This is a genomic window from Mycobacterium spongiae (assembly GCF_018278905.1).
GTDB classification, from domain to species: Bacteria; Actinomycetota; Actinomycetes; order Mycobacteriales; family Mycobacteriaceae; genus Mycobacterium; species Mycobacterium spongiae.
In genome coordinates, this window is record NZ_CP046600.1 from 3,861,375 (window position 1) to 3,919,045 (window position 57,671).

A 57,671-nucleotide genomic window follows, 5' to 3' on the forward strand; every position below is an offset into this window, starting at 1 on the left:
CGCATCGCCTAGCCAGAATCCGTAAGACTTGGCGACCTCATTGGCGATATCGGAGAACGTCGCGGTGCCCTTATCGGCGGCCACCACCAGGTAGGAGTCTTGGCCGTCGCGGCGCAACACCCCGGGCGGTGGGCTGACCTTCCCCGTGGCGTGGTCGACGTTGTCTGTGACGTCGAGCAATCCCGAAATGAAAAGCTGGTAGCAGGCAACGCCTTCGGCGCGGGCGGCGTCGCGGTCCGCGGCGGGTTCGCCGGTGGGCAGCGGTGGCCGCTTGACGACGAATCCACCCTTCGCCCCGACCGGCACAATAACGGCGTTCTTCACCGCTTGCGCCTTGACCAAACCGAGGATCTCGGTCCGGAAGTCGTCGCGGCGGTCCGACCAGCGCAAGCCGCCCCGCGCAACCGGGCCGAACCGCAGGTGCACGCCTTCGACGCGGGGCGAATACACGAAGATTTCGAACTTGGGGCGCGGCAGCGGAAGCTCGTCGATCAGTTGGGCATTGAGCTTGAGCGCGAGTACGTCCTTGCTGCGGGCCGAGCCTGCGCGTGTCACAAAGTAATTCGTGCGTAGCGTGGCCTGAACCAACGACGCAAAGGCCCGCAGCATGCGGTCGGTGTCCAGGCTCACCAACGCGTCAATGTCCGCTGCGACCGCGGCGGCAGCCGCTTGGGCATCGCGACCGCTGGGCGATTTCGACGGTGCCGGATCGAAGAGGGCTTCGAACAGTGCGACCAGCGACCGGACAGTCGTGGGGTGCTCGTTCAGCACCGATTCGATATAGGACTGACTGTACGGAAAGCCCGCCTGCCGCAGATATTTCGCGTAGGCGCGCAGCAGCGCAACCTGCTGCCAGGTCAGCCTTGCCCGCATCACCAACTCGTTGAACCGGTCGACCTCCACCCGACCCTGCCAGATCGCGGTCACCGCGTCGGCGAACCGCTCTGCGGTCGCGTCTCGCTCGGGACCGGGCGGGGCGAGGGGGATGGTGGGGTGGGGCGAGATCCTGAACTGATAGATCCATACCGGCAGCCCATCGGGCCGGTTGACCTTGAACGGCCGCTCCTCGAGCACCACGACACCCATGCTCTGCAGCATCGGAAGCAGCTGGCTCAATGAGGCCGAACGCCCACCCAGATACCAGGTCAGCTTGGCTTCTCGGCCCTCGTCGCGCTCAGACAAGACCAATTTCACCGAATCATCAGTCAGCTCTTCGATAGTGGCGATGTCGGCTATGGCATCGGTCGGCTCGACCGTCTGCTTGTAGGCCTCGGAGAATGCCGCAGCGTAGTGTTCGGCGTCGGCGTGCCCGACCGAACCGGCGGCCGCGGCGGCGATCAACCTGTCGGCCCAGGTTCGCGCGGCTTCGCTCAACAATCCCTGGATCCGCAACCGGTTCGGCTCGGAGACATCCACCGAGCCCCGGGGCCCGCCGTCGGGCAACCGGACCATGAAATGCATTAGTGCCCAAGGCGATTCGCTGACACGAGCGGTAAACTCCAGGCGCGTCCCGCCGAACTCACGGACCAGGATGTCTTCGATCTGCAAGCGCACCGGCGTCGTGTAGCGATCGCGAGGGACATACACCAGGCACGAGACGAAGTACTGCAACCGGTCGGCCCGCAGGAACAACAACGCGTGCCGTTGTGATGCAAGCTCCACTACGGCCTTGGCCATCGCGAGCAGCCGTTCCGCGCTCAGCGCGAACAACTCCGGACGCGGAACCGTCTGCAGTACGTCGAGTAGCAGCTGGCCCGGATGGTTGGGATCGCTCTCAGCCATCGCGAGGGCCTCCCGGACCCGGCACGAGATGGTCGGGATTTCCAGCACATCGGCGTTCATGGCCGAGACGGTGAAGAGCCCGACGAAGCGGTGCTCGACAATGCCGCCACCCACGTTTTCGCGGACTGCGATGGCATACGGGTAGGCGCCGTAACGCAGGTAGCTGCCGACCCGTGCTTGGGCTAGGACCAGCAGTTTGTCATCGTCAGTCAGGCGGGGGCGCGAACCCGTGCGACCCCGCAATACGCCCACGCCGCTCGACCCCTCGCCGTAGACCAGTCCATCGTCCACCCGGCAGCGTTGGTAACCCAGCAGCAAGAAGTTCCCGTCGCCCAGCCAGCGCAGTAGCTTCCCGACGTCCTCGCGGTCCGGAGCGGAGAATCTGCCCTCGGAATTGGCTTCGACCTCGTCGGCCAGTTCACCCAGGATGGTGATCAATGCCGCGGCGTCGGTGGCGACCCGCTGAACGTCGGTGAGGACCCTGGGCAGCAATCGCTCGACTTCGGCGAGAGCCTTGCTGTCGACGGGCGAGGAAAGCTGAACGTGTATCCACGCCTCCCCCACGTACGGCGACGTGCCTTGCGCCTTCGGTTCGATTCGCAGCAACTCGCCCCTTGGTCCGCGATGAACCTCGAACACCGGGTTCATGATGGCCGCGTAGGCGACTCCCAGCCGATGGAGTAGCACGGTGACGGAATCCATCAGCATGCTGCCTTGTTCCGTGACGACCTGGAGCGCGGGCCCGAAACCTGCCGGGTCGTCCGGCGGGTAGACGGCGACACAGCTTTCACCGCCGGCTCGATGCTGGCCAAGCCGATAGTGCGCGCCCAGCATCTCCGGGGTCACCAGGGAGGCTGGCATCCGACTGCCCCCGTGGGTTATCGCGGCTTCGACGGCATCGTCGCGCGGGCCTCGATAGCTTTGTAGGTAGGCCTTCGATATCCAGTCGGGGATATCGAGAGTCCGGGTGAATGTGGTCCACCCTCCGGCATCCTGCTTGGCCCCGGAATCGGTCGTCATACCGATTGCTCCCAACTCGCGACGGATACCACTAGCCTCAATTGCCACACTCCTCCGCGGCCATTGCGGCCACATCGTCGCGGAGCGTTGGCAAAGCTGACATTAGTCCCGTGTGAGCTTGCGATGGGTCACGCGGTGCGGTCGGGCGGCTTCCGCACCGAGCCGTTCGACTTTGTTCTCCTCGTAGGCACCGAAGTTGCCTTCGAACCAGAACCACTTGGCCTCGTTGTCGTCATCACCTTCCCACGCCAGGATGTGCGTGCACGTGCGGTCGAGAAACCAGCGATCGTGAGAAATCACTACGGCACAACCGGGGAAATTCACCAACGCGTTCTCCAGCGAGCTCAGGGTCTCGACGTCCAAGTCGTTGGTCGGTTCATCCAGCAGGATCAGGTTGCCGCCCTGTTTGAGCGTCAGAGCGAGGTTCAGCCGGTTGCGCTCGCCACCGGATAGCACGCCGGCCGGCTTCTGCTGGTCGGGCCCCTTGAAACCGAACGCCGACACGTAGGCTCGCGACGGCACTTCAGTCTGCCCGACCTCGATGTAGTCCAAACCGTCGGAGACGACCTCCCACACAGTCTTCTTGGGGTCGATACCGGCGCGGGCCTGGTCCACGTAGCTGAGTTTCACGGTCTCGCCGACCTTGACCGTGCCGCTGTCGGGCTGCTCGAGCCCCACGATGGTCTTGAACAAGGTTGTCTTGCCCACCCCGTTGGGACCGATGACACCGACGATGCCGTTTCGGGGCAAGGTGAAAGACAGGTCCTTAATCAGCGCCCGTCCGTCGAAACCCTTGTCCAGGTGATCGACCTCGACGACCAGGTTGCCCAGTCGGGGGCCGACCGGGATCTGAATCTCCTCGAAATCGAGTTTGCGAGTCTTCTCGGCCTCGGCCGCCATCTCTTCGTAGCGCTGCAGGCGGGCCTTGCCCTTGGCCTGGCGCGCCTTGGCCCCGGACCGGACCCACGCAAGTTCCTCGGTCAGCCGCTTCTGCAGCTTGGCGTCTTTGCGGCCCTGCACCGCCAATCGTTCGGCCTTCTTCTCGAGATAGGTGGAGTAGTTGCCCTCGTACGGATAGGCACGCCCGCGATCCAGCTCCAGAATCCATTCGGCGACGTTGTCCAGGAAGTAGCGGTCGTGGGTGACGGCCAAGATCGCCCCGGCGTAGCTGGCAAGGTGTTGTTCGAGCCACTGCACGCTCTCGGCGTCCAGGTGGTTCGTCGGCTCGTCGAGCAGCAAGAGGTCTGGCTTCGACAGCAACAGCGCGCACAGCGCTACGCGGCGCCGCTCGCCACCGGACAGATTCGTCACCGGCTCGTCGGGCGGGGGGCAGCGCAGCGCATCCATGGCCTGCTCCAGCTGCGAGTCGAGGTCCCATGCGTCGGCGTGGTCCAGTTCCTCTTGCAGCCGGCCCATCTCTTCCATCAACTCGTCGGAATAGTCAGTGGCCATCAACTCGGCGACCTCGTTGAATCGGTCGAGTTTGATCTTGATATCGCCCATGCCCGCTTCGACGTTGCCGCGGACGGTCTTGTCCTCGTTCAGCGGCGGCTCCTGTTGCAGGATGCCGACGCTGGCGCCGGTGGCGAGGAAGGCGTCGCCGTTATTCGGTTTGTCCAGACCGGCCATGATCCGCAAGACGCTCGACTTGCCAGCCCCGTTGGGGCCGACGACGCCGATCTTGGCACCCGGGAAGAAGCTCAACGTGACATCGTCGAGGATCACCTTGTCGCCGTGCGCCTTGCGGACCTTCTTCATCGTGTAGATGAACTCAGCCATCGCGCGGTTTAGCCTTTCTGATCTTCCGGAAATATCCCGCGGACCATCCTAGGCATCACCGAGTGGCACCCGGCCGGCCCCTGCGCCGAACCCTAGGCCGGCACGGCCAGCGCGGCTTGGCTAGCACTGCTAGCGCCGTCAGCCACCTCCGAGACCGAGTCGATGACCGCGGCGGAGTCGTCGCCGCCCACCGCGATCTCGGTTGCGGTGGTGGCCGGACCCTCCGACGCGCTCGGACCTGTGTAGGCGGGCTTCTCGATGCGCACGATCACGCGCGACAAATCCGGGCCAACCGACGTCGCGCGCATCTCCAACGACGTGCGACGTACACCCTCCCGGTCCTCATACTCGCTGGTGTAGACATGGCCGACCACGATCACCGGGGCGCCCTTGCCCAACGCGGCACCCACCCCGGTAACCAACCGTCCCCAACAATTGACGCTGACAAACAGCGATTGGCCGTGCTCCCAACCGCCGTCACCGGTGCGCTTCCGCGAATTGCTGGCCACCCGGAACTTCACGACCTCATGATCACCGACCTTGCGACGTTGCAAATCATTGACGATGTGACCGACCACGGTCAGTGGCGTTTCGAACATGTGCTCATCCTTTCGTTGGCTGCCTTTGGTTGGCTGCCTTTGGTTGGCTGCGGCAGTCGCCGTAGCAAGTGCCATTCACCCCAGCAGCACTGACACGTGACCGGACTAGCCGTCGCCGCACCGCGACCCTGTGAGCGATGCCGCAACTGTGGATGAGTTGGTGCGTCCAAGAAAAACCACCATCACCCATGTATTCGCCAAGCGGATGTATTCGCCAAACGGCTGTATTCGCCAAACGGATGTATTCGCCAAACGGCCCTCCGCAGCGCGGCGACGGCGATACCATCCGGTGGTCGCGGTCTTACCGCCGCGACAATATTCGGGCTGGAATCGCCAGGATCTGGCGCCATCGAAGGGGCGAGAAGATGAAGATAGGGAACCCGAGAACGCTCATTGCGTGGCTGCTCGGCGCTGTGGTGGTGGGGTTCTACGTGCTTCTGGCGACAGGCTGCGCGGCCCAAATGCCAATGGCTCCGCAACCGGAAATGCAGGGTTGGGGACAGCTAGCTCCTGTGCCCGCGTCGGATACTGCCGTCGTGGCGCCGATGCACATCCCCAGCTAGCCAAAACTGGCAGCCCACTCGCTCGGTACTTGGGCGAGAGTTCGTTCGCGCCGGCAACCACAACGTCGTTCGTGCGGCCGGGAAAGACCAACTTCATCGAGTATTTGCCCAACCGCCTAACGCGGCAGAGGTGACGGCGATAGCATCCGGTGACCGCGGTTTGCGACCGCGGCGCTAATCGGGCAATAACTACGGCGCCGTCGAAGGGGCGAGAAGATGAAGGTTAGGAACCCACGAACGCTCATTGCGTGGCTACTCGGGGCGGTGGTGACCGGGTTGTACGTCATTCTGGCGACGAGCTGCTCGTCGCAAATGCCCGCCGCTCCGAATCCGCAGATCGGATGCTCCGGCCAACTCGGTCCGGTGCCGGCGCCCGACACTGCGGTCGTCGCGCCGTCGCACTTCGCCATCTAGGCCGTCTAGCCCGTCCAGCCGATTTCACCGGGCGACTCGTTCAGGTACCCGTTCGAGCGTGTCCTCGGGGCAGTAGGTGAACTATGGAAGACATCTTCCTCATGTTGCTGGCGGGGGTGTTGGTGCTGATGGGGATCGAATTCCTCAGCTACCGCTTAGACAAGAACCCCTCCCGGCAGCGAGTTGGCGTGTCAGCTCGTGACACCGCCACAAGTTTGTCGGTCTACGCCCTCGCCCGGATCACCCGCCCGCTCGCACAGTTCACCGGAGTCCCGCTCGTCGTGCTCGCGGCCGCGCTGACACCGCTGGCGCTGCCGGCGTCACAGTGGTGGGTTTGGGTGGCCGCCCTAGTGCTGACCGACCTGGCCTATTACGCCAAACACCGTATGGCACACCGTATTCGGTTTTTTTGGGCGGCGCATAGCGTGCACCACTCCAGCCAGCACTTCAACCTGTCGACAGGGTTGCGGACACCGTGGCTGGTCCCGGGTTGGTTTTTCCTGTCGTCGATTGTGTATGTGCCACTGGCGCTCGTCGGCTTCCCCGTGTGGATGATCTTCGGGTGCCACGGCATCGTGATCTTCTACCAGTTCCCGATCCACACCGAACGGATCGACCGACTGCCGAGGCCGATCGAGTACCTGTTCAATACGCCCTCGCACCATCGGGTGCATCACGGCGCCAACAACCCGTATCTCAACAAGAACTACGGGGGGATCCTCATTGTGTGGGACCGGCTTTTCGGTAGCTTCACCGAGGAAGGTGGACCCGTGCGCTTCGGTCTGAGAAAGAACATCGCCACCCACAATCCGATCAAGGTCAACTTCGGAGAGTTCGTAGCGATGCTTGGCGACGTTCGGCGCTCACGCACGTGGCGAGGCCGCGTCGGCTCCCTGCTGGGTCCTCCTGAATGGACCGACGCGAACGCCGAACAGTCCCCGACACGCGACGACTCGCGGCTCGTCGAAGCCGGAAGCTAGCCTCGCTGGCCATTCGCGCCCGTGTGAAGGCGTCCTCGCTACTGCCCGTAGCTGTCGGCTCAGTCTTCCGGGCGCCCTTGGCGTGCTTTGAATTCTCTGGCGACGAACTGGTTGCGTGCGACCTGCTCGACAGAGTCGAAATCACGGAGGATGTTGCGCAGTTCCCGCCGGAAAGCGATCCGGCGTTCGGCAAGGTCGGGTGCCGGCGCTATCAGATCCTGATCGACAACGACCTGGCGCGCGGTGGCGAATAGCAGCGTCGAGACGGGTTCGCTGCTGCGCACCCGTGACTGTGCCACGTACTGACGGCCGACCCCAAGCGCCAAGTCAGTCAGCTCTTTCTGACCGATGTCCGCGGGAGCATCGCGCAACACGTCCGCCACAATCTCATAGGCTTCGAAGAACACCCGTAACATCGCATCCGACATCAGCGGCCGCTTCGCGTACAGCATCGCGTCGAGGTCGCGGCCCCCCGCGGCGAGATTTGCTTCCCAATCCTCGTACCACGCCATCTCTGCGGCGATGTTGGCGCGAAACGCGGCCGAATCGGCGAAATAGAAGTCGAACTTCAGCAAATCGCGCAACCGCATCGCCTGCGCCCAGAAGGTCGCTACCCGGTCGCCTTGACTGTTGCGGGCATGCGCCAGCGCGAGCTCGACGATCGACGTCTCCAGAAAGGCATGAATCACCGAGTTTCGGTAGAAAGCCGCAGCGTGTTCGTCGTCTTCGGCGATGTACCACACGGGCTCGCGGCCGCTGTCCACCCTAGTCACGGGGTGCCCGTTGGACAACGCATCCACGGCGGCGCGCACACCCTCACGCGAGCGAAGCCGCAATGCACTCGTCGACATTGGTGTTTGTTTGCGTTCGAGATAATCCAGCGAATCCTGCAATGTGTGGTGCAGCTGATCGAGCGTCAACGCAGTACCGCGGGCGGTGAGCAGCAACGCCGACACCAACCCTGTCGCGGTCACTGGCGTCGACTGCAAAATCCGCCAAGCAACCTCGAACGACATCTTCTGCAACGCAAGTCGTTTCGCGGCTGGATCCTGGGCCAGTGGACCATGCGGTGCGCCAAGGTACTGCCGCATGGAGACTGCTTCGGGGAACCGGACATAGATCTTGCCGTAGTTGCGTTCACCCTGCGCTTTGATGAAGTTGTAGAGCCAGCTGAAACCCTCGGGAGTCTTTTCGGCGCCGCGCGCATAGGCAGCGTATTCGGCGATCTCGTGTAGTTGGTCGAAGCAGATCGACACCCCTTGCAGCAGGATGTCATCGCTGCGGCCATCAAGGTACGCGTCCGCTACGTAGCTCATCAGACCGAGCTTGGGCGGCAACATCTTTCCCGTACGCGACCGAGTGCCTTCGATGGACCAACTCAGGTTGAACCGTTTCTCGACGACATAGCCCACATACTCCCTGAGCACATATTTGTACAGCGGGTTGTCGCCGATATTGCGCCGGATGAATATCATCCCCGAACGTCGCATCAGGGGACCCATCACACCGAATGACAGGTTGATGCCACCGAACATGTGCACCGGCGGGAGCCGGTTGTCTTGCATGGCCACCGGCACGACCGCGCCATCGATATAGGACCGGTGGGAGAACAACAAGACCGCCGGATGCGCTTCCAGCGCAGTACGCATGGCGGCAACCTGATACTCGTCGTAATCGAACTCGGGATCGAATCCGCGACTGATCAACCTGCCAAGGACAGAAATCAGGTCTACCGAGACCTGGCTCCAACCCGTCGCGAGCTCGTCGAGCATCTCCCCCGCTTCTTCGACGGTTGCGCCGGGAATCTCTTTCAGGCCGGCGCGAAACCGCGCCGAGGCCAACATCTCTGGTTTCACCAAACGCGGCGACTTGTATTGCGGCCCAAGGATCCGATATTCCGCGCGCGCCAACGCCAAGATCGCACGACGGCTCACGAACTGGGCGAAATCGCGGGTGTCCTCGCCGACAGTGTTGTCGCGCCACTGTTGTCGCAGTTCGGACACCTTCGCCGACTCGCCGGCCAGCACCCGGGCGCGGTGCGGTTCGGTGCGCAGGATGCGCCGCTGCTGACGTTGGCTGGGCTGATAGGGATCCCGTCCCGGCAGCAGCGCGGCAACCTTGCCTGCCCTGCTGCGCTCGGCCGGGGGGAACCAGAACACCCGCACGGGCACGATCGAACGATCCTCCCGAGATGCAGCCTCGGATTCGGGACCGGACTCAAGCCGCTCGACAAGCGCCGTGAGCGCTGCCGGCGGAGCATTCCGCGGCGGCAGCTTCAATACGTCGAGGCTCGCCCCCGGATTGCGAGCACGTTGCTCGCCTAGCCAATCCATGACCAGCTGCATTTCGACCGGTGATTCCATCGACGCGAGCACCAACGTGTCTTCGGCGGTGAGGACTGCGCTGGTATCGGCGACCGGTTTGGTCACGGCCGTCCTCTGTGCCCAGCGCTCGACGAATCGGTGGCGTCACTCTGGCCGCGATCGCCCTGCGCCTGACCATCTTTGGTAACGATCGTCGATTCGTCGGGTTTCGCCTTGGCCGGCGTATTCGGCGAGGGCTTGGCAGCGGGCTTGGTCTCTCGTTTCGGCGTGGCTTTGGCCGAGGCCACCTTCGTGGCCTTCTTGACGACCTTCTTCCCCGCCGGGCTGGCGGTCTTCTTTGCGGCCGGGCTCGCCGCCTTTTTCGTGGCGCCTTGTGCGGCGGCCTTTGTCGGAGCGGCCTTTTTCGTGGCGGACTTTGTCGGAGCGGCCTTTTTCGTGGCCGACTTTGTCGTGGCGGACTTAGTCGCAGCGCCTTGTGCGGGCGCCTTCCGTGCCGTTGTCTTCTTCGCGGTGGTCGTGGCGGTCTGAGCCCTGGCTTTTGACGCAGCTTTCTTCGGGGCGTTCACATCGACCTTGGGCAACGTGTCGATCGGCCAGTCATGCAGGGTGTCGAGGTAGAGCTGGCGCACTTTGGCGATGCGATCGGGCAGCGTGTCCAGGGTCCAGCTATCGACGGGAATCGGCGGAAAGACTGCGATGTCGACGGTGCCCGGATTGATTGTGGTCGAGTTTCGCGACGCGACGATCTCCGCGTTGCGGATCACGATGGGAACGATCGGGATCTTCGCCGCCATGGCGATCCGGAATGGCCCCTTCTTGAACGGCCCAACCTCGGTGGTGTCCAGCCGGGTGCCTTCGGGAGCGATCACAATAGACAACCCATTGCGTGCCCGCTCCTCGACGGTGTGCAGCGTCTCCACCGCGGCCGCCGGGTCATCGCGGTCAATGAAAACGCCATCTAGTAGCTTGCCCAGCGTGCCCATGATTGGGTCGTTTTCCAATTCCTTCTTGCCCACGCCAACCCAGTTGTCACGCACCAGCGCACCGGCAATGACCGGGTCAACCTGGTTTCGATGGTTGAAGAGGAAGACGGCGGGGCGCTGGGCTGTCAGGTTCTCCTTGCCGATCACATTGAGGTGCACTCCGGCGGTCGCCAGCAACAACTGAGAAAAGTTTGAGGTGAAGAAATTGACGCCGCGGCGCCGGCTGCGGGTCAGTACGCCAAGCCCCACCGCACCGGCCGCGACGGGAACCATCGAACTGAACCCGGCAAGGGTCCGCAACTGGCGCCGAAGGCCAACGCCGCCACGGCTGCTGAACTTCAGAATCGGCCAACCCCGACGCTTGGCGACTGCGGCCATCTTCCCTTCGGGATTGGTAGGCCTGGGATTGCCGACCAAATACATCAGTGCGACGTCCTCGTCACCGTCGGCATAGAAATAGCTGTCTTTGAGGTCGATGTCGTGATCGGCCGCGAACCGCTGCACCGCGCTGGCTTTGCCCGGCCCCCACAAGATGGGCTTTAGTACGCCGCCGGTGAGCAACCCGTCTTCGTTCGTCTCGAACGTATTGGTGAGCGTGTTGGTGATCCCCAGAAAACGTGCCACCGGATTGACTTGGATGGTCAGCGCCGACGAACTGAGCACCACGGTGTGGCCGCGCGCCGCGTGCGCTCGCACCAGCTCGCGCATTTCCGGATAGATCCGGGACTCGATTCGTTGCGCGAACAGCCGCTCGCCGACCTCCTCCAGGTCATCGATCAATCGCCCGGCAAGCGCCGATGCGGCCTTGCCGATCAGGTCTTCAAACTCGATGCGCCCCAGCGTGTGATTCAGACCGGCCTGCACCATGCCGAGCAGTTCGCCTACGCCCATGTCACGGCGCCGCAGCCGCTCCTGGGTGAGGATGACGGCAGTGAAGCCCGCGACCAGCGTCCCGTCGAGGTCGAAAAACGCACCGACCTTGGGCCCGGCCGGACTTGCCATGATCTCGGCCACCGAGCCGGGCAGCCGCAAGTCCCGCGCCGCTTTGTCCGTCTGCTCTTCGGAGCCGCTCATGAGCCTGAACCCGATCGCGAGACCGAACCAGCGGGAGCTGCAAACGAAGCCGGTACTGCGCGCGGTGCCGGATCACCCGCTAGCGCCAGGATCTCGTCGAAACCTTCTAGCAGGCACTGCGCGAACAGTTCGTCGTTTCGCACCGAAGCCCGGTCATAGCGCACGGTGATCGTGCACCACCCCCCTCTGGAGATCAGCACCACCATCATCGCCACCCCCGGCAGGGGACCAATGCCGTACTGTCGCAGAATTTTTGCGCCCGCAATGTAGGTGTCTCCCGGGTAGACCGGCACATTGCTGGCCTGCACGTCAGAGCCGATCACCGAACCGCTGATCCCCTCGAGCACCGCCGTCGGCAAGACACTGAGCACCGGCGCCATGGACCCGATGATGTTCATCGCCGGCTCGTCGCGGCGCTGCGTCATTTGCGCCCGGATCTTTTTCATCCGGGCGATCGGATGGACGGTGCCTATCGGCGCCGCCAGGTTGACCCCGGTGAAACGGTTGCCGCCGGCCGCATCGGCTTCGGCTCGCAGATTCACCGGCACTGCCATGGGCAACGTACTAATTGGCACCCCAAGCGCTTCGTGATAGCGGCGCAGTGCGCCGCACAGGCCGGCCAGATAGGCATCGTTGATCGACCCGCCACCTGCCTTTGCGGCCGTGTGCAGCTCGGAGAGCCGAAGATCGATCGCCTCGGTACGGGTGGTCAGGCTGCGCCGGCGCAGCAGCGGCGACGGCTCCGCGGCTCGGTTGAGCACTCGCATGCCCGATAGGGCGTAGCCGGCGATTCCCGACACGGTGGACATCGGTTCGAGAACTGCCCGCCCGGCCGCTGACACCACCCCGGAAAGCGCCCCCAGAACACCCTCGACCACCGCTACAGGCAGATGGTTGATGCCCTCCCGCATCAGGTCGTTAGGGGTCAAGTCCTCCGGAATCGGTTGCGGGGGCGTCGGCCTGGCCGGGGGATCGCGCTCGAGGTCATAGATCTCGGCGAACATCTCGACCCCGCCAACACCGTCAGTGACCGCATGGCTGATGTGGAGCAGTGTCGCAGCCTTGCCGCCGGCCAAACCCTCGATCAAGGTGGCCGTCCACAGTGGCCGCGAAATGTCCAACGGCGACTGCAGGATCACCTCGGCGAGGTCGATGACGTCGCGCAGCGTGCCGGGCGCGGACACGCGCACCCGACGCACGTGGAAGTCCAGATTGAAGTCTGGATCGACCACCCAGCGCGGCGCCGCCGTCGGCAGGGTCGGCACCACAACCTTCTGCCGGAGCCGCAACACCCGTCGGGAGGCGTTTTCGAATCGGGTTCGAAATCTATCCCAGTCTGGCGTGCTGTCGAGCAGCTCCAGCGCCATGATTCCCGAGCGCGTCCGTGGATTCGCCTCTCCCCGATGCATCAAATAATCGACCGGCCCGAGTTCATCGGACAACGCGACGGCCTCGCCAGCCTCAGCCATGCTCATGACCTAGCGCGGTAGCTCGACATGCCAATGTCGTCACCGATCAAACCTCCTGAGTCAGATCGCCAACCCACGTGCAATCACAACGCTAGTCCGGTTGCCGCGGCGGTGAAAGTAACGATCGCCGCGGCACCCGTCACGCAACAACGAATCCCGAAACTTCGTGCTGGACCGAAACCTTGGAGTATCGGCGCACTGACGCCCGGCCTGGTTCAGCTGGCCGACGATGCGGATAGGGCCAGCGAGCCCATGCGCGAGCCAGCACGCCTCCCGTAAACGACACCCAGGAAGTCCGACACCGCACGGGCAGCCACGCGCGATCGCTGCGTCGGGGCGAGGTCAAAAGCATGGTGCGCATTGGCGAGCTCGGCATGCGACACCGTCGAGGCCCCCGCCGCACGTAGCGCAGCGCAAAACGTTCGCGCTTGCGTGCTCGGCGCCATCGGATCCCGGTCGCCGTGCAACACAAAAAACGGCGGCGCGTCGCGGTGGACGTGCGAGATCGGCGACGCCAACCGGAACGGCTCGGGGTCGTCGGCGTAGCGGGCTTTCATCACAAAGTGCTCCAGGAACGGCAGCACCATTTCGTGCATGTTGTCGACATTGGTGAAGTCGTACAAGCCGTAGTACGGCGCCACGGCCTGAACCGTCGTGTCAGTCTCTTCGAACCCGGGCTGAAACTGGGGGTCATTGGGTGTAAGCGCGGCCAGCGAAGCCAGGTGAGCGCCTGCTGACCCACCGGTCATCGCGATGAAGTCGGGGTCGCCACCATAGTCGGCGATGTTCTCGCGGACCCACGCGATCGCCCTCTTCACATCGATGACGTGCGCCGGAAATGTGGAGCGTGGACTCTTGCTGTAATTGATCGAGACGCAGATCCAGCCCAGTTCGACCATCTGACTCATCAGCGTGTAGGCCTGCGGCCGTTTGCCGTTGATAGCCCAGGCCCCGCCCGGGACCTGGAGCAGCACCGGGGCGCGACGGCCGGGTGCCAGATCGGGCCGCCGCCATACGTCGAGCAGGTTCTCACGACCGCCGGGGCCGTACGGGATGTCAGAGTTCTGCGCGGCGTAGCGACGGTGCGGCCCGGGCATCGGCAACAATCCGCCGCGGCGGGCCTCCTCGGACTCTTCGCAGGTCGGATGGCATACCAGGTCGCGGAAGTCCGCACCGAAGGTGTCCTCCAGCGCGGAGTTGAGGACCTGATCGGCCCGTTGCGCCGCCCACGCGGCGGCAACCTTGCCGATCGGCGACGGAGACACTCGGGACAACGCGTGCCCGGTAAGCACATGCGGCGGAAACTCGCTGGACAACCAGCCGGCAACCCATCCCAGGGCGAACGGCGAACCCCGTAGAAGCAGCGCACCCGCTCGGTAGGTGTCGACGGCGTCAGCAGCGAGCTGCGTTCCCTGCCGCCACGCCTCGGCACCCGCCTGCGAGCATCTAGAAGCCAGACTCGCCAAGCACATACAAAGCCCACCCCTCAACGTCGGGGACACGCGTCGTTGCGGTTAACGATCGATTACCGACCGGTGTTGTACGTGTGTCGCGGCTCACACCATAACCGATCGAAGGCCCAATGGAACACTTTTCGCCCGCGTTGTGTCAGGCGAGACCGGTTGATCCACACCCTTAGATAGACTGACCTGCGCATTGCCTCCGTAGCTCAGGTGGATAGAGCAAGGGCCTTCTAATCCCTAGGTCGCACGTTCGAGTCGTGCCGGGGGCACAACCACTCGACCCCCGGGCGAGCAAGTTGTTAGCTGTGCTTACTGTGTTGCGGCCTTGACCTGCACATATACACTGGTCGAGCTCCATCAAGGACTTGCCAGGTAACGAGGGTGCGCGGAGGTTCGCAATGTCGGTTGTCAGCGTTGCGCCGGAGATGATGACGACGGCGGCGTCAGATTTGGTACGTATCGGCTCATCGGTCAATACGGCCAACGCGACAGCGCGGGCGTCGACGACGCAACTGTTGGCCGCCGCTGAGGATGAGGTGTCGGCGGCGATCGCGGCGTTTTGGGGCGAACATGGGCGGGCTTATCAGGCGATCAGCACGCAGGCCGCGACGTTTCACCAGCAGTTCGTGCAAGCCCTCAACGCTGGGGCGCGCAGTTATGCGGCCGCCGAGGCGGCCAACGCCTCGCCGTTGCAGACCCTCGAGCAGCACGTCCTGGGCGTGATCAATGCGCCCACCAACGCGTTGTTGGGGCGCCCGCTGATCGGCAACGGCACCGACGGCGCCCCGGGGACCGGCCAACCCGGAGGCCCGGGCGGGATCTTGTGGGGCAACGGTGGCAATGGCGGTTCCGGGGCGGCCGGACAAACCGGCGGTGCCGGCGGGCCGGCGGGATTGTTCGGCAATGGCGGAACTGGTGGGGCCGGCGGAACTGGCGTCACCGGCACGACCGGCGTCGCCGGTCAGATCGGCGGTCCCGGCGGCATTGGTGCGGCCGGCGGGGTCGGTGGTCGCGGCGGGCTGTTGTTCGGCGCAGGAGGGACCGGCGGCGTCGGCGGGATCGGGGGCATCGGTGGGGTCGGCGGCCCGTCCGACGGCGGAAGCGTGGCAGGTGTCGGCGGTAGAGGCGGCACCGGCGGCCTCGGCGGCGCTGGCGGCGCGGCCGGGTTGTTTGGGAGCGCCGGTCACGCGGGCGTCAACGGAACCAACGGCGGCAACGGCATTCCCGGCGGCCCGGGTTTTTTCCCCATCGAGTTCACCAACAACACCGGCTTCGGCAACGACGACGTCTACGTGACCGCACTCGGCCAGACGACACCTGGCCAGTGGTCGTGGATCGACCAGACCGGCACGGCCCACCCGATCGACCACGCCGCCGCGAACGCCCCTGGCCACCTCACGAAGAACGGGATCAATTACGCCAACATGTCGTTCACCCTCGACCAGACGGGTGGCGACTTCTGGATGCCGCCCGAATTCCAGGGGGGCCGGATATTTCTGTCGATGGAGGAGCCGCTCTACATCGCCATAAGCCCCGACAATTCGGGTTGGGCAGGTCTCGACCCGGCCAACTCTGCCGATCCGAACTACGCCACGGTCTACGACTGGTACGAGATGACCTTCAAGTATGGCGAAATCCCCTTCGGCGGCAATACGACTCAGGTGGATCAGTTCGGCTTCCCGTTCACCTTCACGCTGGAGCAGGATTCCACTGGCTTCGCGGACACCCGCGGCCTGACGCTGTTGCGGGATGACGTGTTCCAGCAGTTCATGACCACGGTCCCAGCCGAGTTCCACTCGCTGGTGATCAACGATGATGTCACCGGCGATCCGCTGCGGATCGTGGCTCCGCGGTCCGTCCAGCCCGGAGGCCTGGCCACCTGGCTTGATTCACCAATCAATGACTTCTGGACGACCTATGAAACCAACCCGTTCAACTACGACGGCCCCGGCTACACGGTGCAAGGCAACGTCAACGCCAGCGACGAGTTCGTGTACACCGTGACCCCCACCGGGGGCAGCAGCACGATGTACTCGATGATGAAGCCCACAACGGCGCAAACCTTCGCCGCCAACGGCCCCTTCGTCGGCACCGAGCAGCAGGGGGCGTTTCTCGCCGAGCTCAACGCGGCGTTCAACCGCGGCGTGGCGTCCTCTCCAGATCAATGGGCCGATGTCGATGCGTACTATCCGACCGGAGAGCGGTGGAACGATTGGGCACAGTTCTTCCACGCCAACAGCATCGACAACCTCGCCTACGGCTTCCCCTTCGACGACGTGAACAGCCAGAGTTCGGTGTTGATCCTCAGCAACACTGAGCCGCCGACGAAACTGTCGTTCGACCTTGGCTAGCGAGTTCGCGGTGTCTTGACCGCGATGGCGCCGCCGATGTCGCGACCACCCCGAATTCACCGAACGGCGCGGTGTTGGACTCGAGTTACCAACGCGGCGTAGCTCGTTGACTACTTCGGCGTGATCGCGCCCGCGAGTTGTTCGGATGCGTAGTGCAGGGCGGGAACCAGACCTCCGATGGGCGTGCCACCGATGGACACAGTTTCGCCGCCCGGCACCGTCGCCGTGTAAGTGGTCTGCGGAGCAAGGATTCCCGTGAAGGGAAGGTTCAATACCACCGGCACGCCCCCGGCATTCAGCGGCACGGACGCGACTGCTTGTCCATTGAGGAAACCGTTCGCGATGGTGGCCGGTGCATCGATGAGTGAGCCGATAACCCCTTCTATGTTTCCCGACTGGGCCGAGAGCAGAATCCGTAGCGCGACGGTGTAGACCGCGCCGATCGTGCTGACCGGTGAACCCAGCGCCTGAATGGCAAGCGCCAGCGGCAGCCCAAAGTCGACCGTGTTGTCGGTCGGAGCGATACTGAAGGGATCGATATTCGCCGTGAACGAGATATCGGTGGCCGTAAAGAGCACGTTTGCTATGTTCCGCACGATCTCGCCGGGGATGGCGGTGATGGGGAACAGATCTGCCACGGCATCCCCGAGCGTCGCGAAAAGGTTGCGGTACCCCGTCGCCAGGTCGGTGAGCGCGCCACCGATGTCACCCGCCAAGAGAGCTTGGAAAGCCGACTCATAGGCCGCTGGCAAGGCGGCCAGCCCGGCACCGACCTCCCCGGCCGCATTCGTCAGGGACGAGCCGATCGTGAAGACGTAGCCCTGCTGGTTGGCGATGATCTGGCTCAGGAACGGCGTGGGGTCAGCCTCCCAGGTCGCGCCGATCAGATCCAGATTAGCGACCGTCGTGGCGAAGAGTGCGTCGTATGCGCCGCCGATGCTCTGGCTGGCCGCCGGCAACGCGAGCGCGGGCGCTGCCAACGCCGCGCCGAAGGTCGCGGGCGCGGCAGCGAGAGACTCGGTCGCCGCCCCCACTCCGGCTGCGACGCGAGACGACAACAACGGGGCGGCGCCCTCGATTGCCGCTGCGCCCCGAGCTGCCGCACCGGCTACTGCGGCTGGAGCCGCGGTCAAGGGCGTCCCCCCGGCAGGAATGGCCGCTAGGGCGGCGCCTTCGGACGCGAGCCCACCTGCGCCCGGGCCGGGCAGCGCACCGCTTCCGACGGTCACGCCGGCGACGGCGTTGGCGATCACCGGGTGGCCCAGCAGTGCTTGTGCGGGCGCATTCACGACAGCGGCTGCATTGCGCTGAGCGTTAGCGTATTCCGCGCCCGCATAGGCAGCCACGCTGCCGTTCAGCAGGCTGACGAAGTGCTCATGATATGTCCCCACCTGGGCACTCAGGCCCTGATACTCCTCGGCCTGGGAAGTGAACAAGGCCGTGACGGCAGCAGACACCTCATCGGCGGCCGGGGCCAATGTCTGGGTCGTAGCCACCGCCGCCGCGGCGTTAGCCTGATCGAGAGCCGAGCGGATGCCCGCCAAGTCTCCGGCCGCCGTTGTTACCACATCCGGAGACATCCATACGAACGACAAAATCCAACTCCCCTCGACGTAATGCGACGGTTCACCTGCACCTATCGCGGCAAACTGTGACACTAGACACAACTCCCCGGCGCGCGCAGAAGAATCGAAGTTTTTGACCACATGCGTTGCTCGTTACGTCATCCAGCCATCGGTGTCGGTTTGCGAGCCGCAGGCAATACTCCGGGGTCTATTCGCGTCAGCACCACGACAGTGAATTGAGAAACCCGGCACAACCGGCCGCCGCCTACGCCCACAACAGTCCGCTCGCGGCGATTATTGAGACAAAATCTTGCTTAAACGTATACTTCTGAGTTGAAACCAAGTAATCAAGTCCAGTCTCACCGCCGAGGAACGAGTCATGACCGCATCGGCCCCCGAATTCACTACCCTGCGCACATTGCCCGAGGACGCGTCCGTCGACGAAGTGTGTGCGGCGCTCGACGCAAGTGGCGCAGTGATTCTCGAGCATTTCGTCGACGACACCATGCTTGCGGCGCTGTGGGCCGACCTCGGGCCGGCGTTCGAGTCTCAGGGATGGGGTGAGGAGGGCTTCATCGGCAACCGCACGCGCCGGGTGTGTTCGCTCTTCGCGAAGACGCTGCACTCAGCTGCACTGGTCACCGAACCTCGCTTCTATGGTGCGGCAAGCTACTTCCTGCAGCGGCCGGTGGCGGGTTTCCTGGGGGACGAGCGCTACGAAGTGACCCCATCGATGCAGATCGGCGTCGGCCACGGGGTCCAGATCTGGCCCGACGAAACGCTGCAAGGCCTCCATCGCGACGACATCGTGCACCTCAATACCCACCCCGGCCGGCAGACCAGGGTGCTGGCAATGGTTGCGCTGACGGATTTCACCGCCGAGAACGGCGGAACGTGGGTCGTCCCCGGCAGTCATCTCTGGGATGACGAGCGGGCTCCGAAATCTGAAGAGGCGGTGGCCGCCGAGATGTCCGCCGGTTCGGCTCTGCTCTGGCTCGGCAGCACCTACCATTGCGGCGGCCCCAACACATCGGCAGACCCCCGCACCGGGCTGATCTACGCATTGGATTGTGCGAACTACCGGCAAGAGGAGAACCAGTACCTCGCGGTACCTATCGATATCGTGCGTCGCTACCCCGAACAGGTACAGCGGCTTCTCGGCTACGACGTCGCAGCCCCGTTCTGCGGCTACGTCGACATGGCTGACCCCCACGTCCTACTGGACGGCACCGGCCGCCAACTAGGCATGGCCGAGCAAGTACCCCTCTCGCCAGCGGTCGGCGCGGCCCACACACCTGCCGTTTCGGCGTAAGGCTCGATGCCAAGCTAGGAACCCGGGCTACGGTGAACTCACCGACCGGATTGAGGGTGATCGGGCCCGGACGGGTTGAGAGGTTGTCTCGTGTCGTTTGTGTTCGCGGTGCCTGTGCTCGTGGAGTCCGCGGCGCAGGATTTGGCTGGCCTTGGCTCGACGCTCACCGCGGCCAATGCTGCGGCATCGGCGCAGACGACCGCGATCGTGACAGCGGCCGAGGATGAGGTATCGGCGGCGATCGCGGCACTGTTCTCGTCCCACGCTCAGGCCTATCAGCGGGTAAGTGCGCAAGCGGAAGCGTTTCACCGCCAGTTTGTGCGGGCATTGACCGCCGGGGCGGGAGCCTATGCAGTCGCCGAGGCTGCTAGCGCCTCGGCGCTGCCTACCGTGCAGCAGGGATTTCTCACCGCGGTCAATGGGCCCGTCGAGACGCTCACGGGGCGCCCACTGATCGGCAACGGCGCCAACGGCGCTCCCGGAACCGGCGCTGCGGGCGGCCCGGGCGGGTGGTTGTTCGGCAACGGCGGGGCCGGCGGATCCGGTGCCCCGGGTATGGCCGGCGGTGCCGGTGGGGCGGCCGGACTCATCGGCGCTGGCGGGGCCGGCGGTGCCGGCGGGAGCACGTCGGCTCTCGGCGTGATCGGCGGCGCTGGCGGTACCGGCGGAGCCGGCGGATGGCTGTGGGGCCCGGGCGGAAACGGCGGAGCCGGCGGATTGGTCACTGCAATAGGTTCGACGGGCGGTGCTGGCGGAGTCGGCGGGGCGGGTGGGCTATTCGGCGCCGGCGGGCTCGGCGGAGCCGGCGGAGCCGGCCTTGGTACCAGCTCGACCGGCGGGGTCGGCGGGGCTGGCGGAGCCGGCGGGCTGTTGGCCGGGCTGGTCGGCGCCGGCGGCGGTGACGGTGGCATCGGCGGTACCGCCGACACGACGGGCGGCTTCGGCACCGGCGGCTCGGGAGGCGCAGGGGGCAACGCCGGCTGGTTCGGCGGCGGCGGGGCCGGCGGCGCCGGCGGGGCCGGCGGAGCTGGCTTCGGTGCCATGAGCGGGGACGGTTTTGGTGGCGCCGGCGGGGCCGGCGGCGCTGGCGGGCTGCTGGTTGGCCCCGGCGGAACGGGCGGGGCAGGCGGAGCCGGCACCGGCGCTGGGGACGGCGGGGCCGGCGGAGCCGGCGGCAATTCCGGGCTGCTGCTCTCCAACGGCGGGGCCGGCGGGCCTGGCGGTGAGGGCGGGGATAACGGCGTTAGCGGCAGTGGCGGGGCAGGCGGTGACGCCGGCTGGGTTGGCAATGGCGGCGCCGGCGGGATCGGCGGCAACGGCTTTTCCAACACCGGCGCGGGCACCGGTGGGACGGGCGGCAGCGGCGGACTGCTCGTCGGCAACGGCGGTGCCGGTGGTGCTGGCGGGACCGGCTTCGGTGGCGTCGGCGGGTTTGGCGGGGCCGGCGGGTCCGGCGGGGCCGGCGTGCTGGTCGGCAACGGTGGCAACGGGGGCGTCGGCGGCACCGGCCCGACCCCCGGAGGCACTGGCGTGGGCGGCCCAGCCGGGCTGCTGCTGGGCCTGGACGGCTTCAACGCGGCCGCGAGCACCTCGCTACTGCACACCCTGCAGCAACAGGCTCTGGGCGCGATCAACGCGCCCATCCAAGACCTGACCGGGCGCCCGCTGATCGGCAACGGCACCCCGGGAGCAGCCGGCAGCGCGGCCAACGGCTCACCCGGTGGCTGGCTACTTGGCGCCGGTGGCGCCGGCGGGTCAGGGGCGACGGGCCCGGGGCTTTCCGGCGGGGCCGGCGGGGCCGCAGGACTATTCGGCACTGGCGGCGCCGGCGGTACCGGCGGGTTCTCGGCCGTGGGCACCAGCGGGCCCGGCGGAGTCGGTGGGGCTGGTGGGTGGCTGTTCGGCGATGGCGGGGTCGGCGGTGCCGGGGGGCTGGGCCTGTTCGGTGGGGCCGGTGGGGCCGGTGGCGTCGGCGGTCTGTTGGGCGCAGGCGGGGTCGGCGGCGCCGGCGGGAACGGCGGTGGCGCCGGCGGGGTAGGCGGTGCCGGGGGGCTGCTGGGCGGTCTGGTCGGCGCCGGCGGCGGAGACGGTGGTACCGGCGGATTGGGCACCAACGGGGGCGCCGGTGGAGCGGGCGGGAGCGCCGGATTGCTCGGCGGTCCCGGAGGCGCCGGCGGCGCCGGGGGTGCCGCCGGATTCAGCCCTGCCGGTGGGGCTGGCGGGGTCGGCGGGGCGGGCGGCAATGCCGGGCTGCTCTACGGCAGCGGCGGAGTCGGCGGAAGCGGCGGGTTCGCCGGGTTCAGCCTCGCCGGCGGGATGGGCGGGGCCGGCGGGGCCGGCGGCGATGCCGGGCTGCTGTTCGGCAGCGGCGGGGCCGGCGGGCTTGGCGGGCTCGGCAATCAGGACGGCGGGGCCGGCGGGGCCGGCGGCGGGGCCGGCTGGATCGGCGGCGGCGGGGCCGGTGGGGCGGGCGGCATCGGCGATACCGGCGGCGGTGGAGACGGCGGGAACGGTGGCACGGGCGGGCAATTGTTGGGAAGCGGCTCCGCCGGCGGAGCCGGCGGAGAAAGCGATGTCGACGGCGGCGGCGGGGACGGCGGGGACGGCGGGAGCGGCGGGAGTGCCGTACTGATCGGCAACGGCGGCAACGGCGGCAATGGCGGCGCAGGCACCACCCCTGGCAACGCTGGCGACGGCGGCGGTCGCGGGCTGCTGTTGGGCGAGAACGGGATCGACGGAGTGTCGTAGCCGGGACAACCGAACACAACGGCGATTCGCGCCCAGCCCGTTACCCGGGATGCGGGACGGATCCGCGCGCAACGTACCGTGATGAGGTTGGGGGGCGTTGCGGCCCAAGACATCGGCGGAGGTGCCCGATGACCGATTCCGACCTGGTCTTGCTGAGCGTGACGAACCACGTCGCGCTCATCACCGTGAATGATCCCGATCGGCGCAACGCGATCACCGAGGATATGTCGGCGCGGCTGCGCGACGCCGTCGAACGAGCCGAAGCCGATCCCGATGTGCACGCCGTGGTGGTCACGGGGGCCGGTAAGGCGTTTTGCGCCGGGGCCGACCTGAGTGCTCTGGGCAATGCCGGCGCTGGCGCGCCGGAGGCGGCACTGCTGCGGGTCTACGACGGCTTCCTGGCGGTGGGCAATTGTGCGCTGCCCACCATCGCCGCGGTCAACGGCGCGGCGGTCGGCGCCGGGCTGAACCTAGCGCTTGCCGCCGATGTCCGAATCGCCGGGCCAGGCGCATTGTTTGACGCCCGCTTCCAGAAGCTGGGCCTGCACCCCGGCGGCGGCGCAACGTGGATGCTGCACCGCGCGGTGGGCCCGCAGGTGGCGCGCGCGGCCCTGTTGTTCGGCATGCGCTTCGACGCGGAATCCGCGGTACGGCAGGGGTTGGCGCTGAGCATTGCCGACGATCCGGTCGCCGCTGCGATGGAGTTGGCGGCAGGACCGGCAGCCGCCCCGCGCGACGTTGTGTTGGCCACCAAGGCGACGATGCGTTCCACGGCCAGCCCCGGATCGCTGGATAGCGAGCACCACGAACTCGCGATGCGTACCGAACTAGGGCCACAAGCGAAATCGGCTGCATCGCCGGAGTTCGCCGCCCGGTTGGCCGCTGCACGACGCGGCTAGTCTGCACTTAAATCACTTGTGCCTCAGTGGTTTCACGGGGTTTCCGGGGAACTCTGGGCAACCATTATTGTCGGTGGTCTCGGCTAGTTTCGGAGTATGAGTTCGGGCGCTGTGGCGGATCGCGAAGCGATCACCGCAGCCTTTGATGCCGTGGACGCCGCCCTCGATACCGTGGCCGGCTTGGACTTCGACGCGCTCACCACCCCGGAGTGGTTGGCGCTGTTGGAGCGCTGCGAGCGGGTGCGCCGACGCATCCCGACCCCCGAGCATCAGCTGATCAACAATCTGACACGCCAAGCCAGCCCCGAAGACCTCGGCGGCAAGCTCTCCCATGCGATCGCCGATCGGACGCTGATCAGCCGCGCCGAAGCCTCCCGGCGCATCAACGAAGCCGCCGATCTCGGACCGCGGCACGGGCTCACGGGCGAGCCGTTAGCGCCTGTCTTGGCCAGCACAGCGAAGGCCCAACGCGCCGGAAAACTCGGCTCCGGCCACATCGCGGTGATCCGCCGTTTCTGCCACCAGCTGCCCAGCTGGGTCGACCAGCCCAGCCGCGACCAGGCCGAAGCCGATCTGGCCGCAACGGGCACCCAGTACCGGCCCGAACAACTAGCCGGGTTCGCCGACAAGATCGCCGACTGCATCAACCCCGACGGCAACTACACCGACGAAGACCGGGCTCGGCGCCGCGGGCTCATCCTGGGCAAACAAGGCGATGACGGCATGTCCAAACTGAGCGGCTGGCTGACCCCCGAAGCCCGCGCCACCCTAGAGGCCGTATGGGCCAAACTGGCGACCCCGGGCATGGCCAACCCCACCGACGACACCGCCTTCGTGGACGGCCCGCCCAGCCATGACGCCATCGAGCGTGACACCCGCAGCCCCGCCCAACGCCAGCATGATGGGCTCAACGCCGCGATGCGCGCGGTATTGGCTTCGGGAAAGGTAGGCCAACACAACGGGCTGCCGGCCTCGATCATCGTGACCACTACCCTGGCCGAACTGCAAGCCGCCACCGGCAACGGACTCACCGGCGGCGGCAGCCTCGTGCCCATGTCCGATGTGATCCGGCTCGCGCGCCATGCCCACCACTACCTGGCGATCTTCGACAACGGCAAACCCATCGGGCTGTACCACACCAAGCGCCTCGCCTCACCGGGACAGCGGATTGTCCTCTACGCCAAGGATCGTGGTTGCTCGTCACCGGGATGCGACGTACCCAGCTACCTCTGCGAAGTGCACCATGTCGATGAGTACGCCAACTGCGGACAAAGCCACATCGACAACCTGGCATTCGCCTGCGGCCCGCATCACCGGCTGCTCAAACCCGGCGGCTGGACCACCCGAAAACGCGCCAACGGCGACACTGAATGGCTGCCGCCGCCACACCTGGATCGCGGACAACCGCGAACCAACGGGTTCCACCACCCCGAAAAACTGCTTCGCGACGGCCACGAAGACGACAACGGCGAAGACGGCGACCTAGAGATCTAACAGCGCAGTCTCCGGCGACTCAATGAGATCGGTTAACTCGGACAGGAACTGAGCAACCTGAGCGCCGTCAGCAACGCGATGATCGAATGCGCACGTCAGCCGCATGGTCGGCCGAACGACAACCTCGTCGCCGACAACCACCGGACGCGGCTTTATCGTACCCATACCCAGGATTGCCGCCTCTGGATGATTAATCACCGGCACACCGTCGTCGACACCCAGCGCCCCGAAGTTCGACACGGTGAACGTCGAGCCACGCAGCTCTGCCGGCGTGAGGGTGCCCCCGCGTGCCCCGGCGATCAGTTCAGCCGTGCGGCGACATAATTCGCGAGTCGTCTTGCGATCGGCATCGGCGACCACTGGGACCAGCAACCCGCGCTCGGTGGCCACGCCAAAGCCTAGATGCATGCCGGGATGGACGTGGATCTGCGGGCCCTGCGCCGAGTCCACCCACGTCGCGTTGAGAATCGGGTTGTTCTTCAACGCAATAACGAGCAACCGCAGCGTCAGCACAAAGGACGTGATCTCGGGCAACCCAGCACGGAACCCATCACGCAGCCGCAGCAGTTCGGCGCAATCAACCTCGACACTCGCCGTTGCAGCCGGAATTTCCTTGTGAGACAACGACATTTTCTCGGCCATCTGCGCGTGTACTCCGCGGACCGGCCGCACATCGGTTCGGGCGCTTCCCGCGGCCGCCAGCACGTCCGCCCGGGTGATCACCCCACTAGCACCTGATCCGGGCTGCAGCGCAGAAAGGTCAACCACCAGCTCCTTGGCCAGCTTGCGCACCGGAGGCGCGGCCCGCGCCCGGCTGGGCCGCCTGCTGGTGTCGATACCGGCGTCGGCGCCATAGCCAACCAGCGTGGGCACAGCGGACTCGCCGTTGGTCGGCGCACCGAGGGAACTGGCGGTGTCGATGCGGACCAGCACCGCACCCACCTTGATGACATCGCCTACCTCACCTTTCGGGCCGCCGCGTTCGACGATCCGGCCGGCGTACGGGCTCGGGATTTCGACTTCGGCCTTTGCCGTCTCCACCGAGCACAATGTCTGATTGAGCTCTACCTCGTCACCGACGACAACGTTCCAACACGTCAGCGTTACCTCTTCGAGTCCCTCACCGAGGTCAGGGACGCGGAAGGACTTGATCCTGTCGTCGCCGCTCATGGCTGCCCCAACGCACGCTCGACGCAGTCCAACAGCCGATCTGGGCCCGGCAGCCAGAATTTCTCTAACCGAGCGGGCGGGTACGGCGTGTCAAAGCCGCAGGCTCGCAACACCGGAGCCTCCAGCTCGTAGAACATTTCTTCCTGGATACGCGCGGCCAGCCCCGCGCCATATCCCAGACTTCGCGGCCCCTCATGCAGCACCACGCAGCGTCCCGTGCGGTGAATCGAGTCGGCGACCGTATCGAAGTCCAAGGGCACCAGCGACCGGAGGTCGATGACCTCCAGGCTCCAACCGTGTTGCTGCTGCGCCTCTTCCGCGGTAGCCAGAGCGGTCGCTACCAAGCTTCCGTACGTCACGACGGTCACATCGGTGCCGGTGCGACGCACCACAGCTTGCCCGATCGGCGGTGCCGGTCGACTCGTGTCGACCATTCCGCGGACCTGATAGCGCCTCTTGGGCTCCAAGAACATCACCGGATCGGGACAGGCGATCCCATGCCGCAACAGCCAATAGGCGTCGTCGGGTGTTGACGGGACCACCACCTTCAAGCCTGCGGTGTGCGCCCAGTACGACTCGGTGGAATCCGAATGGTGCTCGGCCGCGCCAATACCACCGAACGACGGAATCCGCACAGTCACCGGCATGTTCACCTCCCCGCGGGTGCGGGTCCGGTACTTGGCGAGGTGACTGACCACCTGGTCGAAGGCCGGGTAGGTAAAGCCGTCGAACTGAATCTCAGGCACCGGCACAAAGCCGCGCAACGCTAGCCCCACCGCGATCCCGACGATCGCGGACTCCGCCAGCGGCGTGTCGAAGCACCGGTCCGCCCCGAACGTTTCGGCCAGACCCTCCGTCACACGGAACACCCCGCCCTCGACCGCGACATCCTCACCGAACACCAATATCCGGTCGTTCGCCGCCATCGCGTCGTGCAACGCACGGTTGAGGGCCGCCACCATGGTGAGGGATTGCGCGCCAAGAGCCGCGGCCGCCGCCATCGCCACTGCGGGCGTCTTCTCCGGGCGGGCCGGACGATCAGCAAGCTGAGTCATGCAAGCCTCCTCAGTCCGCCCGGGCCAGTTCGGCCCGCAGCTGTTCGCGCTGCGCTCGCAATCCCGGTGTCATCTCCGCGTACACCATCGTGAACACGTCATCGATATCGAAGTCAGGCGCATCGACGACGGCGTCGCGCAGCTCAGCCCGCATTCGCTTCGATCGCGCGGCGACTCGGCTCTCGAGGCGCTCCGAGAACAAACCCTGGCCTCGAAGATAGGTCCGGTAGCGCGGAATCGGGTCCAGGGCGAGCCATCGGTCGACTTCCTCCTGGCTCCGGTAGCGGGTTGGATCATCGGCCGTAGTGTGCGGGCCGAGGCGGTACGTGACCGCTTCGATCAGTGCCGGCCCTGCACCCGCCCGCGCCCGGGCAGCGGCTTCGGCCATCACCGCGTAGCAAGCCAACACGTCGTTGCCGTCGACCCGGATACCGGGCATCCCGTAGCCGATCGCCTTGTGCGCGATCGAGGGCGCTGCCGTCTGTCGCGATACCGGCATTGAGATCGCCCACTGGTTGTTCTGCACGTAGAACACACACGGGGTCGCGAACACCGCCGCGAAATTCAGCGCCTCGTGGACGTCGCCCTCGCTCGTAGCTCCGTCACCAAGAAACGCCACCGTCACGGAATCCTCACCCAGACGTTGTGCGGCCATCGCTGCGCCGACAGCGTGCAAGGTTTGGGTGCCGATGGGAACCGACATCGGCGCGCAGCACTTCTTGGTGAATTCCAAACCACCGCACCAGGTTCCGCGCCACGCAGCCCCCACATGTCCCGGTGGGATCCCCCTCACCAAATACGCACCCAATTCCCGATACTGGGGAATCAACCAGTCGGTCTTGCGCAGGCACGCGGCCGCACCCACTTGCGCGGCTTCCTGCCCTTGACACGGCGTATACAGCGCCAGCTCACCTTGGCGCTGCAAATTGACGAACTCAGCGTCTAGATCGCGAGCGACCACCATCATTTCGTACAGCCAACACAGCGTCTCCGCGGGAAGGTCGCGGCTGTAACGATGTTCGGCGGTCGGCGTTCCATCAGGGTCGACAAGTTGCACCGGCTCGATGTCGACAGACGCGAGCGACCCAAGCGGCATTCGCGAGACCCCGGCCATACCGCCTCCTCCGCTCGCAACCACAACGCGGTTACGCGGTCAGCAGATGCCGTCCCTTACGTCGCTACGTCGATATCGGGAGTCGATCACCGACCAACAGCGTTCCACCCTTCGCGTCAGCGCTGGTGGTGCGGCAATCACAGCAGGTTCCCGCCTGGGTACCGCCGCGAGCCGAAGTCCATCGCCAGCCACGCGTTAGCTTCCGCTCGCCGCAACACTGGCGCTTCTTCCATTATGCCCGTAAATCCGAGGAACCCGGGCTGATTGCGAGTTCATCGCGTCCGTGTCGCGCTGATTCGCCACCTCACTCAGGGGGTGCTTCACCCGCCCGGCGCAACATCGTTTCCGCGTGCCGCAGCACCGGTGAGTCGACCATCTGACCTTCGAACGCGAACGCCCCGCGCTCGTTTCGTGAGGCGACCAACACTCGCCGCGCCCAGTCCAGCTTGTCCTCGGTAGGTCGATAGGCCGTGCGCACAGTGGCGATCTGGCTTGGATGAATGCACACGGTTGCGTCGAACCCAACCGCGGCGGCGTCGGTGGCCTCCGCTTGCAGGCCCTCCACGTCACGAATGTCCAGATGGACGGCGTCGAGCGCGATCCGGCCGAAGCCCGACGCCGCCAGCAGGATCGTCGACCGCACATGGCGGGCCACATCCCGGTAGGCACCGTCGGCGCCCCGGCTGGAACTGCCACCCAGCGTGGCGATCAGGTCCTCGGCGCCCCACATCAGTCCCACGGTGGGATCCGCGGCGGCGATGTCGGCAGCAAAGACCGCGCCACGCGGCGTCTCTACCAACCCGATGACACGGCGCGGCGCCAGCTCCATCACCTGCGTTGCCGATTCGGCCTTGGGCAGCATCACCGTTGTGTAGGCGGTCTCGGCCAGTGCCTCTAGGTCGCGGGCCTGATCATCGGTGCCGGCGGCGTTGATTCGCACCACGGTGCGCTCTGGGTCGAGCGGGGTGGCCTGTAGCGCCCGCCGCGCGGCCGGCTTTTCCGCCGCAGACACGCCGTCCTCGAGATCGAGGATCACCACATCCGCGGCGTCGGCGGCCCTACCGAAGCGCTCGGGGCGGTCGGCCGGGCAGAACAGCCACGCAGGCCCGGCAGCGCGCAGATTCATCGGGCCGCGTCTCCCGTGGTCGCGTCCACCGGCCGTTTCTGCACGAGCGTGGTGCGCACCGCGCGCGCCACCACATCACCGTGCTGGTTGCGACCGGTGTGCTCCAGGGTGACAATGCCTTCGCCCGGCCGGCTCTTCGACTCGCGTTTGGCCGTGCACACCGTCTCCGCGTACAGGGTGTCGCCGTGGAAGACCGGGTTGGGGAAGGACACCTCGGAGAACCCGAGGTTGGCCACGATCGTTCCGAGCGTCAGCTGCGCAACCGATAGGCCGACCAGCGTGGAGAGCGTGAACATCGAGTTCACCAGCCGCTCGCCCCGAAAGCCGGGTTGCTGGGCGGCCCACGCAGCGTCCAGGTGCAGCGACTGGGTATTCATGGTCAACGTGGTGAACAGCACGTTGTCGGCTTCGGTGACCGTACGACCGGGCCGGTGCAGATAGGTGGTGCCGATCTCGAATTCCTCAAACCACAATCCGCGCTGAACGACCGACTTGCCGCCCGGCTCGGTCATTGCAGCCCCAACGATCGCGCGATGAGCATCAACTGCACTTCGGTCGTGCCCTCCCCAATCTCGAGCACCTTGCTATCGCGGTAGTGGCGCGCCACTGGATACTCATTCATGAAGCCGTAGCCCCCGTGGATCTGCGTGGCATCGCGGGCGTTGTCCATCGCCGCCTCGGACGAGATCATCTTCGCGATCGCTGCCTCTTTTTTGAAGGGCTTGCCCGCCAGCATCTTCGCGGCGGCCTCGTAGTAGGCCGTCCGCGCCACGTGGGCACGCGCTTCCATTCGCGCGATCTTGAAGCTGATCGCCTGGTAGGAACCAATCGGCTGACCGAACGACTCGCGCTCCTTGGCGTACTTGACGCTCTCGTCGACGCAGCCCTGAGCGACGCCGGTGGCCAGCGCCGCGATCGCGATCCGACCCTCGTCCAGGATGGAGAGAAAGTTCGCGTAGCCGCTCCCGCGGGCTCCCAACAGGTTTTCGGCCGGAACCCGTGCGTCGACGAAGGTGAGCGGGTGGGTGTCCGAGGCATTCCAGCCCACCTTGTTGTAGACCGGTTCCACGGTGAATCCCGTTGTGCCGCTGGGCACGATGATCGTCGAGATTTCTTTCTTGCCATCCGCGACACTGCCGGTAACCGCGGTCACGGTGACCAGCGACGTGATATCGGTGCCCGAGTTCGTAATGAACTGCTTGGAGCCGTTGATAATCCACTCGTCGCCCTCAAGGCGCGCAGTAGTGCGTGTGCTGCCCGCGTCGGAACCCGCGCCCGGCTCGGTAAGCCCGAAACCGGCCAACGCTCGCCCAGCGGTCAAGTCCGGCAGCCATTGACGCTTCTGCTCCTCGCTGCCGAACCGGAAGATCGGCATTGCGCCCAGCCCTACCCCGGCCTCCAGGGTGATCGCCACCGACTGATCGACCTTGCCGAGTTCTTCCAGCGCCAGTGACAAAGCAAAGTAGTCGCCGCCCATGCCTCCGTATTCCTCGGGAAACGGCAGACCGAACAACCCCATCTCGCCCATCTTGGCAACGACCTCGTACGGGAAGCTATGCTCCTCATCGTGTTTGGCCGACACCGGTGCGACGACGGTGCGTGCGAAATCGGCGACGGTATCCCGAAGATCCTCGTATTCCTTGGGTAGTGTCGCTGCGGTAACGGTTGTCGTCATACTTGGTCCTCGCTTTGTTCCTTCTCGGTCTCGGTGTCAGCCTCCGGGACCAGCCGGGCCAGTACCTGGTCCACTGCCACCTGCTCGCCAACGGACACCAAAACCTCCACCTGCCCCGCGACCGGAGCAGTCAGAGAATGTTCCATCTTCATCGCCTCCACCACTGCCACGACGTCACCTTCGGCGACATGGGCGCCGGAGGCAACCTGAACAGCGATCACGCTGCCCGGCATCGGACTGATGACCTCGGCCGGACGCGCGCCCACCGCGCGGTGAATCTTGTGCTCCTCCGCTTCGCGCAACTGCCAGGTGCCCCGCCCGTCGGCGATCCACAGGTGCCGGTCGGCCTCTGCCCACGCATAGTCGCGACGCAGCCCGTTCACGGTAACGCTCATCCGCCCACCATCGAGTTGTACGCTTGCGGAGAGAATCTCACCATCACCGACCTGAACCTTGGCAGCGTCGGGCGATCCCCACACCGACACCGTCTCGGTACGCAGTGCAGTGCGCATGGCGGTACGGACCGGAGCCACAACACCGCCGACACGCCAGCCGGTCGGCGCGGCCCACAGGTTGTCGGACGCGCGCCGGCCCCGGTGAGCCAGCGCCCACTGCCGATACAGACCCCCGGCGGCGAGCACATCGTCGGGCGCAGGCAGCGGTGCGAAGTCGGCAAGTCGCTCATCCAGCAACGCAGTATCCAGATCACCGGCGCGCACCCGCTCGTCGGCGAGCAGAAAGCGCAGGAACTCGACATTGGTCTGCACCCCCAGCACCGCGGTTCCCGCCAGTGCCTCGTCGAGACGACCTATAGCCTGCTCGCGATTCGCCCCGTGCGCGATCACCTTGCTCAGCATCGGGTCGTAGTCACTGCCGACCACGGTGCCCGCTGCCAGCGACGAATCCACCCGCACGCCCTCGCCCGCGGGTTCGAGCACCTGCAACGCCTGCCCGCCCGTGGGCAGAAAGCCCCGACCAGGATCCTCCGCATACACCCTGGCCTCGATCGCGTGGCCGCGCAGCTCGACGTCATCCTGGGCAAAGGCCAACTTCTCATCGGCACCCACGCGCAGTTGCCACTCGACGAGGTCCAGTCCGGTGACCGCCTCGGTGACTGGATGTTCCACCTGCAGGCGGGTGTTCATCTCCATGAAGAAGAATTCGTCCGGACGCCGCGCCGAGACGATGAACTCGACCGTGCCGGCGCCGACGTAGTCGACGCTGCGCGCCGTGTTAACGGCCGCGGCCCCGATCCGGGCTCGGGTCGGCGGGTCAAGCAGCGCCGACGGCGCTTCCTCGATGACCTTCTGATGACGCCGCTGCAGGCTGCACTCGCGCTCGCCTAGGTGCACGACGTTGCCGTGCGCATCGGCAAGCACCTGCACTTCGATGTGCCGCGGCCGCAACACAAACCGCTCAAGGAACAACGTGTCGTCGCCAAACGAGGATGCCGCTTCACGACGCGCCCCAACTAGCGCCTCGCGCATACCTGCCGGTTCGTGGACCAACCGCATGCCCTTGCCGCCGCCGCCGGCCGATGGCTTGATCAGTACGGGATATCCCACCTCATCGGCGGCGGCCATCAGCTCGCCGTCGGTGAGCCCGGGGCGCGCCACGCCGGGCACCACGGGCACGTCGAAGGCGGTGACCGCGTTCTTCGCGGTGATCTTGTCACCCATAATCTCAATCGCCCGGGCTGGCGGACCGAGGAATACGATCCCGGCCCGTTCACATGCGGTCGCGAAATCGGCATTCTCGGAAAGAAACCCGTAGCCCGGATGAATCGCTCGGGCTCCAGTGCGTGCTGCCGCATCGAGGACGCGTGCGATATCGAGGTAGCTCTCCCGCGCCGCCGCCGGTCCCAGCCGCACGGCCATGTCCGCTTCGCTGACGTGCCGGGCACGGGCATCAGGGTCGCTGTAGACGGCCACCGACCGGATGCCCAGCCGGCGCAGGGTCCGGATCACCCTGACCGCGATCTCGCCGCGATTGGCCACCAGCACGGTGTCGAAAAGCTCAGTCATCACCAATCACATCCGAAAGACGCCGTAGGAGACTGATTCCAGCGGCGCATGAGCACACACCGAAAGAGCCAGACCAACAACGGTTCTGGTGTCAGCGGGGTCGATGATGCCGTCGTCCCACAACCTGGCCGTCGAGTAGTAGGGGTTGCCCTGTTCTTCATATTGCTCACGGATGGGCGCCTTGAACGCGTCCTCCTCGTCAGCCCCCCAGGGAGTTCCGGCGGCGGCGAGCTGCTCACCACGGACGGTAGCCAGCACCGATGCCGCTTGCTCACCGCCCATCACCGAGATTCGCGCGTTCGGCCACATCCACAGGAAGCGGGGCGAGTATGCCCGTCCGCACATCGAATAGTTGCCCGCGCCATAGGATCCGCCGATCACGACGGTCAGCTTGGGGACCCGGGCGCAGGCCACGGCGGTGACCATCTTGGCGCCGTGCTTGGCGATACCCCCGGCTTCGTAGTCCCGGCCAACCATGAAGCCGGCGATATTCTGTAGGAACAGCAGCGGGATCCTGCGCTTGTCGCACAGCTCAATGAAATGCGCTCCCTTGAGCGCCGATTCGCCGAACAACACGCCATTGTTGGCGACGATCCCGACTGGGTGGCCGTGGATGCGCGCGAACGCCGTGACCAACGTCTTGCCGTATTTTGCTTTGAACTCGCTGAATTCGCCGCCGTCGACCAGCCGCACGATAACTTCGTGAACGTCGTAGGGCACCCGCGGATCCGGCGGCACCACATCGTAAAGCCCGGCCTGGGGGTGCCTGGGCTCGGCCGAACGCCCTATGTCCCATTGGGCGGGCGCGCGCGGGCCGAAGGTGGCCGCGATCGCGCGGACAATCCCCAAAGCATCCTCGTCGTCGTCGGCGAGATGGTCGGTGACCCCCGATGTTCGTGAGTGCAAGTCGCCGCCACCGAGCTCCTCCGCCGAGACAATCTCACCCGTGGCCGCTTTCACCAGGGGTGGACCGCCGAGGAAAATCGTGCCCTGCTCCCGGACAATGACCGCTTCGTCGCTCATCGCCGGCACATACGCCCCGCCCGCTGTACATGAGCCGAGCACCGCCGCCACCTGCGGTATGCCCTTGGCGCTCATGGCTGCCTGGTTGTAGAAGATCCGCCCGAAGTGCTCGCGGTCGGGAAACACGTCGTCCTGACGTGGCAGGAACGCGCCACCCGAGTCGACCAAATAGATGCACGGCAGCAGATTCTGCAGCGCAATCTCCTGTGCGCGCAGGTGCTTCTTGACGGTCATCGGGTAATAGGTTCCGCCTTTGACCGTCGCATCGTTGGCGACGATCACACATTCGCGTCCCGACACGCGGCCGATCCCCGTGATGATTCCGGCACCGGGAGACTCGTCGCCGTACATGCCGCCGGCGGCCAGCGCAGCCAGCTCCAGGAACGGGCTTCCCGGATCGAGAAGGCGGTCTACCCGTTCGCGGGGCAGCAGCTTGCCCCGGCTGACGTGGCGCTCCCGGGCGCGCTCACTACCGCCCTGAGCCGCGACGGCGAGCTTGGCGTTCAACTCCGCGACCAGCCGCCGATGTTCGTCGGCGAACGAGGGCGCAGCGGCTACGGTCGTCACTTTGTCGTCAATTCCTTAAGCACTAGCGGTGGTTGGGTTTTTGTCACGACCTCGTCGACCGAAACGCCGGGAGCAGTCTCGACGAGGTGCAGGCCGTCGTCGCAGACATCAATGACGCCCAGCTCGGTGACAATACGGTCGACGCAACCCACACCGGTCAAGGGCAACGTGCACTGTTCGAGAATCTTCGGGCTGCCATCCTTCGCCGTGTGCTCCATCATCACGATGACTGTGCCCGCACCGTGCACCAGGTCCATCGCGCCGCCCATGCCCTTGACCATCTTGCCGGGGATCATCCAGTTGGCAAGGTCACCAGTAACCGAAACCTGCATGGCCCCAAGCACGGCGACGTCGAGGTGCCCGCCGCGAATGATGCCGAACGAGGCCGAGGAGCTGAAGAACGCCGCACCCGGCAGCGTGGTAACGGTCTCCTTGCCCGCGTTGATCAGGTCCGCGTCCAGCTCCTCGCGCCGCGGGTACGGGCCAACCCCGAGTATCCCGTTCTCGGAATGCAGGACGACGGTGATGCCCTCGGGTACGTGATTCGGGATCAGCGTAGGCATCCCGATACCGAGGTTGACGTATTGCCCGTCTTCGAATTCGGCGGCCACTCGCGCGGCCATGCCGTCTCGGCTCCAAGTCATCTGGCGCCACTTCTCCTCATCGCTTCGCTATCGCTTCGCTCTGCATCGTCGTCGGCGCGGTCATCTGGCGCCACTTCTCCTCATCGCTTTGCTCTGCATCGTCGTCGGCGCGGTCATTACCGCACCGTCTCCCTCTCGACCCGTTTAACGGGATTGGGAACGTGCACGACCCGCTGCACATAAATTCCCGGGGTGTGCACGGCGGCGGGGTCGATTTCTCCGGGGCCGACCAGGTGTTCGACCTCGGCGATGGTGACCTTGCCGGCGGTGGCACAGTCGGGGTTGAAGTTGCCGGCCGCCTCGCGGTACACCAGGTTGCCGTGCCGATCCCCTTTCCAGGCGTGCACCAACGCGAAATCGGTGCGGATGGCGCGCTCGAGAACGTAGGTGACACCGTCGAACTCGCGCGTCTCCTTAGCCGGCGATACCACCGCGACCGCGCCCGAGGGATCGTAGCGCCACGGCAGCCCACCGTTGGCAATCTCGGTGCCGACCCCAGCCGGTGTATAGAACGCCGGGATACCCATCCCGCCAGCACGCAACCGCTCCGCCAGCGTCCCTTGGGGGGTGAGCTCCACCTCGAGTTCGCCCGCCAGAAACTGGCGCGCGAATTCCTTGTTCTCGCCGACGTAGGACGAGACGGTCCGACGAATTCGTTTGTGCTGCAACAGTAGCCCCAGCCCAACGCCGTCAACTCCGCAGTTGTTCGACACCGTCTGAAGGTTGGTGACCCCACTGTCCGCCAGCGCGGCGATGAGCGCTTCGGGGATGCCACAGAGACCGAATCCCCCGACCGCCAGGGAAGCCCCATCCGCGATGTCCGCGACTGCCTTCGCGGCCGTAGCCACCACCTTGTCCATTGCCGCAAAAGCCTCCTCACCGCCGGCGCTCCGCAGCCTTGTGACAACGCGACGGGCAGCCAAAGTTCAGTTAATTTTGATTAACCGACGTGAGGTTACCACCAGCCCGCCACGCGCGTCCAGACAGGAGGGTTGCCACATCGAGATGCGTGGCCGCAATGGGGCCTACCCAGCAGCTGAGGCGCTTCGGTTGTTCTGGACTTCGCCACGCAGCAGACGTCCCGGCCTCCTCGTGAAAACTTCACCCGGCGCCCGACATTGAGTGAAGAGACCACCGCCGCGCCCTAAGAGGAATAGAGTTCTTCCTGCGTAGTTGCTCGAGGTGTCGGGTACACACCCGAGCCTTGTCGGTGGGAGGCACCGCATCGTGTCTGCGATCACATCATCGGATCCACGATGGCCAGCGATGTGGACGGACATCGTGCAACGAAGTTGCCGGCCAGGGCACGTGCAGCGGGCCGAGAAGGGACGAATCGGATGAGCTTCCTGACGTTGCCGCCGGAGATCAATTCGCTGCGGATGTTTACCGGAGCAGGGTCTGCCCCTACGTTGGCCGCGGCGGCGGCCTGGGATGGGCTAGCCGCAGAGTTAGGTGATGCCGCAGCCGCGTTTTCGTCCGCCACCTCGGGGCTTGCGGCGCAGTCGTGGCAGGGTCCGGCAGCGGCAGCGATGGCGACCGCAGCGGCCCCGTATGCGGGCTGGCTGAGCGCCGCGGCAGCACGGGCTCTTGGCGCCGCAGCTCAGGCCAAGGCGGCTGCAGCGGTGTTCGAAGCGGCGCGAGCTGCCACGGCGCATCCGCTGCTGGTAGCAGCCAACCGCAATCAGCTGGTGTCGCTGGTGCTGGCGAACCTGTTCGGCCAGAACGCTCCGGCGATCGCGGCGACCGAGGCCGCCTACGAGCAGTTATGGGCCCAGGATGTCGCGGCGATGGTGGGCTACCACACCGGGGCATCGGCGGTGGCCGGCCAACTAGCGCCGTGGCAGCAGGCGCTTCGGGCACTGCCCGGCGCTGTGGCTGCGGCGGCGGCAGCCCCCGCGGCTGCAGCTCGGGCAGCTGTGGCCGGAGCGGGTGCACCTACGGCCGCTGCACTGGCATCGGGCCCCGCCGCCCTCGCCATCCCGGCGCTGGGTATCGGGAACACCGGCGTGGGCAACGTTTTGAGCATCGGCAACATCGGCAACTACAACCTGGGCAACGGAAACACCGGCGACTTCAACCTCGGCAGCGGGAACATCGGCAACGCCAACCTCGGCAGCGGGAACATGGGCCAGGCAAACCTAGGCGGCGGAAACTTCGGCTTCTTCAACCTGGGCAGCGGAAACACCGGGAACACCAACTTCGGGTCCGGAAACTTCGGCACTCTCAATCTGGGCGGCGGAAACGCCGGCGACGGCAACCTCGGCTTCGGCAACATCGGCAGCGGGAACTTCGGCAGCGGCAGCTCCGGTACCAGCAACTGGGGCAGTGGCAACGCCGGCGGGTTCAACTGGGGTCACGGAAACAACGGCTTCAACAACGTCGGCTTCGGCAACCGTGGCAACTTCAACCTCGGCTTTGGGAACAACGGAAACAACAACATTGGCTTCGGGCTCACCGGCGACAACATGATCGGCATCGGGGCACTGAACTCGGGTATCGGAAACATCGGCTTCGGAAACTCCGGGGACAACAACATCGGCTTCTTCAACTCCGGCAGTAACAACATCGGGTTCTTCAACTCCGGGGACAACAACTTCGGCTTCGACAACGCCGGCAACACCAACACCGGCCACGGCAATGCCGGCAGCACCAACACTGGCTTTGGAAACGGCGGCTTCAGCAACTTCGGCTTCGGCAATACAGGCATCCAGAACATGGGTGCGGGCAACTCCGGCTCCAACAACTGGGGATTCGGCAACGCCGGTGGCTTCAACGCGGGCAACTTCAACTCTGGCTCGTCCAACACGGGCGACTTCAACGCGGGCGACGTCAACACCGGGTGGGGCAACTCGGGTGACACCAACACCGGTGCCTTCAATGCGGGCGACCTGAACACTGGCATTGGCAGCCCGGACAACCAAGCGGTAGCTAACTCCGGCTTCGGCAACACCGGCACAGGCAACTCGGGCTTCAACAACTCGGGCGACCTCAATTCGGGCTTCCAGAACACGAATACCGGCGCCTTTGCCGGCAACTCGGGCCTGCTCAACGTGGGCGATGGCGGAAGTGCCGGAATCGACAACGCCGGCCGGTCCAACACGGGCCTGTTCAACACGGGCATGTTCAACACCGGGATCGCAAACTCAGGCACAAATCCCCTGTTCCCGTTCACCTCAGGTGTGGGCAATGCGGGCGACAACAGCTCAGGCTACTTCAACACCGGTGACGGCCAGTCGGGTTTCTTTGACATTTCGAACCTTTCATTTGCGGCGGCTGCCGGCGTGGCCTCCGCGCTCAGCGGCCCCGCTGCCACGCTGACCGCCGCCCTACCCGCGGTCGACGTGCCGGTCTTCAATGTGGGCATCGGCAATACCGGCGACTACAACCTAGGCAGCGGAAACATCGGTGACGTCAACCTCGGTTTCGGGAATATCGGCAACGCCAACCTGGGCAGTGGGAACATGGGCCAGGCAAACCTGGGCAGCGGAAACTTCGGCTTTTTCAACCTGGGCAGCGGAAACACCGGCAACACAAACTTCGGCGATGGGAACAATGGCTCGATCAATGTGGGCGGCGGAAACACGGGCGATGGGAACTTCGGTCTTGGGAACTTTGGTGACGGAAACCTAGGCAACGGAAACTTCGGCAACACCAACCTTGGCGGTGGGAATTTCGGTAATCTCAACCTAGGGTCCGGAAACAGCGGCAACTCAAACGTAGGATTCGGCAACCTAGGGACTAACAACCTGGGCTTTGGGAATACCGGCAACAACAATATCGGCTTTGGGCTCACCGGCGACAACCTGATCGGCATTGGTGCACTGAATTCCGGCATCGGAAACATCGGCTTCGGCAACTCCGGTGATAACAACATCGGCTTCTTCAACTCAGGCAGCAACAACGTGGGATTCTTCAATTCCGGTGACGGTAACTTTGGCTTCTCGAACTCCGGCGACACCAATACCGGCTTTGGGAACCGGGGCAGTACCAATACCGGCTTCGGCAACGCGGGATTCAACAACTTCGGGTTCGGCAACGCGGGCAGCTTCAACATGGGCACCGGGAACTCCGGCGGGCAGAATCTTGGTTTCGGGAACTCGGGCAACTTCAACTCGGGCAGCTTCAACTCGGGCAACAGCAACACGGGCGACTTCAACGCCGGCGACACCAACACCGGGTGGGGCAACTCGGGCGACACCAACACGGGCTTGTTCAACTCAGGCGACCTGAACACCGGCATCGGCAGCTCAGTCGACCAGGTTGGCCCAAACTCGGGCTTCGGCCACATTGGCATCGGAAATTCCGGCTTCAATAACTTCGGTGACAACAACTCGGGGATCCAAAACATCAGCACCGGCCTCGTTGGCAACGCAGGTCTGCTCAACACCGGCACCAACAACGTCGGTGTCAATAACTCGGGCACGGGCAACACGGGCATCTCGAACACCGCAACTGGCAACACCGGCATCGGAAATAACACGGGCGGCTTCAGCTCCGGCGTGGTCAACTCGGGCATGTTCAGCTCGGGCGGCTTCAACACCGATGACATGCAGTCGGGGTTCTTCAACTAGGCGTGTTTCTCCAACGTGGAGGGGCTCGCTGCCCGGGGTCAGTCTCGACCCTCCCGAAGATATTCGATCGCCAGCTCGCGCATCTCCACTTTGCGGACCTTGCCGGTGACGGTCATCGGAAACGCCTCGACGATCCACAGATACCGCGGAATCTTGTAGTTGGCGATCCGGCCCACGCAGAATTCGCGCAGCTTCTCGATGGTCAGCTCCGGTGCCCCCGGGCGCAGCCTGACCACCGCCATCAGCTCCTCCCCATACTTCTCGTCGGGCACTCCGATGACGTGACCGTCGACGATATCGGGATGCGTGAAGAGGAACTCCTCGATCTCACGAGGCGAGATGTTCTCCCCACCGCGCACGACAATGTCTTTGAGCCGTCCGGTGATCCGGATGTAGCCACCCGAGTCCATCGCGGCGAGATCGCCGGTGTGCATCCAGCCATCTGCGTCAATCACCTCCGCCGTCCGCTCGGGCTCGTTCCAGTAACCCGCCATCACCGAATAGCCCCGCGTGCAGAACTCGCCGGCCACACCACGAGGCACTGTCTCGCCGGTGCCCGGGTCGACTACTTTGACCTCCACATGTGGCCCCACCCGGCCCACCGTGCTGACACGCCGCGCCAGCGAATCGTCGGGCCGCGTCTGGGTAGCCACGGGCGACGTTTCCGTCATGCCGTAGCAGATCGATACCCCTGGCATATGCATCCGCTCAATGACTTCGCGCATCAACTCGATTGGGCACGGCGCGCCAGCCATGATCCCGGTGCGCAGGCTGTCCAACTCGTAGTCGGCGAAGTCCGTCAAGCCGAGCTCGGCGATGAACATCGTCGGCACGCCATAGAGGCTGGTGCACCGCTCGGCTTGCACCGCCGTCAGCGTGGCGGCAGGGTCAAAACCGGGACCCGGTATCACCATGCAGGCGCCATGGCTGGTGGCCGCGAGGTTGCCCATCACCATGCCGAAACAATGATAGAACGGCACCGGGATACAGATCCGATCGTGCTCCGCGTATTCGAGCAACTCGCCGACAAGATAGCCGTTGTTGAGCACATTGCGGTGGCTGAGCGTGACGCCCTTCGGGGATCCCGTTGTCCCAGAAGTGTATTGGATGTTTATGGGATCGTTGCTGGCTAGTGTCGCGGCGATCTTGCGCAAGATAGCCAAGTCGGCATCCGCTCGGGCCAGCGCGTCCCAACGGGGGCTTTCCATGAACACCACGTGCCGCAGGCCAGGGCACTGCGGCGCCACCTCGGCCAGCATCGCGCGGTAATCAGCGTCCTTGAATCCGGCGGCAGCGATCACCATCGCAACGCCGGACTGCCTGAGCGCATATGCCAGTTCGCTGGTCCGGTACGCGGGGTTGATGGTTACCAGGATCGCGCCGATCTCGGCGGTCGCGTACTGGACGAGCACCCACTCCCACCGGTTGGGCGCCCAAATGCCTACCCGATCACCCGTGGTGATACCTGCGCGCACCAATCCCGTTGCCAGCCGGCGCACATCGGCGAGCAGTTCCGCATAGTTCCACCGCAGCCCCGCCCGGACATCGACCAGCGCATCGCGCTGCGCGCAGGTAGCCGCGCACCCGGACAGGTTGGCGCCGATGGTGGTCTCGAGCAGCGCCGGCGTTCGCGTGCCGCGGTCGTAGGACACACGACAACGGTCTGTGGCTCCGGTGGCTGCCACGGCTCCTCCACGCGCTTGCTGGCCACACAACAAACTCGAGTTAATGCCCAATAACTCGTGCTACGTTAGTGATGATTAACCGAAGTGTCCAGGACGAGGTGCGTACGGAGGCGATCATGACAGCGTCCGCCGCCGACAGCCGACCCGGCCAGCCCGAGAACCCAAATCGGCGCAGCCAGTTGAAGTCCGACCGGCGCGTCGCGCTCCTGTCGGCCGCCGAGCGACTGTTTGCCGAGCGGGGCTTCCTGGCGGTCCGGCTGGAGGACATCGGCGCCGCCGCCGGGGTCAGCGGTCCGGCCATCTACCGACACTTTCCCAACAAGGAGTCGCTGCTGGTGGAGTTGCTGGTCGGCATCAGTGCCCGGCTGCTCGCGGGTGCGTCCGACGTCATCACCGGCAGTGCCAACTCGGCCGCGGCGCTTGATGGCCTCATCGAATTTCACCTCGACTTTGCGCTGGGCGAACCAGATCTCATTCGGATCCAGGACCGCGACCTTGCCCACTTGCCCCCGTCGGCCGAGCGCCAGGTCCGTCGGGCGCAGCGACAGTACGTCGAGACCTGGGTAGACGTCCTGCGCGGCCTAAGCCCAGACCTGGCCGAGGCCGACGCTCGCGTGATGGCGCACGCCGTATTCGGCCTGCTGAACTCGACACCGCACAGCATGAAATCGACGGAGGCCCAGCCAGCGCGTGTGACGCATTCACGGGCCATCATGCGGGCGATGACGCTCGCCGCACTGACGGCTGGACGTCAGTGCCACTAGCGGCCCTGTCTTCCGCGGCATCCGCCAGCCCCCCGGACGCGTCGGGCGCGGGTACCCTGCAACCCATGAGGTGGACATGACCGATCCACGTCGACATCAGCGGTTTGGTCCCCCTCAAGCGGGTTTTGGGCCGACCGGACCCGCTGCGCCGCGGGGTTCCCACAATCCGTCGACGACGGACCCCGCCTACGCCGACCAAGCGTCCTATGGACCCGCCTATGAGGCCCAGATTCCTCAGTGGGCGCCAGGCCCCTACCAATCCAACCCACCCCCGCAGCCCCCGCCCTACTGGCCACAAGATCCGTCGCTATCCGATGAACCCACGCAACCGGGCCAGGCTCCCTCGCCACCGCAGGGACCGAAATCGCCGCGCTGGCTATGGGTCGCCGCCGGCGCGGCTGTGCTGTTGGTTGTGTCATTGGTCATCGCATTGGTGATAGCCAACGGCTCGGCCAGGAGACAGACCGCGGTGGCACCGTTGCCAGCGATGCCTGGGCCCAATTCGACTGTTCGTACCCCGACGACGACGTCGACACCGTCGCCCAGCGCAGCGCCCGCGCCCACCACCACGAGCAGCCCGGGTGCGCCCACCGACACGACCGGCCCGGCCGCGATGCAGACCGTTGTGTACAGCGTCTCCGGCGAAGGACGGGCGATCAGTGTCACCTATATCGATACCGGCAACGTCATTCAGACCGAGTTCAATGTGGAATTGCCGTGGAGCAAACAGGTCCGCCTGTCGGAGTCGGCGATACACCCGGCGAACGTCACGATTGTCAACATCGGACACAACGTCACCTGCTCGATCACGGTGGCCGGGGTTCAGGTGCGCCAACGCACCGGAATGGGCCTGACGATCTGCGACGCGAGCTAAATCGGTTCGACGGCGACCGTGTCGCCCCTGGGCCGCACTCGCACCCGCAGCATCAATAGCAGACCCACGCTCAGCACCAGGCAAACCCCGCCCAAGCCGGCCCGGTCGGCATGGAAGACGTCGACGAAGACAGAGAACAACCATGGGCCCACGAACGACACCGCTCGACCCGTCATTGTGTACAAGCCGAACGCCACGCCCTCTTTGCCACGTTGAGCCATGTGCAGCAACAACGCGCGCGCCGACGACTGCGACGGCCCGATGAACAGGCACAGCGCCAGCCCGCACACCCAGAAAGCCACCGGCCCAGACAGCGACATCAACGTCAGCGCCAAGGTGATGATCGCCACCAGCGAGCCGACGATGACCGGCTTGGAACCGATCCGGTGGTCGACAAACCCGCCGGTCACCGCCCCCAGCGCAGCTACCAGGCTGGCGGCCACACCGAAAATCAGGACGTTGGCCTGCGAGAGGCCATACACATTCACGCCGAGCACGGCGGCGAAGGCGAACATCGCGGCAAGCCCATCTCGGAAGACCGCGCTCGCGAAGAGGAAGTGGACCAAGTTGCGGTCGCGGCGCCATTCCGCGGTGATGTCCGCCCATAATTTGCGGTAGCTACCCAGCATGCTTGTGCTGGCGTGACGAGCGTGGGCAGCCAGATCGGCCTCGAGGCCGGTCGCGGGGAGCCGATGGGCCACTACAAGCAGCGGCAGGCCAAACACTGCCAGCCAGGCCGCGGCAACCAGCATCGCCACCCGCACGTTGGTTCCGTCCTGGATCGGCAGGTGCAGTAGCCCACGCTCGGAGCCGCTTCCGGACATGAAGCCCACATACATCACCAAGAGCAGCAAAACGCTGCCGACGTAGCCCGATGCCCAACCGATCCCAGAGATCCGGCCCGCCGTCTGCGGCGTGGAGAGCTGGCGCAGCATCGCGTTATACGGAACAGTGGCCAGGTCACTCGATGCTGCCGTAGCCGCCAGCAATGCCAGGCCGGGCAACAGGTAACTCGTGTCGTCACGAATCAGGCTCATCAGGCTGGTCAAGGTCACTGCCAGGCCGGTCAGCACAGCTAGTGCCAGCCGCCGGCGGTGTGGGGCCTCCACCCACACGCCGATGGCCGGCGCCAGCAGCGCGATGGTCAGCCCGGAGATGGCCAGGGCACGACCCAACCAACTCGCCGCCGACGTGCCTTCGGGCAGGCCCGCACCCACCGAGTCGGTCAAGTAGACGGAAAACACGAAAGTCGCCACGATCGCGTTCAGACCGGTGGAACCGCAGTCCCACAGTGCCCACGTCACTACCCGAAAGTGCAGCAGGGTGTCCGAACGCGACCCCGGTTTGCTCATGCCCGGCACTCTAATTGGATTGGCGCCGTCACGTCGCCAACAGCAGGACTCCGGTGCTCGTGCCCGCGAGCGCCCCATCACATTGGTAGCGACCCACTGCGCCCGGTGTCACCGCGCTTGCGATCGCCAGCTGTCTACGATTGGCCCATGTCAATCCCCGCACCCAATGCCGACGCCCGCGCCGTGGTCACCGGAGCGTCGCAAAACATCGGCGAGGCCCTGGCGACGGAACTCGCCGCACGCGGGCACAGCCTGATCGTTACCGCGCGCCGCGAGGACGTGCTGACCGACCTGGCCGCCCGCCTGGCCGACAAGTACCGCATCGCCGTCGACGTGCGACCGGCCGACCTTTCCGACCCGGGAGAACGGGCCAAACTGTGCGACGAACTGTCTACCCGGCCCATCTCGATTCTGTGCGCCAACGCGGGTACGGCAACATTCGGCCCGGTCTCGTCGCTGGAACCGGCCGGCGAGAAGGCGCAGGTGCAGTTGAATGCTCTGGCGGTGCACGACCTTACGCTGGCGGTGCTGCCGGGCATGATCGAGCGCAGGGCCGGCGGGATCTTGATTTCCGGTTCCGCGGCGGGCAATTCGCCCATTCCCTACAACGCTACGTATGCCGCCACCAAGGCCTTTGTGAACACCTTCAGCGAATCGCTGCGGGGTGAACTACGTGGCTCCGGTGTGCACGTCACCCTGCTGGCACCCGGTCCAGTGCGCACCGACCTACCGGATGCCGCCGAGGCATCGCTGGTCGAGAGACTGGTGCCGGACTTCTTGTGGATCTCGACCGAACACACCGCCCGGCTATCGCTGGATGCCTTGGAACGCAACAAGATGCGCGTTGTTCCAGGCCTGACGTCGAAAGCGATGTCGGTGGCGAGCCAATACGCTCCGCGCGCTATCATCGCTCCGATCGTGGGCAGCTTCTACAAGAAGCTGGGCGGCGGGTAGCTGTACGCCGTAACTGTCGCAACCAACCGGAAACGGTTGGTCGTCAACGACTCCAGCCCTATCCACGACGATCATCGGCGCTTTGTTGAGCGTCGTCGGACGATTAGCTGCCGGAGGTCTGCGGTGCCACGCGGCTACGGCAACCCGTTGAGCCCGTTGTGACCTAGCAGAAGTCCGCCGGTGCCGGGGCTGCCCGTGGGTGTGCCATTGCCGCCGTTGCCGCCGTTGCCGATCAGCACGGCGTTCCCGCCGACCCCACCGGGCCCACCCTTGTCGCCTTCCCCGCCAGCGCCACCGGCCCCACCGCTGCCGAACAACTGCCCACCGGTGCCGCCGGTCCCGCCGGCCCCACCGGTGTCGCTGCCGAAACCGCCGTCCCCGCCGACGCCGCCGGCGCCGAACAGCAACCCGGCGTTGCCGCCGGCCCCACCAGCACCCCCGTCGCCACTAGAGCTGAATCCGCCGGCCCCGCCGGCACCGCCGGCACCGCCGAGTAGCCCGGAGTTGCCGCCGATCCCGCCGACACCCCCGCCGACGCCGCCGAATCCGCCGTGGCCGCCGTTACCGCCGCCAGCGCCGAGCAACCCACCGAACAGCCCGCCGGCCCCGCCGGCCCCACCGGCCCCGCCGTCGCCGCCGAAGCTAGCCGCACCGGCCCCGCCAAGCCCGCCGGCGCTCAATAGCCCGCCGACCCCGCCAGCCCCGCCGACCCCGCCGCCGGCGACACTGCTAGCTCCGCCGGCCCCGCCGGCCCCGCCGTCGCCCAACAGCCACCCGCCGACCCCGCCAGCCCCGCCAGCCCCACCGCTGCCGACACTGCTGGCTCCGCCGGCCCCGCCCATCCCGCCAGTGCCCAACAGCCCGGCAGCCCCGCCGGCCCCGCCCCGCAGACCCGAGTCTGTAGTGCCGGATCCGCCGGTCCCGCCATCGCCGAGCAACCATCCCCCGGGGGCTCCATTGGACCCACTACCAGGCGCCCCGGGCACACCGTTGCCGATCAGCGGCCGTCCGGTCAATGCCTGGATGGGCGCGTTGATCGCGCCCAGTGTCTGTTGTTGCAGGGAATGCAAGGGCGAGGTGCTGGCCGGGGCGTTGAAACCGTCCAGCCCTAACAGCAGCCCACTGGTACCGCCGACACCGGTGCTGCCGGTGGTGGTGCCGGCGCCGCCGATGCCGCCGTTGCCGCCGTTGCCGATCAACGCACCATTGCCACCGGTCCCGCCAGCCCCACCGGCCGCTACGCCTTCTCCGCCGGCCCCGCCGGCACCGCCGTTGCCGAGCACCAGACCGGCCCTGCCGCCGATCCCGCCGGCACCCCCGTCGCCAAAAACGCTGGCGCCGCCGGTCCCGCCGATTCCACCGTTGCCAAACAAGCCGGCGCCGCCGCCAGCCCCACCCGCCCCACCAGTGACCCCGGTGCCGCCGACCCCGCCGGCCCCGCCACTGCCGAACAGCAGCCCAGCGTCGCCGCCAGCCCCACCGGCACCCCCGATAACAGAACCGCCGCCAGTGACGGTGCCGCCGGCCCCGCCAACGCCGCCGCTGCCGAACAACTGACCCGCATTACCGCCAGCCCCACCAGCACCCCCGGCCCCGTCGACGGCATCAATGCCGACGCCGCCGACCCCGCCCGCCCCGCCGCTACCGAACACCAGGCCTCCGTTGCCGCCAGACCCGCCGGCTCCCCCATCCCCGCCGAACCCGCCGGTGCCGCCATGACCGCCGCCGGCACCGACCAACCCGGCCAGCAGCCCGCCGGCCCCGCCGGCCCCGCCGGCCCCGCCGGCCGAGCTGGCGGACAGGCTGCCTCCGCCGGCCCCGCCCAGCCCACCCGCCCCGAACAGCCCCCCAGCCCCGCCAGCACCGCCATGCCCGCCGGTGGCGACAGATGAGATTCCGCCGATCCCACCCACCCCGCCAGCGCCCAGCAACGACCCGCCGGCCCCGCCGGCCCCGCCCGCCCCGCCGCTACCTGTCGTAGAACTCCCGCCGGGGCCGCCAGCGCCTCCAGTGCCGATCAGCCCGGCAGCCCCTCCGACACCACCGGCCCCGCCGGGCGCACCCGACCCGCCGGCCCCACCGTTACCGAGCAACCAGCCACCTGGGGCACCGGCGGCCCCGCTACCGGGTGCACCGTTGGCGCCGTTGCCGATCAACGGGCGCCCACTCAGCGCCTGAATCGGCTCGTTCACCGCGTTGAGCAGGCCCTGCTGCACACCTTGCAGCGGTGAGGCACTAGCGGCTTCGGCACTCGCGTACGCCCCCGCACTGGCGGTCAACACCTGCACAAACTGGGCATGAAACGCGCTCGCCTGCGCGCCGAGCCCCTGATAAGCCTCGGCGTGGGCAGAAAACAATCCCGCGATCGCCGTCGACACCTCATCCGCGCCCGCAGCCGCGATCCCCGTCGTCTGAGCGGCCGCACCCGCATTAGTTTCCGCCAGCGCCGCGCCAAGACTAGCCAAATCGGCTGCCGCTGTAATCAACACCTCAGGTACCGCAATCACATACGACACGCCACACCTCCGAAATCGGCCCCGAACCGGGCTCGTACCAGGTCATCCCAGAGGCAGTCAGCAAACTCAGCGAAACGCGCTTCTGAGCAATTGGCAGGAGATTATCGCACTAATGCCACACTGTCCATAACTCAGTTATATCGGCTTCCGTCTAGCGAAGCCAGTTCTACTACGGTCACTGCAGGGTTCGTGCCTCTTGTGCCAGATGTGGTCAGACCGAAGCAGAGAGCCCGGATAGAAGCGTGAAACAAGTTGTAGAAAACTGTTTTTCGACTGTAGCTCTCGAGATCGGCTCGGCCAATAAGTCTCCCGGCACCGAGCGCAGCCCGAGGTTGGCACGTCACCGCCTGCTGGGATGCGTCAACCGCTGAGCTGGCTTCAAGGGCGACTCCACTCGACTAGCGACCTCAGGTCCGGCTGGTGGGTCGTGACAGAGTCCGGCACCGGCAGCAATCACGGCTGCCCAGCCGCGGCATCAGGTGTCGCGGCTACCAGTCACCCAGAACAGCGAATTCAGTTGTCGCCGTGTCTAATAACTCAAAGTATTGGCATTGCAGATGAAGTACTACACTTCCGAAATTGGCCCAGTCCGGGCCCGTTCCAGGACTTTCGAGAGACAGCGGGCCATGCCTAGCGATGCGCGCCAATCGGCTGATCTTGGGAGCTCGTCGCCAAAGTATATAACTACGTTATGATACGCTGCGGCGGTGGCCGGTGGTTCTGCCGCCGTCGCCGCAGGATACGGAGGTCTTGCGCCACACGTCTCGTAGGACTCTCGCGCGAAACATCACACACGAAGGTCAGAAGGGTTGCAGCGATGAATTTTTCGGTCTTGCCTCCTGAGATCAACTCACTCAGAATCTTCGCTGGTGCCGGGCCCGGGCCGATGTTGGCAGCCGCGGCCGGCTGGGATGGATTGGCCGCTGAGCTGGCCTCGGCGGCCAGGTTTTTCGGATCAGCGACCGCGGAATTGGCCAATGGGTCGTGGCAAGGTCCGGCGTCGGTAGCAATGACGGCTGCGGCCTCCCCCTACACGGCATGGTTAGCCGGGGGCGCCACCAGCGCCGCCCAGGCGGCCGGACAGGCCCGGGCGGTGGCGGGTGCCTTTGAGGCGGTGCAGGCCGCTACCGTGCATCCAGCGATCGTGGCAGCCAACCGGAACGGGTTCGTCCAGTTGGTGATGTCGAACCTGTTCGGGCAAAACGCCCCGGCGATCGCGGCAGCTGAAGCCGCCTATGAGCAGATGTGGGCTCAGGATGTGGCCGCAATGGTCGGATACCACGGCGCGGTTTCGGCGGCCGCGTCGGCGTTGACCCCGTTCACCCAACCGCTCCAGTCGCTGATGGGCTTGCCAGGCCAGAACGCCGGCGCGGCTGCAGCCAGCCCCGCCATGGGCAGCGCGGCTGCCGCCGGCGCGGCTGCGGCAGCACCCGCCCGGACGCTCGTGCTTAACCTAGGGCTGGCCAACCTCGGCGGCAGCAACGTGGGCAATGGAAATGTCGGCCTGGCTAACTTGGGCAGCGGAAACTTTGGTAGCAACAATGTCGGTCTCGGAAACTTCGGCAGCAACAATGTCGGCTCCGGAAACCTGGGCAATCTCAACATCGGTCCCGCAAACCTCGGCAACTTTAACCTCGGGTTCGGCAACGCGGGCAGCAATAATACCGGTCTTGCGAATACCGGGATCGGGAACATCGGCTTTGGCAACACGGGCAACAACAACATCGGGATCGGGCTCACCGGAAACAACCAGATTGGCATCGGCGGCCTGAACTCGGGCAGCAATAATCTCGGGTTGTTCAACTCAGGAAACGGAAATATCGGGTTCTTCAACTCCGGCACCGGAAACTTCGGTATCGGAAACTCGGGCAGCTACAACACGGGCCTATGGAACACCGGAGAAGCTAACACGGGATTCTTCAACGCCGGCGCGTTCAACACCGGCGGCTTCAACGCCGGCGATGCAAACACGGGCAGCTTCAACACCGGCAGCTACAACACGGGCGACGCGAACCCGGGCAACTCCAACACCGGCAGCCTCAACACGGGTGACACCAACACCGGCTTTCTCAACTCGGGCAACATCAACACCGGCGGCTTCAACGTGGGCGACATGAACAACGGCTTCTTTTCGACAGCCAATGGCCAGGGTGGCCTCGCCTTTGAAATCGCCACGCCCGATATAACCCTGCCCCCCATAGAGATACCCGGGGTCAGCGTCCCGACTTTCAACCTACCCGAGCTAACGATACCGTCGATATCTATTCCAGGGGGGACGACGCCTGCCGATATTACGGTGGGCGGGTTTAGCTTGCCCGCTATAACGGTGCCCATCCTGAGTACGCCCAGTTTGCAGTTCGACGGCTTTCAGACACCCGGCATCGTCTTCAACGGGACGGGCTTACCATCTTTTAGAATACCCGAGATTACCGTCTCCGCCCCCTCCGGAGGAACCCCAATAATTAACATAGATAGCACCCTCATTGGGGGGACAATTGAGATCCTGCCAGCTACAATTGGACCAATAACATTTGAGGACGGCGGCTTCATTAACCCTTTCAGCACCGGCACCTTCACCATCACTAGTTTCACATTCCCCACCTTCAGCACAACCTCAGAGTTTTTTATCCCGTCCATCGGCGTCGGCGGTTTCACCTTGCCGCAAATCACCATCCCAGCGACTGCCACGCCACCGCTTACCGTCCCCCCGATCGGCATCGGCGGCTTCACAACTCCCGGTGTCACCATCCCCGGCATCAGCCTGGCCAGCACCACCATCACGACTGCGGTCGTCCCGCAGCCGCCGGGCTTCTTCAATACGAGCACCGCACCGTCTTCGGGCTTCTTCAATACCGGCGCCGGTAGCAGCTCGGGATTCGGCAATAATGGCTCCGGCATTTCGGGCTTGTTCAACACCAGTCCCGCGGGGGGCACCTTCGCCTCGGGCTTCCAGAACTTCGGTTCGATCTCCTCCGGGCTTTCCAACCTCGGCAGCGGCGTATCGGGTCTCGGCAACGTGGGCACCCTGCCCTTCGCCAGTAGCAGCCTGGTCTCCGGGCTAGCAAACATCGGCGACAGGCTCGCGGGCTTCTTCTTCCAGGGCACCACGCCATAGTCATGCGCGACCGCCGCCTTGGAACCAATGGTGGGGCCGCGGGCAGGGCCAGGGTGGTTCGCATAGTGCGAGTAGAAAGAATAGTGCCGGGGCTCAACGTCATTCATTCATCGGTTGCGGACGCGCGGTGCGTATCGTCAGCTGGTGCCCAAGGCCGAAAGCAGTGACTGGACCACCTGCTGGGGCTGGTCGCCCATGGCGATCAGTAGGTTCGTGGTCATCGAGGCGAGCACCGGGGCGAATGCCGAGCCCTCGCTCCCGAAAAAACCAGCCAATTCAAGCATCACGAACCCGTGCATCAACGCCCAGAATTGGGCGGCGGCGGCCACTGCTGCTGATTCGACGGCCGCGTCGTCAGGTTTGGGACCCAGCGAAATACGTCCCACCAACATTGACCGGTGCATCCCACGCACCACGTGTCCGAAAGCAGGGAAGCTCTGGTAGATCTCCGAGAGCGTGAGCGCCAGGACGTCGGGAACAGGTGCGCTGATGCCTTGTGCGGGGGCGCTGCCGAACATCAGACGATACATGTGCGGCCGCTCAATGGCATAGCGCCGATAGGCGACGCCAGCGCTCAGGAAGTCGGCGACCGGATCAGCAGTCTGCGGCACAGTCAGGGCCGCATCAAACTGCCGGAAACCTTCGGCGACGACTTCTGTGATTAGCTCGCGCATTCCGGCGAAATGGGTGTACACCGCCATCGTCGAGGTTCCGGCCTCAGCGGCCACCTTTCTGGCCTGCAACGCATCCGGGCCGTGGTCGTCGAGCAGACTGATAGCGGCGTGCAGCAGATCGTCACGCACGCTGGGCTGGTCTTGTGGAGTCCTTCCTTGCGGCATCGTTGCCATTTTCACATAGGGAGCCGACGGTTTCGCCAACTCTAACCACATAGGCCGTTACAGAGGTGCCGCGGAGGTGGACCCGGCCAGCGTTGGGCTGCGCAACGGCGGGACACGCACCTGTACGTTCCACTCCGGGCCTTTTTGACAAAGACTTCCAATCCCCTACCATCGGAACATGACCCCGATAACAGGGTTATTAGGATCGGGCGAGACGATGACATCGCCGTCGGGCCGCAGCCCCCGTCCGGTTGTTGGCTGGGTGCGATCGCTAAGCGTGACCGTACTTGTCTTTTTCTGCACTGCAACGGGTTTGACAGCACCCGCGAGTGCTGACGTCGATGGTTTCGATGTCGAGGGCGACCAAAGCGAGTATGTGGCGTTTTACACCCCACCGGACCCGCTGCCAGCAGGTCGGCCCGGCGATCTGATTCGCAGCGAGCCATCGCGGTTGGTGCTCGAGCCCTCGGGACAGCTCGGGGCGATCCTGGCGACGGGCACCCGCATCATGTACCGCAGCATCGACTCTCGCGGCAACCCGATCGCGGTGACCGGCACCTATTTCGAGCCGGACAATCCCTGGCCGGGCGACGGGCCACGCCCACTGCTGAGCTACGCCCCCGGCACCCAGGGCCAGGGCGACCAATGCGCGCCATCACGGTTGTTCAACCAGGGCATCCACTGGTCACCGTTTCTCGATTTCGCGCCCAACTACGAAGAGACCTTCGTCGCGACCATGGTGGCCCGCGGCTTCGCCATCGTCATGACCGACTACGAAGGCCTGGGCACCCCCGGGGTGCACACCTATGTCAACCGGCTCTCCGAAGCACACGCGGTGCTCGATGCCGCCCGCGCCGCCCAGCGCCTGCCCAACACCTCGCTAGAGCGCCATGGCCCGGTCGCGTTCTGGGGTTACTCCCAAGGCGGTGGGGCGGTGGCGGCCGCGGCCGAACTCGCCGCCACCTACACCCCCGACCTTGATGTGGTGGGCACCTTCTCCGGGGCGCCGCCGGCCGACCTCGTCGAACTGCTGCCCTACCTCGACGGCAACGCGCTGGTCGGAGTGGCTGGCTATTTGATCAACGGCATCATCTACGCGTACCCGGAATTCGCGGAGGTGCTCTACGACAAGATGACCCCCCGCGGTTTGGATCTGCTCGCCAAGACCCGACACCAGTGCGTCCCGGAAACGGGCCTGAAATTCCTGTTCCGCCATCTGCAGCCCTACTTCACCGAAGACCTCTACCAGCTGGTCGCAAAGGAGCCGTTCAAGACCCTCTTCGATGCACAGCGGATCGGGCGCTATAAGCCGACCGCACCGGTGTTCATCGATGCCAACCGCTATGACCCGTTGGTGCCATGGACCCAAGCCAACCAGCTCGGCCGCGACTGGTGCGCCCAGGGCGCCGACGTACAGTTCTGGACCAACGAACAGCCGCCGTTTCTCAACAAGACCTCCACCAACCACGTGCTGACCTTGTTCGTCGACGGCGAACGCGGCATGCAATGGATCACCGACCGCTTCAACGGCCTACCCACCACACCCAACTGCGGCCACTTCTGACCGGCCGTCCCAGGGGCGACCGAGATTCGCCTGGCGAGCCCGCCACGCCCCCCCCCGGTACTTGTCAGGGGGACGCAGCGGCGACCGCAAGTCGGGGCTTACGCTGAGCGCTGTGCGTGACGAATTGGTATGGATCGACTGCGAGATGACGGGGCTTGATCTCGGGTCGGACAAATTGATCGAGATCGCGGCGCTGGTCACCGATGCCGATCTGAATATTCTCGGCGACGGAGTCGACGTAGTGGTCCACACCGATGACGCGGCTTTAGCGTCGATGATCGACGTAGTCGCCGACATGCACGCGCGGTCGGGTCTGACCGACGAGGTGAAGGCATCCACCGTTGACCTGGCCACGGCCGAGACGATGGTCCTCGACTACATCGGCGAGCACGTGAAGCAACCCAAGACGGCACCGCTGGCGGGCAACTCGATCGCCACCGATCGCTCGTTCATTGCCCGCGATATGCCGTCGCTGGATTCCTACCTGCACTATCGGATGATCGACGTCAGCTCGATCAAGGAACTTTGCCGACGTTGGTACCCGCGGATTTACTACGGTCAGCCAGCCAAGGGGCTCGCTCATCGCGCGCTCGCCGACATTCACGAATCCATCCGCGAGCTGCAGTTCTACCGGCGTACGGCGTTCGTGTCTCCGCCGGGGCCCACGGCGAACGACATCTTGGCGGTGACCAACGAACTTCAAGACCAAGCAGACGCACCGGACGAAACCGATTCGGCCGACAAGCGGGGAAGCGGTTAGTATCGACGTCGCCGTTCGTTAGCCCTCGCCGGCTGGCCAGCGGCCATGGTGAGTGTAGTTCAGTTGGTAGAGCACCAGGTTGTGATCCTGGGGGTCGCGGGTTCGAGTCCCGTCACTCACCCCAACGGTCGGACGTTTGTGCGCGCCGAGTTCGCTACTCTCGGCGATGCATCGTGCGTGAGCGGCTACACCAGCTGGGGATATATCGATGGAGCAGATGATCGCGACGCGCTTTACTGAGCGCTTCAAGGTCCCGCATCCAGTCATGCTGGCACCGATGGGCAACGTCTCCGGTGGGCACCTGGCCGCGGCCGTGTCGAATGCCGGAGGCCTCGGCCTCATCGGCGGCGGCTACGGCGACGCCGCCTGGCTCGAACAGGCCTTTGACGACGCCGGCGATACGCCGGTGGGCGTCGGATTCATTACCTGGAGCGTGCTGCGCCGAATGGATCTCGTTGATCTGGTGCTTGCGCACCGGCCGTCGGCATTGATGGTGTCTTTTGGCGATGGCGAACCGATCGTGGCGGCGGCGAAGGAGGCCGGGGTGCCAACCATCTGGCAAATCCAACGCCTCGCGCAGGCCCGGCAAGCGCATGCAGCTGGCGTCGATGTCATCGTGGTTCAGGGACAGGAGGCGGGAGGCCATGGCGGGGACCGGGGACTGACCTCACTACTTCCCGCGGTGCGTGACGTGACCGGACCCGAGCAGATCATCCTGGCGGCCGGCGGCATCGCGGACGGCCGCGGCCTGGCAGCGGCACTCATGCTCGGCGCTGACGGGGTCATGCTGGGCACGCGGTTCCTGGCGAGTAGCGAGGCGCAGGGGTCCGTGACCGCCAAGGAACGGCTGGTCGCCACCGGGGGCGATCAGACTCTGCGCACCAGAGTTTTCGACGTTGTCCGCGATCTCGACTGGCCTGCGTCCTTCACCGGTCGCGCTATCGCCAACACGTTGACTGAGCAATGGCACGACGATCTGGACGGGCTGAACCGCGACAAGGCCGCCCAATGCGCCCGCTACCAGGCATCCGCCGAGGACGATTTCTCCACCCGGGTGCTGTTCGCCGGCGAAGCCCTCGACCTGATCGACACCATCGAGCCGGCAGCGGACATCGTCCACGATGTGGTGCGCCACGCGTCCACCCTGCTGCGCGATGGACCCAGGAGGCTCCTGTGATGGACGGTCCGGTAAATCACTCGCGCACAAGACCTTCCGTGCATCACCAGGTGGACGAGCGGCACCGCTGACACCCTGGCAAACTCACCAGCGAGAGATGAGCGCGGATACTATGAGCAGATGCCTGCCGAACGTGATCTCGGGGAATCAGCGGACCGGGCCGCCAATGCTGTCCGCTGGCTACGACGCAGCTACCACGCGGGTGCAGCAGTCGACGCCGTCGCGGCGATCGGTATGGCCGTACCGCAGCTCTATGGTCCGACGCTGCGCTTCGACAGCAGCGTCGACCGCTCTGCGCCCGGCTTCGCCTACGCGCTGCGTACCGGCGCTCCGCTGATGGCCGGGTGGACGCTGCTGCTGCTGTGGGCCGACCGCCGGCCCCTGGAGCGCCGCGGTGTCCTGGCGATCACGGTCGTGCCCGTGATTGGTGGGCTGATGGCCAACGACTCGCACGCAGTGCGGTCAGGCCGCCTGTCCGGGCCAAGTGTCGCGCCAGTGCGAGCGCTGCAGCTCGCCCTGACGGCGCTGTTCGGCTACAGCCTGGCCCGAGCGGCGCTGGCTGTGCGTGCGGCCTCTGCTAGCAGGTGACCTCCGCTACCAGGTGACGTTCATTGTCTTGATTCCGGCGACGAGGTTGGACCGCAAGAGCGCTGGCTCGCCGACGACGGCGATGTTCGGCATTCGCTTCATGATTTCCCCGAGAATGCAGTTCAGCTGCATTTTGGCCAGACCAGCGCCCAGACAAAAGTGCTCGCCGATGCCGAACGTGAGGTGCTTGGTGGAGTCGCGGGTGATGTCGAAGCGGTGCACATCGGTCCAGACGTCCTCGTCGCGGTTCGCCGAGGGGTACCACATGACCACCTTGTCTCCCTCGGCAAGCTCGACTCCGTTGAGCGTGGCGGGCTGGGTGAGCGTGCGCCTGAAGCTAATAACGGGAGGACTGCAGCGCAGCACCTCGTCAATGGTGCCCGGCAGATATCGATCGATATCGCTGAGCAGCAGCGCTTTTTGATCGGGGTTCTCATGCAGGAGTCGAATCGCATGGCTCGTGGCGTTGCGGGTGGTTTCGTTTCCCGCGATCGCTAGCAACACGAAGAAGTTGTTCAGCTGCATTTCGGTAGTGACCTGACCGTCGACCTCACCGTTGGCGTACTGGCTGATGAGCGTGTCGTCAGGGTGACGTCGCTTTTCCTCGGCGAGTTCATGGGCGTACATCCACACCCGCATCGCAACGTCCATCGGCGATGCCTCAGGGTCGCTGTATCCGGGGTCATCGAAACCGACCAATTGATTGGACCAGTCAAAGATCTTCTGCTGGTCAGCTGTCGGTACACCCATGAGTTCGCAAATCAACAGCATCGGTAGGTGCATCGCGACTTCGGTGACAAACTCGCCCTCACCACGATCGACCACGTTGTCGATGATCGCCGCGGCAGCGCTGCGGATGCGGGGACGCAAGGCCTGAACCTGTCGCGGTGTGAAGCCCCGGTTCACCAAGTGCCGGTAGTCGACGTGTTCCGGCGGATCCATCGACAACAGCATCGCTCTGACGTGCTGTAGGCCTTCTTCATCCCGATCGAGGATCTGGACGCCCCCCTTCGCGGAGGAGAACACCTCGGGGTTTCGCGATACCGCTACGACATCGGCATGGCGGGTCACCGAGTAGAAGCCGCGCTGCTCGACATCGTGGTCTGGGCTGACGAACCGTGATTCGTTCCAGGACACCGGATCCTGCGCGCGCAGCATGTCGAAGTAGTCATGCGGGAACCCTTGGGCAAAAGCGCCTGGATCGCTGAGATCGATGTCACCGGGTCTCATGTAATTGCCTCGTTGATGAGCTTGATCGGATCGCGCCCGTCAACGTGACCGAAGAAGGTTGGTTGAGCGACGCCGTAGCCGAGCAGGCGCTGGACAGTCTCGGAGTACTGCGCTGCGCTAGCGGGCGGAACGGCAAGGACCATGTTCTCGACCTGACGTAGCCACGGCTGGAAGTAGATGATCGAGATACCTGTCCGCGATTCCGCGGACGTATTGGCGCCGCCTCCGTGGTACACCCCACCGAGCCACACCAGCGCCGAGCCCGGATCGAACGAGAGGCTCGTTATCTCGTCGGCATCGGGCTTGCGGCCGTCCTCCCACTTGTGGCTGCCGGGCACCAGCAGTGTCGAGCCGTTCTCCGGCGTGTAGGGCGAGAGCGCCCACATCACCGAGAGGCTCCAGGGTGGTCGTGGGCGGGCGACTCCGGCCAAGTCGTCATCGGCATGCAGCGATTGCGCAGTCTCG

Annotated in this window: 40 protein-coding genes and 2 tRNA genes (2 of these 42 cut by a window edge); 18 read left to right on the top strand and 24 right to left on the bottom strand. The window is 65.4% G+C overall.

Annotated elements, in window-relative coordinates:
• The 3 genes from F6B93_RS15665 to F6B93_RS15675 form a co-directional block, all read right to left on the bottom strand.
• On the bottom strand, positions 1-2,802 hold the 5' portion of the coding sequence (locus tag F6B93_RS15665) for an NAD-glutamate dehydrogenase (protein WP_211695892.1). It extends 2,040 nt beyond the left edge of the window; the window shows 2,802 of its 4,842 coding nt (coding positions 1-2,802); its start codon is at positions 2,800-2,802; the stop codon falls past the left edge of the window.
• A gap of 102 nt (positions 2,803-2,904) precedes the next feature.
• Positions 2,905-4,581 carry an energy-dependent translational throttle protein EttA gene (gene ettA, locus F6B93_RS15670; protein WP_211695893.1) on the bottom strand — a complete coding sequence of 559 codons (1,677 nt, stop codon included), beginning with the start codon at positions 4,579-4,581 and terminating at the stop codon, positions 2,905-2,907.
• Between the two features lie 92 nt (positions 4,582-4,673).
• Entirely contained in the window at positions 4,674-5,180 is a 507-nt protein-coding gene (locus tag F6B93_RS15675) for a single-stranded DNA-binding protein (protein ID WP_211695894.1), read from the bottom strand.
• 779 nt (positions 5,181-5,959) lie between these two features.
• Between F6B93_RS15675 and F6B93_RS15680 the strand changes: the two genes are divergently transcribed.
• Entirely contained in the window at positions 5,960-6,157 is a 198-nt protein-coding gene (locus F6B93_RS15680; protein WP_211695895.1) for a hypothetical protein, read from the top strand.
• Positions 6,158-6,240: 83 nt separating this feature from the next.
• Entirely contained in the window at positions 6,241-7,137 is an 897-nt protein-coding gene (locus F6B93_RS15685; RefSeq protein ID WP_211695896.1) for a sterol desaturase family protein, read from the top strand.
• 59 nt (positions 7,138-7,196) lie between these two features.
• Here F6B93_RS15685 and F6B93_RS15690 read toward each other — a convergent pair whose 3' ends face one another.
• From F6B93_RS15690 to lipQ, 4 genes are all read right to left on the bottom strand, one after another.
• Positions 7,197-9,566, bottom strand: a complete 2,370-nt coding sequence (locus F6B93_RS15690) for a glycerol-3-phosphate 1-O-acyltransferase (RefSeq protein WP_211695897.1) — start codon at positions 9,564-9,566, stop codon at positions 7,197-7,199.
• Complete coding sequence (locus tag F6B93_RS15695) at positions 9,563-11,518, bottom strand: HAD-IB family hydrolase/lysophospholipid acyltransferase family protein (RefSeq protein ID WP_211695898.1); 1,956 nt, start codon at positions 11,516-11,518, stop codon at positions 9,563-9,565. Before F6B93_RS15695 ends, F6B93_RS15690 begins: the two co-directional genes overlap by 4 nt.
• On the bottom strand, positions 11,515-12,987 hold the full coding sequence (locus tag F6B93_RS15700) for a WS/DGAT/MGAT family O-acyltransferase (protein ID WP_211695899.1): 1,473 nt from the start codon (positions 12,985-12,987) through the stop codon (positions 11,515-11,517). The genes F6B93_RS15695 and F6B93_RS15700 overlap by 4 nt, the downstream gene beginning before the upstream one ends.
• A gap of 215 nt (positions 12,988-13,202) precedes the next feature.
• Positions 13,203-14,459 (bottom strand): esterase LipQ, encoded by a 1,257-nt coding sequence (gene lipQ, locus F6B93_RS15705; RefSeq protein WP_211695900.1) that lies wholly within the window; start codon positions 14,457-14,459, stop codon positions 13,203-13,205.
• 186 nt (positions 14,460-14,645) lie between these two features.
• Between lipQ and F6B93_RS15710 the strand changes: the two genes are divergently transcribed.
• Together F6B93_RS15710 and F6B93_RS15715 are read left to right on the top strand one after the other, a co-directional pair.
• Positions 14,646-14,719 (top strand) — tRNA-Arg (locus F6B93_RS15710).
• A 129-nt stretch (positions 14,720-14,848) separates the two neighbouring features.
• Entirely contained in the window at positions 14,849-16,801 is a 1,953-nt protein-coding gene (locus F6B93_RS15715) for a glycoside hydrolase family 64 protein (RefSeq protein WP_211695901.1), read from the top strand.
• 110 nt (positions 16,802-16,911) lie between these two features.
• Here F6B93_RS15715 and F6B93_RS23020 read toward each other — a convergent pair whose 3' ends face one another.
• The gene (locus F6B93_RS23020) at positions 16,912-18,396 is read right to left on the bottom strand and encodes a PE family protein (RefSeq protein WP_246540802.1); all 1,485 of its coding nucleotides are present in this window, start codon (positions 18,394-18,396) and stop codon (positions 16,912-16,914) included.
• Positions 18,397-18,745: 349 nt separating this feature from the next.
• On the opposite strand from F6B93_RS23020, the gene F6B93_RS15725 reads away from it, so the two are divergent.
• The 4 genes from F6B93_RS15725 to F6B93_RS15740 all read left to right on the top strand — a co-directional run bounded on the left by F6B93_RS15725 (position 18,746) and on the right by F6B93_RS15740 (position 24,819).
• Positions 18,746-19,678 carry a phytanoyl-CoA dioxygenase family protein gene (locus tag F6B93_RS15725; RefSeq protein WP_211695902.1) on the top strand — a complete coding sequence of 311 codons (933 nt, stop codon included), beginning with the start codon at positions 18,746-18,748 and terminating at the stop codon, positions 19,676-19,678.
• A 90-nt stretch (positions 19,679-19,768) separates the two neighbouring features.
• Positions 19,769-22,426, top strand: a complete 2,658-nt coding sequence (locus F6B93_RS15730) for a PE family protein (protein ID WP_211695903.1) — start codon at positions 19,769-19,771, stop codon at positions 22,424-22,426.
• A gap of 128 nt (positions 22,427-22,554) precedes the next feature.
• On the top strand, positions 22,555-23,325 hold the full coding sequence (locus F6B93_RS15735) for an enoyl-CoA hydratase (protein WP_211695904.1): 771 nt from the start codon (positions 22,555-22,557) through the stop codon (positions 23,323-23,325).
• 96 nt (positions 23,326-23,421) lie between these two features.
• On the top strand, positions 23,422-24,819 hold the full coding sequence (locus tag F6B93_RS15740; protein WP_211695905.1) for an HNH endonuclease signature motif containing protein: 1,398 nt from the start codon (positions 23,422-23,424) through the stop codon (positions 24,817-24,819).
• Here F6B93_RS15740 and F6B93_RS15745 read toward each other — a convergent pair.
• The 10 genes from F6B93_RS15745 to F6B93_RS15790 form a co-directional block, all read right to left on the bottom strand.
• Positions 24,808-25,989 (bottom strand): dihydrolipoamide acetyltransferase family protein, encoded by a 1,182-nt coding sequence (locus F6B93_RS15745; protein WP_211695906.1) that lies wholly within the window; start codon positions 25,987-25,989, stop codon positions 24,808-24,810. The two genes, F6B93_RS15740 and F6B93_RS15745, sit on opposite strands and share 12 nt — an antisense overlap.
• Complete coding sequence (gene bkdB / locus F6B93_RS15750) at positions 25,986-27,044, bottom strand: 3-methyl-2-oxobutanoate dehydrogenase subunit beta (protein ID WP_211695907.1); 1,059 nt, start codon at positions 27,042-27,044, stop codon at positions 25,986-25,988. Before bkdB ends, F6B93_RS15745 begins: the two co-directional genes overlap by 4 nt.
• Before the next feature lie 10 nt (positions 27,045-27,054).
• A complete protein-coding gene (gene pdhA, locus F6B93_RS15755; protein ID WP_211695908.1) occupies positions 27,055-28,158 on the bottom strand; it encodes a pyruvate dehydrogenase (acetyl-transferring) E1 component subunit alpha in 1,104 nt (367 codons plus the stop codon).
• A 304-nt stretch (positions 28,159-28,462) separates the two neighbouring features.
• Complete coding sequence (locus F6B93_RS15760) at positions 28,463-29,284, bottom strand: HpcH/HpaI aldolase/citrate lyase family protein (protein ID WP_211695909.1); 822 nt, start codon at positions 29,282-29,284, stop codon at positions 28,463-28,465.
• Positions 29,281-29,796 carry a MaoC family dehydratase gene (locus F6B93_RS15765; RefSeq protein ID WP_211695910.1) on the bottom strand — a complete coding sequence of 172 codons (516 nt, stop codon included), beginning with the start codon at positions 29,794-29,796 and terminating at the stop codon, positions 29,281-29,283. The genes F6B93_RS15760 and F6B93_RS15765 overlap by 4 nt, the downstream gene beginning before the upstream one ends.
• Positions 29,793-30,959, bottom strand: a complete 1,167-nt coding sequence (locus tag F6B93_RS15770) for an acyl-CoA dehydrogenase family protein (protein WP_211695911.1) — start codon at positions 30,957-30,959, stop codon at positions 29,793-29,795. The genes F6B93_RS15765 and F6B93_RS15770 overlap by 4 nt, the downstream gene beginning before the upstream one ends.
• Positions 30,956-32,983 (bottom strand): acetyl/propionyl/methylcrotonyl-CoA carboxylase subunit alpha, encoded by a 2,028-nt coding sequence (locus tag F6B93_RS15775; RefSeq protein WP_211695912.1) that lies wholly within the window; start codon positions 32,981-32,983, stop codon positions 30,956-30,958. Before F6B93_RS15775 ends, F6B93_RS15770 begins: the two co-directional genes overlap by 4 nt.
• Positions 32,984-32,989: 6 nt before the next feature.
• Positions 32,990-34,573, bottom strand: coding sequence for a carboxyl transferase domain-containing protein (locus F6B93_RS15780; protein WP_211695913.1), 1,584 nt, complete (start codon positions 34,571-34,573; stop codon positions 32,990-32,992).
• Positions 34,570-35,217: a 3-oxoacid CoA-transferase subunit B gene (locus tag F6B93_RS15785; RefSeq protein ID WP_211695914.1), complete on the bottom strand. Its 648-nt coding sequence runs from the start codon at positions 35,215-35,217 to the stop codon at positions 34,570-34,572. The genes F6B93_RS15780 and F6B93_RS15785 overlap by 4 nt, the downstream gene beginning before the upstream one ends.
• Positions 35,218-35,333: 116 nt before the next feature.
• Positions 35,334-36,077 (bottom strand): CoA transferase subunit A, encoded by a 744-nt coding sequence (locus F6B93_RS15790; protein ID WP_211695915.1) that lies wholly within the window; start codon positions 36,075-36,077, stop codon positions 35,334-35,336.
• A 477-nt stretch (positions 36,078-36,554) separates the two neighbouring features.
• Here F6B93_RS15790 and F6B93_RS23790 point away from each other — a divergent pair, with 477 nt between their 5' ends.
• Positions 36,555-39,788 carry a PPE family protein gene (locus tag F6B93_RS23790; protein WP_211695916.1) on the top strand — a complete coding sequence of 1,078 codons (3,234 nt, stop codon included), beginning with the start codon at positions 36,555-36,557 and terminating at the stop codon, positions 39,786-39,788.
• A 38-nt stretch (positions 39,789-39,826) separates the two neighbouring features.
• Here the strand turns inward: F6B93_RS23790 and F6B93_RS15800 are convergent, their stop codons facing one another.
• Positions 39,827-41,473, bottom strand: coding sequence for an AMP-binding protein (locus F6B93_RS15800; RefSeq protein ID WP_211695917.1), 1,647 nt, complete (start codon positions 41,471-41,473; stop codon positions 39,827-39,829).
• Positions 41,474-41,589: 116 nt separating this feature from the next.
• Here F6B93_RS15800 and F6B93_RS15805 point away from each other — a divergent pair, with 116 nt between their 5' ends.
• Both F6B93_RS15805 and F6B93_RS15810 read left to right on the top strand, forming a co-directional pair.
• Positions 41,590-42,237: an SACE_7040 family transcriptional regulator gene (locus F6B93_RS15805; protein WP_211695918.1), complete on the top strand. Its 648-nt coding sequence runs from the start codon at positions 41,590-41,592 to the stop codon at positions 42,235-42,237.
• 76 nt (positions 42,238-42,313) lie between these two features.
• Positions 42,314-43,111, top strand: coding sequence for an MmpS family transport accessory protein (locus F6B93_RS15810; RefSeq protein WP_211695919.1), 798 nt, complete (start codon positions 42,314-42,316; stop codon positions 43,109-43,111).
• On the opposite strand, the gene F6B93_RS15815 is transcribed toward F6B93_RS15810, so the two are convergent.
• Positions 43,108-44,463, bottom strand: a complete 1,356-nt coding sequence (locus tag F6B93_RS15815) for an MFS transporter (protein ID WP_211695920.1) — start codon at positions 44,461-44,463, stop codon at positions 43,108-43,110. The genes F6B93_RS15810 and F6B93_RS15815 overlap by 4 nt on opposite strands.
• Before the next feature lie 147 nt (positions 44,464-44,610).
• On the opposite strand from F6B93_RS15815, the gene cmrA reads away from it, so the two are divergent.
• A complete protein-coding gene (gene cmrA, locus F6B93_RS15820) occupies positions 44,611-45,417 on the top strand; it encodes a mycolate reductase (protein WP_211695921.1) in 807 nt (268 codons plus the stop codon).
• Positions 45,418-45,551: 134 nt separating this feature from the next.
• Here cmrA and F6B93_RS15825 read toward each other — a convergent pair whose 3' ends face one another.
• The gene (locus tag F6B93_RS15825; RefSeq protein ID WP_211695922.1) at positions 45,552-47,933 is read right to left on the bottom strand and encodes a PE family protein; all 2,382 of its coding nucleotides are present in this window, start codon (positions 47,931-47,933) and stop codon (positions 45,552-45,554) included.
• Between the two features lie 817 nt (positions 47,934-48,750).
• Between F6B93_RS15825 and F6B93_RS15830 the strand changes: the two genes are divergently transcribed.
• Positions 48,751-51,048, top strand: a complete 2,298-nt coding sequence (locus tag F6B93_RS15830) for a PPE family protein (protein ID WP_211695923.1) — start codon at positions 48,751-48,753, stop codon at positions 51,046-51,048.
• 137 nt (positions 51,049-51,185) lie between these two features.
• On the opposite strand, the gene F6B93_RS15835 is transcribed toward F6B93_RS15830, so the two are convergent.
• The gene (locus tag F6B93_RS15835) at positions 51,186-51,896 is read right to left on the bottom strand and encodes a TetR/AcrR family transcriptional regulator (RefSeq protein ID WP_211699539.1); all 711 of its coding nucleotides are present in this window, start codon (positions 51,894-51,896) and stop codon (positions 51,186-51,188) included.
• A 208-nt stretch (positions 51,897-52,104) separates the two neighbouring features.
• Between F6B93_RS15835 and F6B93_RS15840 the strand changes: the two genes are divergently transcribed.
• From F6B93_RS15840 to F6B93_RS15860, 5 genes are all read left to right on the top strand, one after another.
• Positions 52,105-53,451, top strand: coding sequence for a lipase family protein (locus tag F6B93_RS15840; protein WP_211699540.1), 1,347 nt, complete (start codon positions 52,105-52,107; stop codon positions 53,449-53,451).
• Between the two features lie 112 nt (positions 53,452-53,563).
• On the top strand, positions 53,564-54,211 hold the full coding sequence (gene orn / locus F6B93_RS15845; RefSeq protein WP_211695924.1) for an oligoribonuclease: 648 nt from the start codon (positions 53,564-53,566) through the stop codon (positions 54,209-54,211).
• A 48-nt stretch (positions 54,212-54,259) separates the two neighbouring features.
• Positions 54,260-54,335: transfer RNA gene (locus tag F6B93_RS15850), tRNA-His, on the top strand.
• A gap of 84 nt (positions 54,336-54,419) precedes the next feature.
• Positions 54,420-55,388 (top strand): NAD(P)H-dependent flavin oxidoreductase, encoded by a 969-nt coding sequence (locus F6B93_RS15855; protein WP_246540804.1) that lies wholly within the window; start codon positions 54,420-54,422, stop codon positions 55,386-55,388.
• 120 nt (positions 55,389-55,508) lie between these two features.
• Complete coding sequence (locus F6B93_RS15860) at positions 55,509-55,976, top strand: hypothetical protein (RefSeq protein ID WP_211695925.1); 468 nt, start codon at positions 55,509-55,511, stop codon at positions 55,974-55,976.
• A gap of 6 nt (positions 55,977-55,982) precedes the next feature.
• Here the strand turns inward: F6B93_RS15860 and F6B93_RS15865 are convergent, their stop codons facing one another.
• Together F6B93_RS15865 and F6B93_RS15870 are read right to left on the bottom strand one after the other, a co-directional pair.
• Positions 55,983-57,206 (bottom strand): cytochrome P450, encoded by a 1,224-nt coding sequence (locus tag F6B93_RS15865; RefSeq protein WP_211695926.1) that lies wholly within the window; start codon positions 57,204-57,206, stop codon positions 55,983-55,985.
• Positions 57,203-57,671: the 3' portion of a phytanoyl-CoA dioxygenase family protein gene (locus F6B93_RS15870; RefSeq protein ID WP_211695927.1), read on the bottom strand. It continues 308 nt past the right edge of the window; only the last 469 of its 777 coding nucleotides appear in the window; its start codon lies off the right edge, out of view — the gene reads right to left on this strand; the stop codon is at positions 57,203-57,205. The genes F6B93_RS15865 and F6B93_RS15870 overlap by 4 nt, the downstream gene beginning before the upstream one ends.

Bases quoted from the DNA above. Each gene is read 5' to 3' on its own strand.
- ettA (WP_211695893.1), bottom strand. From the start codon at position 4,581: ATGGCTGAGTTCATCTACACGATGAAGAAGGTCCGCAAGGCGCACGGC.
- F6B93_RS15675 (WP_211695894.1), bottom strand. From the start codon at position 5,180: ATGTTCGAAACGCCACTGACCGTGGTCGGTCACATCGTCAATGATTTG.
- F6B93_RS15680 (WP_211695895.1), top strand. From the start codon at position 5,960: ATGAAGGTTAGGAACCCACGAACGCTCATTGCGTGGCTACTCGGGGCG.
- F6B93_RS15685 (WP_211695896.1), top strand. From the start codon at position 6,241: ATGGAAGACATCTTCCTCATGTTGCTGGCGGGGGTGTTGGTGCTGATG.
- F6B93_RS15695 (WP_211695898.1), bottom strand. From the start codon at position 11,518: ATGAGCGGCTCCGAAGAGCAGACGGACAAAGCGGCGCGGGACTTGCGG.
- F6B93_RS15700 (WP_211695899.1), bottom strand. From the start codon at position 12,987: ATGGCTGAGGCTGGCGAGGCCGTCGCGTTGTCCGATGAACTCGGGCCG.
- lipQ (WP_211695900.1), bottom strand. From the start codon at position 14,459: ATGTGCTTGGCGAGTCTGGCTTCTAGATGCTCGCAGGCGGGTGCCGAG.
- F6B93_RS15715 (WP_211695901.1), top strand. From the start codon at position 14,849: ATGTCGGTTGTCAGCGTTGCGCCGGAGATGATGACGACGGCGGCGTCA.
- F6B93_RS15725 (WP_211695902.1), top strand. From the start codon at position 18,746: ATGACCGCATCGGCCCCCGAATTCACTACCCTGCGCACATTGCCCGAG.
- F6B93_RS15735 (WP_211695904.1), top strand. From the start codon at position 22,555: ATGACCGATTCCGACCTGGTCTTGCTGAGCGTGACGAACCACGTCGCG.
- F6B93_RS15740 (WP_211695905.1), top strand. From the start codon at position 23,422: ATGAGTTCGGGCGCTGTGGCGGATCGCGAAGCGATCACCGCAGCCTTT.
- F6B93_RS15745 (WP_211695906.1), bottom strand. From the start codon at position 25,989: ATGAGCGGCGACGACAGGATCAAGTCCTTCCGCGTCCCTGACCTCGGT.
- bkdB (WP_211695907.1), bottom strand. From the start codon at position 27,044: ATGACTCAGCTTGCTGATCGTCCGGCCCGCCCGGAGAAGACGCCCGCA.
- pdhA (WP_211695908.1), bottom strand. From the start codon at position 28,158: ATGGCCGGGGTCTCGCGAATGCCGCTTGGGTCGCTCGCGTCTGTCGAC.
- F6B93_RS15760 (WP_211695909.1), bottom strand. From the start codon at position 29,284: ATGAATCTGCGCGCTGCCGGGCCTGCGTGGCTGTTCTGCCCGGCCGAC.
- F6B93_RS15765 (WP_211695910.1), bottom strand. From the start codon at position 29,796: ATGACCGAGCCGGGCGGCAAGTCGGTCGTTCAGCGCGGATTGTGGTTT.
- F6B93_RS15770 (WP_211695911.1), bottom strand. From the start codon at position 30,959: ATGACGACAACCGTTACCGCAGCGACACTACCCAAGGAATACGAGGAT.
- F6B93_RS15775 (WP_211695912.1), bottom strand. From the start codon at position 32,983: ATGACTGAGCTTTTCGACACCGTGCTGGTGGCCAATCGCGGCGAGATC.
- F6B93_RS15785 (WP_211695914.1), bottom strand. From the start codon at position 35,217: ATGACTTGGAGCCGAGACGGCATGGCCGCGCGAGTGGCCGCCGAATTC.
- F6B93_RS15790 (WP_211695915.1), bottom strand. From the start codon at position 36,077: ATGGACAAGGTGGTGGCTACGGCCGCGAAGGCAGTCGCGGACATCGCG.
- F6B93_RS23790 (WP_211695916.1), top strand. From the start codon at position 36,555: ATGAGCTTCCTGACGTTGCCGCCGGAGATCAATTCGCTGCGGATGTTT.
- F6B93_RS15805 (WP_211695918.1), top strand. From the start codon at position 41,590: ATGACAGCGTCCGCCGCCGACAGCCGACCCGGCCAGCCCGAGAACCCA.
- F6B93_RS15810 (WP_211695919.1), top strand. From the start codon at position 42,314: ATGACCGATCCACGTCGACATCAGCGGTTTGGTCCCCCTCAAGCGGGT.
- F6B93_RS15815 (WP_211695920.1), bottom strand. From the start codon at position 44,463: ATGAGCAAACCGGGGTCGCGTTCGGACACCCTGCTGCACTTTCGGGTA.
- cmrA (WP_211695921.1), top strand. From the start codon at position 44,611: ATGTCAATCCCCGCACCCAATGCCGACGCCCGCGCCGTGGTCACCGGA.
- F6B93_RS15830 (WP_211695923.1), top strand. From the start codon at position 48,751: ATGAATTTTTCGGTCTTGCCTCCTGAGATCAACTCACTCAGAATCTTC.
- F6B93_RS15835 (WP_211699539.1), bottom strand. From the start codon at position 51,896: ATGGCAACGATGCCGCAAGGAAGGACTCCACAAGACCAGCCCAGCGTG.
- F6B93_RS15840 (WP_211699540.1), top strand. From the start codon at position 52,105: ATGACATCGCCGTCGGGCCGCAGCCCCCGTCCGGTTGTTGGCTGGGTG.
- F6B93_RS15855 (WP_246540804.1), top strand. From the start codon at position 54,420: ATGGAGCAGATGATCGCGACGCGCTTTACTGAGCGCTTCAAGGTCCCG.
- F6B93_RS15860 (WP_211695925.1), top strand. From the start codon at position 55,509: ATGCCTGCCGAACGTGATCTCGGGGAATCAGCGGACCGGGCCGCCAAT.
- F6B93_RS15865 (WP_211695926.1), bottom strand. From the start codon at position 57,206: ATGAGACCCGGTGACATCGATCTCAGCGATCCAGGCGCTTTTGCCCAA.